General features: G+C 57.0%; 45 protein-coding genes and 1 riboswitch (2 of these 46 cut by a window edge). Of the genes, 20 read left to right on the top strand and 25 right to left on the bottom strand.

Going from position 1 to position 57,671, the window contains the following annotated elements; genetic code table 11:
* From cra to ilvI, 3 genes are all read right to left on the bottom strand, one after another.
* Positions 1 to 927, bottom strand: the 5' portion of a protein-coding gene (gene cra, locus SB719_RS11495) for a catabolite repressor/activator (RefSeq protein ID WP_065650144.1). The gene continues 84 nt to the left of window position 1, outside the view; 927 of the gene's 1,011 nt are visible here — the first part of the coding sequence; the start codon lies at positions 925 to 927; its stop codon lies off the left edge, out of view.
* Between the two features lie 197 nt (positions 928 to 1,124).
* On the bottom strand, positions 1,125 to 1,616 hold the full coding sequence (gene ilvN, locus SB719_RS11500; RefSeq protein ID WP_065650145.1) for an acetolactate synthase small subunit: 492 nt from the start codon (positions 1,614 to 1,616) through the stop codon (positions 1,125 to 1,127).
* Positions 1,617 to 1,618: 2 nt separating this feature from the next.
* The gene (ilvI, locus tag SB719_RS11505; protein WP_065650146.1) at positions 1,619 to 3,343 is read right to left on the bottom strand and encodes an acetolactate synthase 3 large subunit; all 1,725 of its coding nucleotides are present in this window, start codon (positions 3,341 to 3,343) and stop codon (positions 1,619 to 1,621) included.
* Between the two features lie 732 nt (positions 3,344 to 4,075).
* On the opposite strand from ilvI, the gene leuL reads away from it, so the two are divergent.
* The 5 genes from leuL to leuD all read left to right on the top strand — a co-directional run bounded on the left by leuL (position 4,076) and on the right by leuD (position 8,926).
* Entirely contained in the window at positions 4,076 to 4,159 is an 84-nt protein-coding gene (gene leuL, locus SB719_RS11510; protein WP_108569992.1) for a leu operon leader peptide, read from the top strand.
* 92 nt (positions 4,160 to 4,251) lie between these two features.
* On the top strand, positions 4,252 to 5,814 hold the full coding sequence (leuA, locus tag SB719_RS11515; RefSeq protein WP_065650147.1) for a 2-isopropylmalate synthase: 1,563 nt from the start codon (positions 4,252 to 4,254) through the stop codon (positions 5,812 to 5,814).
* 2 nt (positions 5,815 to 5,816) lie between these two features.
* Positions 5,817 to 6,908, top strand: a complete 1,092-nt coding sequence (gene leuB / locus SB719_RS11520; protein WP_065650148.1) for a 3-isopropylmalate dehydrogenase — start codon at positions 5,817 to 5,819, stop codon at positions 6,906 to 6,908.
* A gap of 2 nt (positions 6,909 to 6,910) precedes the next feature.
* On the top strand, positions 6,911 to 8,317 hold the full coding sequence (leuC, locus tag SB719_RS11525) for a 3-isopropylmalate dehydratase large subunit (RefSeq protein WP_065650149.1): 1,407 nt from the start codon (positions 6,911 to 6,913) through the stop codon (positions 8,315 to 8,317).
* Between the two features lie 3 nt (positions 8,318 to 8,320).
* Positions 8,321 to 8,926 (top strand): 3-isopropylmalate dehydratase small subunit, encoded by a 606-nt coding sequence (gene leuD, locus SB719_RS11530; protein ID WP_065650150.1) that lies wholly within the window; start codon positions 8,321 to 8,323, stop codon positions 8,924 to 8,926.
* A 39-nt stretch (positions 8,927 to 8,965) separates the two neighbouring features.
* On the opposite strand, the gene SB719_RS11535 is transcribed toward leuD, so the two are convergent.
* Positions 8,966 to 10,168, bottom strand: coding sequence for an MFS transporter (locus SB719_RS11535; RefSeq protein ID WP_304233476.1), 1,203 nt, complete (start codon positions 10,166 to 10,168; stop codon positions 8,966 to 8,968).
* A 254-nt stretch (positions 10,169 to 10,422) separates the two neighbouring features.
* Here SB719_RS11535 and sgrR point away from each other — a divergent pair, with 254 nt between their 5' ends.
* The 4 genes from sgrR (at position 10,423) to thiQ (ending at position 15,519) form a co-directional block, all read left to right on the top strand.
* Positions 10,423 to 12,084 (top strand): HTH-type transcriptional regulator SgrR, encoded by a 1,662-nt coding sequence (gene sgrR / locus SB719_RS11540; RefSeq protein WP_065650152.1) that lies wholly within the window; start codon positions 10,423 to 10,425, stop codon positions 12,082 to 12,084.
* A 35-nt stretch (positions 12,085 to 12,119) separates the two neighbouring features.
* Positions 12,120 to 12,215, top strand: a riboswitch (TPP riboswitch).
* Between the two features lie 46 nt (positions 12,216 to 12,261).
* Positions 12,262 to 13,248, top strand: coding sequence for a thiamine ABC transporter substrate binding subunit (thiB, locus tag SB719_RS11545; protein ID WP_304233472.1), 987 nt, complete (start codon positions 12,262 to 12,264; stop codon positions 13,246 to 13,248).
* Positions 13,224 to 14,834: a thiamine/thiamine pyrophosphate ABC transporter permease ThiP gene (thiP, locus tag SB719_RS11550; protein ID WP_304233493.1), complete on the top strand. Its 1,611-nt coding sequence runs from the start codon at positions 13,224 to 13,226 to the stop codon at positions 14,832 to 14,834. Before thiB ends, thiP begins: the two co-directional genes overlap by 25 nt.
* Positions 14,818 to 15,519 carry a thiamine ABC transporter ATP-binding protein ThiQ gene (gene thiQ, locus SB719_RS11555; protein ID WP_065650154.1) on the top strand — a complete coding sequence of 234 codons (702 nt, stop codon included), beginning with the start codon at positions 14,818 to 14,820 and terminating at the stop codon, positions 15,517 to 15,519. Before thiP ends, thiQ begins: the two co-directional genes overlap by 17 nt.
* Here thiQ and SB719_RS11560 read toward each other — a convergent pair.
* A complete protein-coding gene (locus SB719_RS11560; protein WP_412159246.1) occupies positions 15,516 to 16,277 on the bottom strand; it encodes a DedA family protein in 762 nt (253 codons plus the stop codon). The two genes, thiQ and SB719_RS11560, sit on opposite strands and share 4 nt — an antisense overlap.
* A 143-nt stretch (positions 16,278 to 16,420) precedes the next feature.
* Between SB719_RS11560 and polB the strand changes: the two genes are divergently transcribed.
* The 3 genes from polB to rluA all read left to right on the top strand — a co-directional run bounded on the left by polB (position 16,421) and on the right by rluA (position 22,512).
* Entirely contained in the window at positions 16,421 to 18,781 is a 2,361-nt protein-coding gene (gene polB, locus SB719_RS11565; protein ID WP_412159247.1) for a DNA polymerase II, read from the top strand.
* Between the two features lie 149 nt (positions 18,782 to 18,930).
* Positions 18,931 to 21,837, top strand: coding sequence for an RNA polymerase-associated protein RapA (rapA, locus tag SB719_RS11570; protein ID WP_292975441.1), 2,907 nt, complete (start codon positions 18,931 to 18,933; stop codon positions 21,835 to 21,837).
* Between the two features lie 15 nt (positions 21,838 to 21,852).
* Positions 21,853 to 22,512, top strand: coding sequence for a bifunctional tRNA pseudouridine(32) synthase/23S rRNA pseudouridine(746) synthase RluA (rluA, locus tag SB719_RS11575; protein ID WP_065650158.1), 660 nt, complete (start codon positions 21,853 to 21,855; stop codon positions 22,510 to 22,512).
* Positions 22,513 to 22,560: 48 nt separating this feature from the next.
* On the opposite strand, the gene djlA is transcribed toward rluA, so the two are convergent.
* Positions 22,561 to 23,370, bottom strand: a complete 810-nt coding sequence (djlA, locus tag SB719_RS11580) for a co-chaperone DjlA (protein ID WP_065650159.1) — start codon at positions 23,368 to 23,370, stop codon at positions 22,561 to 22,563.
* Positions 23,371 to 23,552: 182 nt separating this feature from the next.
* Between djlA and lptD the strand changes: the two genes are divergently transcribed.
* The 6 genes from lptD to apaH are packed head-to-tail and all read left to right on the top strand — an operon-like array spanning position 23,553 to position 30,383.
* Positions 23,553 to 25,937: an LPS assembly protein LptD gene (gene lptD / locus SB719_RS11585; protein WP_412159248.1), complete on the top strand. Its 2,385-nt coding sequence runs from the start codon at positions 23,553 to 23,555 to the stop codon at positions 25,935 to 25,937.
* Between the two features lie 54 nt (positions 25,938 to 25,991).
* Positions 25,992 to 27,281, top strand: coding sequence for a peptidylprolyl isomerase SurA (gene surA, locus SB719_RS11590; RefSeq protein ID WP_292975433.1), 1,290 nt, complete (start codon positions 25,992 to 25,994; stop codon positions 27,279 to 27,281).
* The gene (gene pdxA, locus SB719_RS11595) at positions 27,271 to 28,266 is read left to right on the top strand and encodes a 4-hydroxythreonine-4-phosphate dehydrogenase PdxA (RefSeq protein ID WP_304233457.1); all 996 of its coding nucleotides are present in this window, start codon (positions 27,271 to 27,273) and stop codon (positions 28,264 to 28,266) included. The genes surA and pdxA overlap by 11 nt, the downstream gene beginning before the upstream one ends.
* Positions 28,259 to 29,083 carry a 16S rRNA (adenine(1518)-N(6)/adenine(1519)-N(6))-dimethyltransferase RsmA gene (rsmA, locus tag SB719_RS11600; RefSeq protein WP_039382519.1) on the top strand — a complete coding sequence of 275 codons (825 nt, stop codon included), beginning with the start codon at positions 28,259 to 28,261 and terminating at the stop codon, positions 29,081 to 29,083. The genes pdxA and rsmA overlap by 8 nt, the downstream gene beginning before the upstream one ends.
* A 4-nt stretch (positions 29,084 to 29,087) precedes the next feature.
* A complete protein-coding gene (gene apaG / locus SB719_RS11605; RefSeq protein ID WP_065650162.1) occupies positions 29,088 to 29,465 on the top strand; it encodes a Co2+/Mg2+ efflux protein ApaG in 378 nt (125 codons plus the stop codon).
* Between the two features lie 48 nt (positions 29,466 to 29,513).
* The gene (gene apaH / locus SB719_RS11610; protein ID WP_065650163.1) at positions 29,514 to 30,383 is read left to right on the top strand and encodes a bis(5'-nucleosyl)-tetraphosphatase (symmetrical) ApaH; all 870 of its coding nucleotides are present in this window, start codon (positions 29,514 to 29,516) and stop codon (positions 30,381 to 30,383) included.
* A gap of 89 nt (positions 30,384 to 30,472) precedes the next feature.
* On the opposite strand, the gene folA is transcribed toward apaH, so the two are convergent.
* The 10 genes from folA to ribF form a co-directional block, all read right to left on the bottom strand.
* Positions 30,473 to 30,955, bottom strand: coding sequence for a type 3 dihydrofolate reductase (gene folA / locus SB719_RS11615; protein WP_065650164.1), 483 nt, complete (start codon positions 30,953 to 30,955; stop codon positions 30,473 to 30,475).
* A gap of 269 nt (positions 30,956 to 31,224) precedes the next feature.
* Positions 31,225 to 32,367 (bottom strand): porin, encoded by a 1,143-nt coding sequence (locus SB719_RS11620; protein ID WP_412159249.1) that lies wholly within the window; start codon positions 32,365 to 32,367, stop codon positions 31,225 to 31,227.
* A 226-nt stretch (positions 32,368 to 32,593) separates the two neighbouring features.
* Positions 32,594 to 35,821: a carbamoyl-phosphate synthase large subunit gene (gene carB / locus SB719_RS11625; protein WP_065650166.1), complete on the bottom strand. Its 3,228-nt coding sequence runs from the start codon at positions 35,819 to 35,821 to the stop codon at positions 32,594 to 32,596.
* A 13-nt stretch (positions 35,822 to 35,834) separates the two neighbouring features.
* Positions 35,835 to 36,983, bottom strand: coding sequence for a glutamine-hydrolyzing carbamoyl-phosphate synthase small subunit (gene carA, locus SB719_RS11630; RefSeq protein ID WP_292975418.1), 1,149 nt, complete (start codon positions 36,981 to 36,983; stop codon positions 35,835 to 35,837).
* Between the two features lie 473 nt (positions 36,984 to 37,456).
* A complete protein-coding gene (dapB, locus tag SB719_RS11635; RefSeq protein ID WP_412159250.1) occupies positions 37,457 to 38,266 on the bottom strand; it encodes a 4-hydroxy-tetrahydrodipicolinate reductase in 810 nt (269 codons plus the stop codon).
* Between the two features lie 222 nt (positions 38,267 to 38,488).
* Entirely contained in the window at positions 38,489 to 39,442 is a 954-nt protein-coding gene (gene ispH, locus SB719_RS11640) for a 4-hydroxy-3-methylbut-2-enyl diphosphate reductase (RefSeq protein ID WP_292975415.1), read from the bottom strand.
* The gene (gene fkpB / locus SB719_RS11645; RefSeq protein WP_065650170.1) at positions 39,423 to 39,893 is read right to left on the bottom strand and encodes an FKBP-type peptidyl-prolyl cis-trans isomerase; all 471 of its coding nucleotides are present in this window, start codon (positions 39,891 to 39,893) and stop codon (positions 39,423 to 39,425) included. The genes ispH and fkpB overlap by 20 nt, the downstream gene beginning before the upstream one ends.
* A gap of 69 nt (positions 39,894 to 39,962) precedes the next feature.
* Positions 39,963 to 40,460 carry a signal peptidase II gene (lspA, locus tag SB719_RS11650; protein ID WP_065650171.1) on the bottom strand — a complete coding sequence of 166 codons (498 nt, stop codon included), beginning with the start codon at positions 40,458 to 40,460 and terminating at the stop codon, positions 39,963 to 39,965.
* Complete coding sequence (gene ileS / locus SB719_RS11655; protein WP_065650172.1) at positions 40,460 to 43,279, bottom strand: isoleucine--tRNA ligase; 2,820 nt, start codon at positions 43,277 to 43,279, stop codon at positions 40,460 to 40,462. Before ileS ends, lspA begins: the two co-directional genes overlap by 1 nt.
* A 27-nt stretch (positions 43,280 to 43,306) precedes the next feature.
* Complete coding sequence (gene ribF / locus SB719_RS11660; protein ID WP_292975407.1) at positions 43,307 to 44,245, bottom strand: bifunctional riboflavin kinase/FAD synthetase; 939 nt, start codon at positions 44,243 to 44,245, stop codon at positions 43,307 to 43,309.
* Positions 44,246 to 44,565: 320 nt separating this feature from the next.
* Here ribF and rpsT point away from each other — a divergent pair, with 320 nt between their 5' ends.
* Positions 44,566 to 44,829: a 30S ribosomal protein S20 gene (gene rpsT, locus SB719_RS11665; protein WP_039382484.1), complete on the top strand. Its 264-nt coding sequence runs from the start codon at positions 44,566 to 44,568 to the stop codon at positions 44,827 to 44,829.
* A 106-nt stretch (positions 44,830 to 44,935) separates the two neighbouring features.
* On the opposite strand, the gene nhaA is transcribed toward rpsT, so the two are convergent.
* The 6 genes from nhaA to tal all read right to left on the bottom strand — a co-directional run bounded on the left by nhaA (position 44,936) and on the right by tal (position 52,744).
* On the bottom strand, positions 44,936 to 46,114 hold the full coding sequence (gene nhaA / locus SB719_RS11670; RefSeq protein WP_412159251.1) for a Na+/H+ antiporter NhaA: 1,179 nt from the start codon (positions 46,112 to 46,114) through the stop codon (positions 44,936 to 44,938).
* Positions 46,115 to 46,264: 150 nt separating this feature from the next.
* Positions 46,265 to 47,407, bottom strand: coding sequence for a molecular chaperone DnaJ (dnaJ, locus tag SB719_RS11675; protein ID WP_065650175.1), 1,143 nt, complete (start codon positions 47,405 to 47,407; stop codon positions 46,265 to 46,267).
* A 102-nt stretch (positions 47,408 to 47,509) separates the two neighbouring features.
* Complete coding sequence (gene dnaK / locus SB719_RS11680) at positions 47,510 to 49,420, bottom strand: molecular chaperone DnaK (RefSeq protein WP_065650176.1); 1,911 nt, start codon at positions 49,418 to 49,420, stop codon at positions 47,510 to 47,512.
* Between the two features lie 252 nt (positions 49,421 to 49,672).
* On the bottom strand, positions 49,673 to 50,974 hold the full coding sequence (locus tag SB719_RS11685; protein WP_412159252.1) for an MFS transporter: 1,302 nt from the start codon (positions 50,972 to 50,974) through the stop codon (positions 49,673 to 49,675).
* A 105-nt stretch (positions 50,975 to 51,079) separates the two neighbouring features.
* A complete protein-coding gene (mog, locus tag SB719_RS11690) occupies positions 51,080 to 51,667 on the bottom strand; it encodes a molybdopterin adenylyltransferase (protein ID WP_065650178.1) in 588 nt (195 codons plus the stop codon).
* 123 nt (positions 51,668 to 51,790) lie between these two features.
* Entirely contained in the window at positions 51,791 to 52,744 is a 954-nt protein-coding gene (gene tal, locus SB719_RS11695; protein WP_065650179.1) for a transaldolase, read from the bottom strand.
* 214 nt (positions 52,745 to 52,958) lie between these two features.
* Here tal and yaaA point away from each other — a divergent pair, with 214 nt between their 5' ends.
* Positions 52,959 to 53,735, top strand: coding sequence for a peroxide stress protein YaaA (yaaA, locus tag SB719_RS11700; RefSeq protein ID WP_313066671.1), 777 nt, complete (start codon positions 52,959 to 52,961; stop codon positions 53,733 to 53,735).
* 293 nt (positions 53,736 to 54,028) lie between these two features.
* On the opposite strand, the gene thrC is transcribed toward yaaA, so the two are convergent.
* The 3 genes in view from thrC to thrA are tightly spaced (at most 3 nt apart) and all read right to left on the bottom strand, a layout consistent with a single transcriptional unit that may run on beyond the window.
* Positions 54,029 to 55,312: a threonine synthase gene (thrC, locus tag SB719_RS11705; RefSeq protein WP_065650182.1), complete on the bottom strand. Its 1,284-nt coding sequence runs from the start codon at positions 55,310 to 55,312 to the stop codon at positions 54,029 to 54,031.
* A gap of 3 nt (positions 55,313 to 55,315) precedes the next feature.
* Positions 55,316 to 56,245 (bottom strand): homoserine kinase, encoded by a 930-nt coding sequence (gene thrB, locus SB719_RS11710; RefSeq protein ID WP_065650183.1) that lies wholly within the window; start codon positions 56,243 to 56,245, stop codon positions 55,316 to 55,318.
* A gap of 2 nt (positions 56,246 to 56,247) precedes the next feature.
* On the bottom strand, positions 56,248 to 57,671 hold the 3' portion of the coding sequence (thrA, locus tag SB719_RS11715) for a bifunctional aspartate kinase/homoserine dehydrogenase I (protein ID WP_314687156.1). It continues 1,039 nt past the right edge of the window; 1,424 of the gene's 2,463 nt are visible here — the last part of the coding sequence; its start codon lies off the right edge, out of view — the gene reads right to left on this strand; it ends in the stop codon at positions 56,248 to 56,250.

The raw sequence follows: 57,671 nt of genomic DNA on the forward strand, positions 1-57,671 counted from the left end.
ATCAAGTGAAGCCAGCACCAGCTCCAGAACCCGCTCTGCCACATCGCGATGCCGCTGTCCCACCGCCAGTACCGGACAATCAAGAAAATCGAGTAATTCATGATCGCCAAACGTGGCGATCGCCAGATCTTTCGGCAGTCGCCCTTCTCGTTTCAGCGTGACATCCATTACGCCCTGCAGCAGACCAAACGAGGTGGTAAACAGCGCATCGGGCATCGGATTTTCATCCAGATAGTGTTCAAACAGTGCGGCAGCCGCCGCGCGATCAAAACTGTTGCAATAGAGATAACTGACTGAACGCTCATCATCCTGCCAGGCTTCGCGAAAGCCCATTTCGCGCAGAAAACTCACGGAAAGCTCCGGCAGCGCGCCCATAAACAGTACGTTTTTCACCGGAAGCTGACGCAATTCAGCAGCCAGCGCGCGTGCATCATCCTGATCGGCCCCCACAACGCTGGTAAAGTGTTCACGATCCAGCGCCCGGTCCAGCGCCACAATCGGCAGCGGGTCGTTTATCCAGCGCTGGTAAAACGGATGCTCCGGCGGCAGCGAGGTAGAAACGATGATTGCATCGACCTGACGCTGCAGCAGATGCTCGATACAGCGCATTTCGTTATCAGGCTGATCTTCTGAACAGGCGATAAGCAGCTGATAGCCGCGCTGGCGTGCCTGACGCTCCAGATAGTTGGCAATACGCGTGTAGCTGGTATTTTCGAGATCGGGGATCACCAGTCCGATAGAGCGCGTGCGCCCTGCGCGCAGGCCTGCGGCGACCGCATTGGGGTGATAGTTATACTCACGCACCACCGCCATTACTTTCTCAACCGTTTTGTCGCTGACACGATACTGCCGCGCTTTGCCATTGATCACATAGCTGGCAGTAGTACGCGAGACGCCGGCCAGACGCGCAATTTCATCCAGTTTCACGATAACACCTTCATGTCGATAAGCCAGAGCTGGCGGAGATATCCGCAACGTAGCTGTGGATAAAATCTTTGTTACATCTAACCGCAGAAAACCGGCCTGAGCAACCGCTTTTCATCAGCAAACGAAGCCGGCGCATAAAATAAAAAAACCCGGCATTACGCCGGGTTAGAGTAAACTACGGTGATAACGGAGCGGGATTAACGCATGATGCGCTCGCCGCGTGACACGCCAACGATCCCCGAACGCGCCACCTCAACAATCTCTGCCACTTCCCGCACGCTGCTGAGAAACGCATCAAGCTTATCGCTGGTGCCTGCCAGCTGAACCGTGTAAAGCGTTGGTGTGACATCAACAATTTGTCCGCGAAAAATCTCTGCGCTGCGTTTCACTTCTTCACGGCCATATCCGCTGGCCTGAATTTTTACCAGCATGATCTCACGCTCAACGTAAGCGCCCTGCCCCAGTTCAGTGACGCGCAGCACATCCACCAGCTTATGCAGCTGCTTCTCAATCTGCTCAATCACTTTTTCATCGCCTACGGTCTGAATAGTCATGCGCGACAGAGTCGGATCGTCGGTAGGCGCAACGGTCAGGCTCTCAATGTTATAACCGCGCTGGGAGAAGAGTCCGACCACGCGGGATAAGGCGCCCGATTCATTCTCCAGCAGCACCGATAGAATACGACGCATAATTAAGTCCTCTCCGTCTTGCTCAACCACATTTCATCCATTGAGCCGCCCCGAATCTGCATCGGATAGACATGCTCGCTGCCATCAACCGTGACATCCACAAATACCAGCCGCCCTTTTGCCAGCGTATCCAGCGCCAGCTGCAGCTTCTCTTCCAGCTCGGCAGGATGCTGAATGGCAATACCGACGTGACCATACGCCTCAGCCAGACGGACAAAATCAGGCAGCGACTCCATATAGGATTGAGAATGGCGGCCGGAATAGATCATATCCTGCCACTGTTTCACCATACCGAGGACACGGTTATTCAGGTTAAGTACCAGCACGGGCAGATCGTATTGCAGCGCGGTCGACAGCTCCTGGATGTTCATCTGGATACTGCCATCCCCGGTAACACAAATCACCGTCTCTTCCGGCAGTGCCATCTTCACGCCCAGCGCAGCCGGCAGTCCAAAGCCCATGGTGCCAAGGCCACCGGAGTTGATCCAGCGACGCGGTTTGTCAAACGGGTAATAGAGGGCAGCAAACATCTGATGCTGTCCGACATCAGAAGTCACATAAGCCTCGCCGCCTGTCAGGCGGGCAACCGTCTCTATTACCGCCTGCGGTTTGATCTTATCGCTGCTGCGATCGAATTCCAGACACTTGCGGCTGCGCCAGGTTTCAATGTTCTGCCACCAGTCGCGCAGACTGTCGTGCTGCTGCTGTGTTTCACTCTGCGCCAGCAGCTCCAGCATCTGTACCAGCGTCTGTTTCGCATCGCCAACGATCGGGATATCTGCGCTGACCGTTTTGGAGATCGACGTCGGATCCACATCAATGTGCATGATGGTCGCATTCGGGCAATACTTTGCCAGATTGTTGGTGGTGCGATCGTCAAAGCGGACGCCGATGCCAAAGATCAAATCGGCGTTGTGCATGGTCATGTTGGCTTCATACGTGCCGTGCATGCCAAGCATGCCGACACACTGACGGTGCGTGCCGGGAAACGCGCCCAGTCCCATCAGTGAAGTGGTTACCGGAATATTAAGCTGCTCAGCCAGCTGGCGCAGTTCCGCTTCGCATCCCGACGTAATAGCACCGCCGCCGGCATAAATGACCGGCTTATGCGCACCCAAGAGCGTCTGCAGTGCGCGCTTGATCTGACCTTTATGGCCCTGCAGCGTCGGATTATACGAGCGCATGCTGACGCTTTCCGGCCAGGCATACGGCAGTTTATTCGCCGGATTCAGGATATCTTTAGGCAGATCGATGACTACCGGGCCGGGACGCCCGCTGGCCGCCAGCCAGAAGGCCTTCTTAAGCACCGTAGGGATCTCTTCTGTGCTTTTTACCAGGAAGCTGTGTTTGACCACCGGCCGGGAGATACCGACCATATCGCACTCCTGAAACGCATCATAGCCAATCAGCGATGAGGGCACCTGACCTGACAGGATCACCAGTGGAATCGAATCCATATAGGCGGTCGCGATACCGGTGATGGCGTTCGTCGCCCCCGGGCCAGACGTGACCAGCACGACGCCAACTTCGCCGGTTGCCCGTGCCAGACCATCTGCCATGTGCACTGCGCCCTGTTCGTGACGCACCAGTACATGGTCAATTCCACCGACCGTCTGCAGCGCATCATAGATATCAAGCACTGCTCCGCCCGGATAACCGAATACCTGCTTTACGCCCTGATCGATCAACGAACGGACGACCATTTCGGCTCCTGACAACATCTCCATTTTCTGCCTCCAGGCGTCAGAAACAGCCGCGACGGGCAGCGCTGTCCAGCGCACGGTGTCGCATCTGTTCCCTTATCGCCAATTAAGATCAAAATCTTATGTTTATGCTCAGAAGAAGGAATTCATTTCCGCCTTCCAGATATCGGGAATCTACCTGAATGAATTCTTTTAAGAGTAGGACGATTACCATAACCGCAGAGCCTGCGGGCTGCAAACCGCCAGGCCCTGCGACGCGCGTTCCCGGACAAGTAAGCCTCTGATGTGCCGGGTCAGGGTACGATGAATAAACTGATCGGCAGGCATAAATTCAGAGGAATATGCTGGTCTGAAGATTATTTTCAGCGAGTTGTAAGAAATATATTTTTGTTATCGTCCGCTGCGTCAGCCCACAATGTTTTTAACACGGATCTTTCCCGCGTGATTAACGTTAAAAATCACTGCCAGCATTATATTATTCTGCCTTGCAGGCTAAGGCTTATATTTTTAACTATAGATGAAATTAAAATAAAATAGCAAAATCAGGTAGTTAATCGAGATGAGCGCTTTATGATAGCGCGCATTATGTAGCGCTATAAGATGCAAGACGATATTTCTTCGCGATCCTCCATCCATGCCAATATTTACAGCAGATCGCGCTTTTAGCGTAAGTAAAATAGCCCCTGATGCAGGGTTGACATCACATCGCTAATCCAGTACCAATATGTACAGCACACATTTTATGGGGTCTGATTCATGTTTCGTTCTTTCCGCCTACTCGGTCTACTACTAAACGCATCCAGTTTGCGCGGTAGACTCGTGGGCGAAATCAACAACTGATTCCAACCCGCTGAAAGTTAAAAACCCGCGCCACTGCGCGGGTTTTTTTATGCTCGTTGCTCCGGCGAAGTTAATGCAAAAGGAAGATAACCATGAGCCAGCAAGTTATTATTTTCGATACCACTCTGCGCGACGGTGAGCAGGCATTACAGGCCAGCCTGAGTGTTAAAGAAAAATTGCAGATCGCCCTGGCGCTGGAAAGAATGGGCGTGGACGTAATGGAAGTGGGTTTCCCGGTCTCTTCTCCCGGTGATTTTGAATCGGTACAGACTATTGCGCGTACGATCAAAAACAGCCGCGTCTGCGGGCTGGCGCGCTGTGTCGAAAAAGATATCGATGCCGCTTACGAATCACTGCGCGTTGCCGACGCGTTCCGTATTCATACTTTTATTGCCACCTCACCGATGCATATCGCGACCAAGCTGCGCAGTACTCTGCCGGAAGTGATTGAGCGTGCGGTGCACATGGTAAAACGCGCACGCAATTATACCGATGACGTGGAGTTCTCCTGTGAAGATGGCGGGCGCACGCCGATTGACGATCTCTGCCGCATGGTTGAAGCCGCCATCAGCGCCGGTGCTACCACCATCAATATTCCCGATACCGTTGGCTATACCCTGCCCGGTGAGTACGCCAATATTATCGGACAGCTGGTTAACCGCGTGCCTAACATCGACAAAGCGATTCTGTCGGTGCACACCCATGATGATTTAGGCATGGCCACCGGCAACGCTATTGCTGCGGTACTGGCGGGCGCGCGTCAGGTTGAGGGTACGCTGAATGGTCTGGGCGAGCGCGCCGGTAACTGTGCGCTGGAAGAGGTGATCATGGCGATCAAAACCCGCCAGCAGATCATGAATGTTCACACCGCTATCAACCATCAGGAAATTTACCGCACCAGCCAGATTGTCAGCCAGATCTGCAACATGCCGATTCCGGCGAATAAAGCGGTGGTCGGCTCAAATGCGTTCGCGCACTCTTCCGGCATTCATCAGGATGGCGTGCTGAAAAACCGTGAAAACTACGAGATTCTGACGCCTGAATCGATCGGTCTGCACAAAATTCAGCTGAACCTTACCTCCCGTTCCGGACGCGCGGCGGTAAAACATCGTATGGAAGAGATGGGCTACAAAGAAGCGGACTACAACCTCGACGCGCTGTATGACGCCTTCCTGAAGCTGGCCGACAAGAAAGGTCAGGTATTTGATTACGATCTGGAAGCGCTGGCCTTTATCAATAAACAGCATGAAGAACCGGAGTTTTTCCAGCTCAACGAATTCAACGTCCAGACCGGCTCCAGTGTCACGGCCACCGCTTCAGTCCAGCTCGGCTGCGGTGAGGAGACCAAAGCGGATGCGGCCACCGGTAACGGCCCGGTTGACGCAGTCTATCAGGCAATCAACCGCATTACTGGCTTTGACGCTGAGCTGGTCAACTACAAGCTGACGGCGAAAGGTCACGGTGAAAATGCCCTGGGCCAGGTGGATATCGTGGTGAATTACAACGGACGCAAGTTCCACGGCGTAGGCCTGGCAACCGATATTGTTGAATCCTCTGCCAAAGCGATGATTAACGCACTCAACAATATCTGGCGGGCAAAACAGGTCGAAAAAGAACTGCAGCGTAAATTTAAAGAACAGAAGGAAACGGTGTAACTATGACTCATTCATATCATATTGCGGTCATGCCAGGCGACGGAATCGGCCCGGAAGTGATGGCGCAGGCGATGAAAGTGCTCGACGCGGTGCGTACCCGCTTCGGCATGCGTATCACCACCAGCGAATATGATGTTGGCGGTATCGCCATCGATCGTCACGGTGAACCTCTGCCGCCCGCGACCGTAGCCGGAGCTGAGCAGGCAGACGCCATTCTGTTTGGCTCTGTTGGCGGCCCGAAGTGGGAGCATCTGCCGCCGGCTGGCCAGCCTGAACGTGGCGCGCTGTTGCCGCTGCGCAAGCATTTCAGACTGTTCAGCAATCTGCGCCCGGCCGCGCTCTACAAAGGTCTTGAAGCATTCTGCCCGCTGCGCAGTGATATCGCGGCGCGCGGGTTTGATATTCTCTGCGTACGTGAGCTCACCGGCGGCATCTATTTTGGCCAGCCAAAAGGACGCGAAGGCAGTGGCGCGCACGAGCGGGCGTTTGATACCGAGGTTTACCATCGCTTTGAGATTGAGCGCATTGCACGTAATGCGTTTGAAGCCGCGCGTAAGCGTCGTTGTCATGTCACCTCAATCGACAAAGCTAACGTGCTGCAAAGTTCAGTGATGTGGCGTGAGATCGTGAATGAAGTGGCAAAAGCGTACCCTGACGTACAGCTGGCGCATATGTATATCGATAACGCCACCATGCAGCTGATCAAAGATCCGTCGCAGTTTGATGTCCTGCTCTGCTCAAACCTGTTTGGCGACATTCTTTCTGATGAGTGCGCCATGATTACCGGATCAATGGGCATGCTGCCGTCAGCCAGCCTGAACGAAGAAGGTTTTGGTCTGTTTGAACCTGCTGGCGGCTCTGCGCCGGATATCGCCGGACAAAATATCGCTAACCCGATTGCCCAAATCCTGTCGCTGTCGATGCTGCTGCGCTTTAGCCTGAACGCCGCCGACGCCGCTGATGCTGTTGAACAGGCGGTAAGCCAGGCGCTGGAGGCGGGCCACCGCACCCGCGATCTGGCGGGCGACGGTCCTGCAGTCAGTACGGATGAAATGGGTAGCCTCATCGCGGGCTTTATTGCCGGAGAAAAATAAAAATGAAAAGCTTATACCAGAAGTTATTTGACGCACATGTCGTTCACGAAGCACCCGATGAAACGCCACTGCTCTATATCGACCGTCACCTGATCCACGAAGTGACTTCACCGCAGGCGTTCGATGGCCTGCGCGCGCACGGACGTAAAGTGCGTCAGCCGGAAAAAACGTTTGCCACGATGGATCACAACGTTTCAACCCAGACCAAAGATATCAACGCATCGGGTGAAATGGCGCGTATTCAGATGCAGGAGCTGATGAAGAACTGCGACGAGTTCGGCATCCAGCTCTACGATCTGAACCATCCCTTCCAGGGCATTGTGCACGTCATCGGGCCGGAACAGGGCATGACCCTGCCGGGCATGACCATTGTCTGCGGTGATTCACATACTGCCACGCATGGCGCCTTTGGTTCACTGGCGTTTGGTATTGGCACCTCTGAAGTCGAGCATGTGTTTGCCACCCAGACGCTGAAGCAGGGTCGTGCCAAAACCATGAAAATCAATGTGTCGGGCGCCGCTGCGCCGGGCATTACCGCGAAAGATATCGTGCTGGCGATCATCGGTAAAACCGGCAGCGCCGGCGGCACCGGCTACGTGGTGGAGTTCTGCGGCCCGGCGATTGAAGCGCTGAGCATGGAAGGTCGTATGACGCTGTGCAACATGGCGATTGAGATGGGCGCAAAAGCGGGCCTGGTGGCACCGGATGACACCACGTTTGCCTACCTGAAAGATAAGCAGTTTGCGCCAAAAGGCAACGACTGGGAGCAGGCGGTAGCCTACTGGCGCACGCTGAAGTCCGATCCGGACGCCGTATTCGACAGCGTGGTGACGCTGAACGCTGCCGACATTGCTCCGCAGGTGACCTGGGGCACCAACCCGGGTCAGGTGATGGCGGTGGATCAGGCGATACCCGATCCGGCCTCGTTTGCCGATCCGGTTGAGCGCGCCTCTGCTGAAAAAGCGCTGGCTTACATGAACCTGCAGCCGGGCGTGAAGCTGACCGATGTGGCTATCGATAAAGTCTTTATCGGCTCCTGCACTAACTCACGCATTGAAGATCTGCGCGCCGCCGCGGCGATTGCTAAAGGGCGCAAAGTGGCACCCGGCGTGGTCGCGATGGTGGTGCCAGGTTCCGGCCCGGTTAAAGCGCAGGCGGAAGCGGAAGGTCTGGATAAAATCTTTCTTGAGGCGGGTTTTGAGTGGCGTCTGCCGGGCTGCTCTATGTGTCTCGCCATGAACAACGATCGCCTGAATCCGGGTGAGCGTTGCGCCTCGACCAGCAACCGCAACTTTGAAGGGCGTCAGGGGCGCGGCGGTCGTACGCACCTGGTCAGCCCGGCGATGGCTGCCGCCGCGGCGGTCTCCGGCCGTTTTGCCGATATTCGTGAACTGACTCAGGGAGCTTAAGCGATGGCGACTAAATTTACGCAGCACACCGGTATTGTCGCACCACTGGATGCGGCCAACGTGGATACCGATGCCATTATCCCGAAGCAGTTTCTGCAGAAGGTCACCCGCACCGGTTTTGGTGCCCACCTGTTTCACGACTGGCGTTTTGACGATGACGCCGGCACGCAGCCTACCGCCAGCTTTGTGCTTAACAAGCCTGAGTTTGCCGGTGCCAGCATTCTGCTGGCGCGCGAGAACTTTGGCTGCGGCTCCTCCCGTGAGCACGCCCCCTGGGCACTGACCGACTTCGGTTTCCATGTCGTGATTGCGCCGAGCTTTGCCGATATCTTTTATGGCAACAGCTTTAACAATCAGCTGCTGCCGGTACGGCTGAGCGAAGAGGAAGTGGAGGCGCTGTTCCAGCTGGTTAACGCCAGTCCGGGCATGCGCTTCACGGTGGATCTGGAAGCGCAGACGGTCACCGCGGGCGACAAAGTCTATACGTTTGAGATCGACAGCTTCCGCCGCCACTGCATGATTAACGGCCTGGACAGCATCGGCCTGACGCTGCAGCATGAAGAATCGATAGCGCGCTACGAGCAGCAGCAGCCCGCCTTCCTGCGTTAGTTATTCAACGCCGCAACCAACGTCAGGTTGCGGCACGCTTTACGCGCCGGCCTCCGTCGCCGGCTTCACATCGCGCACCCGCGCAACCAGCAGCAGCGCCAGCACGGACATACCCAGCGCCACCTGATAAACCGATTCATGCCCGAAACGCTCGCTCAGGATCCCCTGCAGCAGCCCGGCCACGATCAGTCCGGTGGAGATGGAGGTGGTGAACAGCGTCGTTGCCGCGCCCGCCCGCCCGGGCATCAGATCCTGAAACCAGAGCATGCCAATGCCGGCGATAATACCGATAAACGCGGCATTGAAGAGCTGCAGCAGCATCAGCGCGGCTTTTGACGTAAACAGCACCAGCCCAAGATAAAAGATAACCGCTGCCACACCCGCCAGCAGCATCAGCGCGCGCTTGCCGACGCGCTTCGCGTAAAAGCCTGCCAGCAGCATAATCGGGATCTCCAGCCCGGCGGCTGTTCCCATCAGCAGGCCCGCCAGCTTTTCCGGCAGCCCCAGCGTATTACTCATATAGAGCGGCATATCGATAAAGTACATGGTGTTGCACGCCCACATGATTACTGAGGCGATAAACAGCAGCATCACCTGCGCATCTTTCCACGGGCTGACCTGCAGCAGCAGCTGCTCCGGCGTCGCCACCACGCGCGGCACCGACGGCAGGCCGCGCCAGATCAGCAGCATACTCAGTAAAAACATTCCTGCCACTACGGCGAACAGCGTCACAAAGCCGAAATTAAGCGCCAGCGCAAAAGAGAGCGGCGGACCAATGACCCACGCCAGCGACAGCTGTGCCCGCATCACCGAACTGAACATCACCACTTCGCGCGCGGATGCGTCCGCGTACTCCCGCGCCAGTGCAAATATCTGCGGCATCGCGACGCTGGCCAGCGCAGAGAGCAGCACGCCCAGGCTTATCAGCGTGGCGTAGTGGCGGTTAAACGCAAACAGCAGCGCATTCAGAATGGCCATCAGGCAGCAAAAGAGGATCAGATGCCGCCGGTCGCCGCGCGTGTCAGAGCGCTTTGCTACCAGCATACTGATCACAATGCCGCCCAGCGCATTAATGGTGAAAAAGAGCCCGACCCAGAAGGGCCGCACCTGCACCTCGCGGGTCAGAAACAGGCTGAGGGTTGGTGCCTGCAGCGCACCCGCTACGCCTGCCATAAAGGTGACAGCCATAAAAGCGAGATAGACCGGATCGGGGCGGCGCTGCCGCGTTAACAGCGACTTCATGCAGTAATCCCTTTGAAAAAACAGAAAAGAGTAGCGAAAGAGCGTAGACGATTTCATACCCCCATGAAAAAAGCCAGCAGAGAAAATCTGCTGGCGGTGTAATTGCACCCTACTCAGAAAAACGTGCCGCACAGGCGACACCGCTGGTTGAGCGCCACCCGGACCGGGCGCCTCCCGCTCTTCCATTGGCTGTCAGTATGCCCCTATTATAGAGAAACAAACACTGAGCGAAATCGCCATGGAGTTCCCCTTTTATGTCCTCAGCTCGTCTGCAGCAGCACTTTATTCGGCTCTGGCAGCAGTGTGAAGGTCAGGATCAGGCGACGACGCTTGACGCCCTGGCCAGCAGCCTGCACTGCTCACGGCGCCATATGCGCAATTTGCTTCAGGCGATGCAGCATGAGGGCTGGCTGACCTGGCAGGCTGAGGCGGGACGCGGAAAGCGCTCGCAGCTGCGCTTCTGCTGTACCGGGCTGGCGCTGCAGCAGCAGCGGGCTGAGGCGCTGCTGGATCAGGACAGTATTGACCAGCTGGTTCAGCTGGTGGGTGACAAAGCGCAGGTGCGGCAGATGATTGCTGCCCACCTTGGGCGCAGCGTGCGTCAGGGCAAACATATCCTGCGCGTGCTCTACTACCGTCCGCTGCAAAACCTGCTGCCCGCCTCACCGCTGCGCCGCTCGGAAACGCACCTGGCCCGGCAGATCTTCAGCGGCCTGACGCGCATAAATGAGGAAAACGGGGAAATTGAACCGGATATTGCTCACCACTGGCAGCAGCTTTCCGCACGGCAGTGGCGCTTTTATCTGCGCCCGGCCATCCGCTTTCATCACGGGCGCGAGCTGGAGATGGCGGATATCCTTGATTCGCTGCAGCGCAGCGCTGCCCTGCCGCTGTTTGCACATATTGCGCAGCTGCACTCCCCGGCACCCTGGACGCTGGATATCTCTCTGACCCAGCCTGACAGCTGGCTGCCATGGCTGCTGGGCAGCGTCAGCGCCATGATCCTGCCGCGCGAATGGCCGGCAATGCCCGACTTTGCCCGTCAGCCTGCCGGCTGCGGCCCTTACAGCGTGCTGCGCAATCAGCAGACGCAGCTGAAAATTGCCGCATTTGATGACTACTTTGGTTACCGGGCGCTGATTGATGAGGTCTCAATCTGGGTACTGCCGGAAGTCAGTGACGAGCTGGTCTACGCTGGCGTAAAGCTGCAGGGCAGCGAGGCGGATGAGATCGCGGAGGAGAGCCGTCTGGAGGAGGGCTGCTACTTTCTGCTGTTTGACCAGCGATCCGCCTGGGGACGCCATGCGCCGTTCCGCCGCTGGGTCAGCGATCTGCTTAATCCCGTTACCCTGCTGCATCATGCCGATCCCGGCTATCAGCGCTACTGGTTTCCCGCCTGGGGTCTGCTGCCGCGCTGGCACCATCGCCGCGATCGGCGGGCAGCGGATAAACCGGACGGTCTGACCCGGCTGACATTAAGCTGGTACAGCGACCACGTTGAGCATGAAGGCATCGCCAGCGCGTTGCGTCCTCTGCTCGCGCAGCAGGGGGTGGAGCTGGTCACCCGGGTGGTGAGCTATGAAGCGTGGTTTGCCGGTGCCGGTGAAAGCGATATCTGGCTCGGCAGCGTTAACTTTACTCTGCCGCTGGAGTATGCGCTGTTTGCGCAGCTCTATGAGCTGCCGCTGATGCAGCACTGTATTCCGCTGGCGTGGCATGAGGATGCAGCGCGCTGGCGTGAGAAACGTCTGCCGCTGGCTGAATGGGCGCGCCAGCTGGTGGATCAGGACTGGCTGCATCCGCTGTTTCACCACTGGCTGCTGCTGGAAGGTCAGCGCAGCATGCGCGGCGTACGGCTGAACACGCTGGGCTGGTTCGATTTCAAATCTGCCTGGTTTGCGCCGCCGGCATTATGACGCTTTCACGCCGCCGCGGAAATGTCTACACTAAGCCGTTCTCAACGGGGTGCCTGCGTCGTCAGGCTGAGAGAAACCCGTCGAACCTGATCCGGTTAATACCGGCGTAGGGATTTGAGATGTGCCAGCCTCAGATCCTTTGCGACTCACCCCTATCCTCTCCTCAAGGAGCGCAAAGTGTTAAAGAACGTTCTGCTTGTCCTGCTACTGCTGTCTGCGCCGGTATTTGCTGCCAGACCCCTGCTCACTGTCTATACCTATGATTCATTCGCTGCTGAATGGGGGCCAGGCCCGGCGGTAAAAAAAGCGTTTGAAGCGGAGTGCGGCTGCGAGCTGCGCTACGTGGCGCTTGAGGATGGCGTCTCGCTGCTCAACCGTCTGCGCATGGAAGGAAAAAACAGCAAAGCCGACGTTGTGCTGGGACTCGATAACAATCTGCTGCAGGCGGCGGAAGAAACCGGCCTGTTTGCCAAAAGTCAGGTCGATACCGCGGCGCTGCAGCTGCCTGAGCGCTGGCAGAACGACACCTTTATCCCCTTCGATTACGGCTACTTCGCCTTCGTGTATGACAAAAACCGCCTGAAGAATCCGCCCGCGAGTCTGCAGGAGCTGGTTGAAAGCCCGCAGAAGTGGCGGGTTATTTATGAGGATCCCCGCACCAGCACGCCGGGCCTGGGTCTGCTGCTCTGGATGCAAAAAGTGTTTGGCGATCGCAGCGACGCGGCGTGGCAGAAACTGGCGGCCAAAACCGTTACCGTCACCAAAGGATGGAGCGAAGCGTACGGCCTGTTTCTCAAGGGCGAAGGCGATCTGGTACTGAGCTATACCACTTCACCCGCCTACCACATTATTGAAGAGAAGAAAGAGAATTACGCCGCTGCCACCTTCAGCGAGGGGCATTATCTGCAGGTGGAAGTCGCTGCGCAGCTGGCGGGCAGCAAACAGCCGGCGCTGGCGCAGCGTTTCATGCAGTTTATCGTCAGCCCCGCGTTCCAGCAGACGATCCCCACCGGCAACTGGATGTACCCGGTGATCAAAAGCGATTTACCGGCGGGCTATCAGGCGCTGAAGGTGCCACAAAAAGCGCTGCAGTTTTCACCGGCAGAAGTGGCTGACCAGCGCGCCGCGTGGATCAGCGCCTGGCAGCGGGCTGTCAGCCGCTAATGCCAGGCTGGCTGATCCCCGGCGCGCTGAGCGCGCTGCTGCTGTGTGCCGTGGCGCTGCTTGCCCTGGGGGCGCTGCTGACGGCGGCCCCGCTGCCGGATATGCGCGCTCTGCTCAGCGACAGCTATCTGCACCACGTGCTGGCGTTCTCTTTTGAGCAGGCGCTGCTCTCGGCACTCTGCTCGGTGCTGCCGGCTGTGCTGCTGGCGCGCGCGCTCTACCGCCGCCGCTTCCCGGGCCGTACGCTGCTGCTGCGGTTATGCGCGATGACGCTGGTGCTGCCGGTGCTGGTGGCGGTATTTGGCCTGCTGAGCGTCTACGGGCGTACCGGCTGGCTGGCGCAGCTCTGCATGCTGCTGGGCGTTCCCTATCACTTCTCTCCCTATGGCCTGCAGGGTATCCTGCTGGCGCACGTCTTTTTTAACCTGCCGCTGGCGACGCGCATGCTGCTGCAGGCGCTGGAGAGCATTCCGGCGGAACAGCGTCAGCTGGCGGCGCAGCTTGGGCTGCGCGGCTGGAACCTGTTCCGGCTGCTGGAGTGGCCCTGGCTGCGCCGGCAGATCCTGCCGACGGCGGCGCTGATCTTTATGCTCTGCTTTGCCAGCTTCGCCACGGTGCTGGCGCTGGGCGGCGGGCCGCAGGCGACCACGCTGGAGCTGGCGATCTACCAGGCGCTGAGTTTTGATTACGATCCCGGCCGCGCCGCGCTGCTGGCGCTGCTGCAGCTTAGCTGCTGTCTGCTGCTGGTGCTGCTCAGTCAGCGCTTCAGTAAAGCGATCCCGGCCGGCAGCCAGAAGCTGCAGGGCTGGCGCGATCCGCAGGATAGCTGGCGCGCGCGTATCAGCGACACGCTGCTGATTACGCTTGCGCTGCTGCTGCTGCTGCCCCCGCTGGCGGCGGTGGTCGCTGATGGCGTGCGCGGCGGTGTAGCCGGTGCGCTGCAGCAGCCGGCGCTCTGGCAGGCCACCCTGACCTCGCTGCGTATCGCGCTGGGCGCGGGCGCACTCTGTGTGATCCTGACGATGATGCTGCTGTGGAGCAGCCGCGAGCTGCGCCAGCGCCAGCATCGGGTGAGCGCACAGGCGCTGGAGCTGAGCGGCATGCTGATCCTGGCGATGCCGGGCATCGTGCTGGCCAGCGGCTTCTTCCTGCTGTTTACCGCCACCTCCGGACTGCCGGCGCGGGCCGACGGGCTGGTGATCTTTACCAATGCGCTGATCGCCATTCCCTACGCCATGAAAGTGCTGGAAAACCCGATGCGCGATATCGCCGCACGCTACGCGCCGCTCTGCGCCTCGCTCGGTCTCTCCGGCCTCAATCGCCTGAAGCTGATTGAGCTGCGGCTGCTGAAGCGTCCGCTGGCGCAGGCGCTCGCCTTTGCCTGTGTGCTCTCGATTGGCGACTTTGGCGTAGTGGCGCTGTTTGGCAACGCCGATTTCCGCACCCTGCCCTGGTATCTTTATCAGCAGATCGGCGCCTATCGCGGTGCCGACGGTGCGGCGACCGCCCTGCTGCTGCTGCTGCTCTGCCTGTTACTTTTTACTCTGATGGAAAAACTGCCGGGACGCCATGCTGACACTCACTGATCTTACTTACCTTTATCAGCATCTGCCGATGCGTTTCAGCTTCAGCGCCCGGGCGGGTGAACGGCTGGCGATACTTGGCCCGAGCGGCGCCGGTAAAAGCACGCTGCTGAGCCTGATCGGCGGCTTTCTGCCGGTCAGCCACGGCACGCTGCTGATCAACGGCTGCGATCACACCCGCAGCGTACCGGCGTCGCGTCCGGTATCGATGCTGTTTCAGGAGAACAACCTGTTTCCGCACCTATCGGTGCAGCAGAATATGGCTCTGGGGCTGCATCCGGGCCTGAAGCTGACGCGTGACCAGCAGCAGCAGTTACAGGAGATTGCCCATCAGACCGGACTGCACGATTTGCTGTCGCGTCTGCCTGGCGAGCTTTCCGGCGGCCAGCGGCAGCGGGTAGCGCTGGCTCGCTGCCTGCTGCGCAACCAGCCGGTACTGCTGCTGGATGAGCCTTTTTCCGCGCTCGACCCGGCGCTGCGCCGCGAAATGCTGCAGCTGGTGCGCACGGTGTGTGACGCACGCAATATCACGCTGCTGATGGTGTCGCACAGTCTGGAGGATGCGCAGCAGATTGCCGCACGCAGTCTGGTGATTGTGGATGGCCGGATCGAGTGGGATGGTGAGACGGCAGCGCTGCTTCGGGGTGAGAGCAGCGCCGCCGCGCGCCTGGGCATTACGCCAGCTTAAGCGAAGAAGACTTTCCAGAGCAGCTGCAGGAAAACAGGCATCATCGGATGAAACAGCAGCGCGATAAACGCGGCGCTGCCCGCTACGGCCATCAGCGGCGCCAGCCAGCGCAGGCGCGCTTTCGGCAGGTAACGTGTGGCCCAGTCGCGCGTTTTATCGCTGCGCCACCAGCGCCAGAGCAGCCAGCCGCCCAGCCAGAGCAGAATGGTGACCAGCAGCAGCAGCCATTTAAAGCTGTCACCCTGCGACTGCGGCACATCAATCGCCACACCGGCCAGGATCCCCGGCAGCAGATAGGCGGGCGGCCATAAAATACAGCCAATGATATTGGGCGGCAGAAACTTCCGCACCGGCAGCTCAAGCATCCCTGCCGCCAGCGGGATCAGCGGGCGTGTCGGACCGACAAAACGGCCCACCAGCACGGTAAACATGCTGTGCTGATGCAGCGCATGCTCGGTCTTATCCAGCAGGTTTTGATACTTTTTCAGATACTTCCAGCGGTGCAGCGGCCCCTGAAACTTCCAGCCAATGCCGTAGGAGATCCAGTCGCCCAGCAGGCAGCCAACCAGCCCCGCTGCCCACGCCGGATAGAGGCCAATCTGACCGCTGCCCACCAGCGCCCCCAGGCTGGCCATCAGCACCGTACCTGGCAGCAGCAGACCTACAAACGCCAGTGATTCAAGGAAGGTCACCAGAGCGACGGCGAACAGCGCGTACTCCAGCGATTGCGTAAACAGATGTTGAATCCAGGCTTCCATAGCTATCCTCTGCGGAATATGAAGGCTGGATTGTCCTGAGCCCGGGTCAGGGCGTCAAGCTTTTCCCGCTGCGCTGCAGAGAGTTGCCGACACTGTATAAACATCCATGATATACTGCACATAATTTCTTCTCCGGAGTCACCGTGACAGAACCGCGCGCAGGCTATCTGCTGACCCGCCACTGGCGGGATACCCCTTCAGGCAGCGAGATCACGCTGTGGCTGGCAACCGATGCCGGGCCGCAGCGGCTGGTGCTGCCCGCGCAGGAGTCAGTGGCGTTTATTCCCGAAGCGTTTCGTCGTCAGACCGAAGCGCTGATCCGCGATGAAACTTATGCCCGTCTGCAGTCGCTGACGCTGAAAGATTTTCAGCGCCGTCCGGTGTTTGGCCTCTATTGCCGCAGCCATCGTCAGCTGCAGCAGCTGGAGAAACGCCTGCGGGAGAACGGCATCAGCGTTTATGAAGCCGATATCCGGCCGCCCGAGCGCTATCTGATGGAGCGCTTTATTACCGCTCCGGTCTGGTTCAGCGGCGAGCCGCGCGGTGATACCCTGATCAACGCCCGCCTGAAGCCGCATCCTGACTACCGTCCGCCCCTCCGCTGGGTGTCGCTGGATATTGAAACCACCGAACGTGGCGAGCTTTACTGTATCGGGCTGGAGGGATGCGGTCAGCGTCAGGTGTATATGCTGGGTCCGCCCAACGGCGACGCCAGCGCGCTCAGCTTTGAACTGATCTACGTTGAGAGCCGCCAGCAGCTGCTGGAGCAGCTTAACGCCTGGTTCGTGCGGCACGACCCCGATGTGGTTATTGGCTGGAACGTGGTGCAGTTCGACCTGCGCGTGCTGCAAAAGCATGCCGATCGCTACGGCATTCCGCTGCGTCTCGGCCGTCAGCAGCAGCCGCTGGAGTGGCGTGAGCACGGCTTTAAACCTGGCATATTTACCGCCCAGCTCGCCGGTCGCGTCGTGATCGACGGCATTGAAGCGCTGAAATCTGCCTACTGGGATTTTCCCTCTTTCAGCCTGGAATCTGTTGCGCGTGAACTGCTGGGGGAAGGTAAAGCGATCAATAATCCCTGGCAGCGCATGGAGGAGATCAACTGGCGCTTTGCTCATGATAAACCCGCGCTCGCCACCTATAACCTGAAAGATTGCGAGCTGGTTACGCGTATTTTTCACCATACCGCCATCATGCCCTTTTTACTGGAGCGTGCCAGCGTTAACGGTCTGGCACTGGATCGCCACGGCGGTTCGGTTGCGGCGTTCAGTCATCTCTATATTCCGCGCATGCATCGCGCGGGATACGTGGCACCCAACCAGGGCGACGTGGCACCAGAAGCGAGTCCGGGCGGCTACGTAATGGACTCCCGCCCCGGCCTCTACGACTCGGTGCTGGTACTGGATTACAAGAGTCTCTATCCGTCGATCATCCGGACTTTCCTGATCGACCCCGTCGGGCTGGTTGAGGGCCTGGCGCACCCGTCTGACGCTGATTCTGTTCCCGGCTTTCGCGAAGCACGTTTCTCGCGTCATATCCACTGTCTGCCTGAGATTGTGGCGCAGATCTGGCAGGGGCGTGAAGCTGCAAAGCGAGACGGCAATGCGCCGCTCTCACAGGCGCTGAAAATCATCATGAACGCCTTTTATGGCGTACTGGGCACCAGCGCCTGTCGCTTTTTTGATTCACGCCTCGCCTCCTCAATCACGCTGCGCGGTCACGCCATCATGCAGCAGACGCGGGCGCTGATTGAGGCCGAAGGGTTTACGGTGATTTACGGTGACACCGACTCCACGTTTGTCTGGCTGCAGGGCAAATATAGCGAGGAGCAGGCGGCGGCCACCGGCGAGCGGCTGGTCACGCTGATCAACCGCTGGTGGCAGCAGCATCTGCAGCAGACGCTCGGCCTGAAGAGCGCGCTGGAACTGGAATATGAGACGCACTTCAGCCGTTTTCTGATGCCCACCATTCGCAACGCCGAACAGGGCAGTAAAAAGCGCTATGCCGGGCTGACCGGCAGCGGCGCGCAGCAGCGTCTGGTGTTTAAAGGGCTGGAGTCCGTGCGTACTGACTGGACGCCGCTGGCGCAGCAGTTTCAGCAGCAGCTCTATGGCCGCATTTTCCGCGGGGAGCCCTGGCAGGCCTATATCCGTGAAACGGTCGCACAGCTGATGGCCGGCCAGCTTGACGATCTGCTGGTCTACAAAAAACGCCTGCGGCGGCCGCTGCATGAGTATGAGCGCAATGTGCCGCCGCACGTGCGCGCGGCGCGTCTCGCAGATGAATATAACCGCAGACTGCAGCGTCCGCTGCAGTACCAGAAAGGCGGTTCCATTCGCTATGTGATGGCGACCGCCGGGCCGGAGCCGCTGGAGGTGCGTACCACGCCACTCGACTACGATCACTACGTCAGCAAACAGCTGCAGCCGATAGCGGATGGCATTCTGCCCTTCGTCGGCGACGACTTTGCTACACTGATCACCGGGCAGCTGGGGCTTTTTTGACAGGTGACGAATGCCCTGCCATCCAGTACCATAGCGCCCTTCCTGTATTTCAGTATGAACAATCTGACCAGACATCTGTCTGGCGCTTTGTTATTGCCTGAGAGCGGGCGAACGTCTTCAAGTCATTCAGAGAATCGAGCAAAAAATATATGGTATTTACACTGGGTCAACGCTGGATAAGTGATACGGAAAGTGAACTGGGACTGGGCACGGTCGTGGCGCTGGATACGCGCATGGTCACGCTGATGTTTCCCGCAACCGGCGAAAACCGCCTCTATGCCCGTCATGATTCTCCGGTCACCCGCGTGATTTTCAATCCGGGTGATACCGTCACCAGCCATGAAGGCTGGCAGATGCTGGTTGATGAAGTGCGGCACGAAAATGAGCTGGTGACGTATATCGGTACGCGCTCTGACACCGAAGAGAGCAATGTGGTGCTGCGTGAAGTGATGCTGGACAGCAAGCTGGTCTTCAGCAAGCCGCAGGATCGCCTGTTTGCCGGTCAGCTCGATCGCATGGATCGCTTTGCCCTGCGCTTCCGCGCGCGCAAATATCAGAGCGAGCAGTATCGTCTTGCCGTCAGTGGCCTGCGCGGCATGCGCACCAACCTTATTCCGCACCAGCTGCATATCGCGCACGACGTGGGTCGCCGTCACGCGCCGCGCGTGCTGCTGGCAGACGAAGTCGGCCTGGGTAAAACCATTGAAGCGGGCATGATCATCCAGCAGCAGCTGCTGGCAGGGCGCGCCGATCGCGTGCTGATCGTGGTGCCGGAAACGCTGCAGCATCAGTGGCTGGTGGAGATGCTGCGTCGCTTTAACCTGCGCTTTGCGCTGTTTGATGACGATCGTTATACCGAAGCGCAGCACGACAGCGACAATCCGTTTGAAACGGAACAGCTGATTATCTGCTCGCTCGACTTTGTGCGCCGCAATAAACAGCGTCTGGCACTGCTGGCAGAGGCGGAGTGGGATCTGCTGGTCGTGGATGAAGCGCACCACCTGGCGTGGAGTGAAGCGGCCCCGAGCCGCGAGTATCAGGTGATTGAACAGCTGGCGGAAAACACGCCGGGCGTACTGCTGCTTACCGCCACGCCGGAACAGCTGGGGCTGGAGAGTCACTTTGCCCGTCTGCGCCTGCTCGATCCTGACCGCTTTCATGATTTCAGCCAGTTTGTCGCCGAACAGCAGCACTATCGCCCGGTGGCCGACGCCGTCAGCTCCCTGCTGGCCGATCAGCCGATCAGCAAAGAAGAGATGAACCTGATCAATGAGCTGATTGGCGAACAGGATATTGAACCGCTGCTGCAGGTTGCTAACAGCGATCGCGATGGCAAAGAGGATGCGCGTAAAGAGCTGGTGTCGATGCTGATGGATCGCCACGGCACCAGCCGCGTCCTGTTCCGTAACACCCGTAACGGCGTGAAGGGCTTTCCCAAGCGCGAGCTGCAGCAGATCCGGCTGCCGCTGCCGGCACAGTATCAGACAGCAATCAAAGTCTCCGGCATTATGGCGGCCCGCAAGTCGCCGGAAGAGCGCGCCCGGGACATGCTTTACCCGGAGCAGATCTATCAGGAATTTGAAGGCGACAGCGGCACGTGGTGGAACTTTGATCCACGCGTTGAGTGGCTGATGGGCTATCTCACCAGCAACCGCAAAGAGAAAGTGCTGGTGATTTGTGCCAAAGCGGCCACTGCGCTGCAGCTGGAACAGGTGCTGCGCGAGCGTGAAGGTATTCGCGCGGCGGTATTCCATGAGGGGCTCTCGATTATCGAACGCGATCGCGCGGCCGCGTTCTTCGCCTCACAGGAAGAGGGAGCGCAGGTCCTGATCTGTTCGGAAATCGGATCTGAAGGCCGTAACTTCCAGTTTGCCAGCCGGCTGGTGATGTTCGATCTGCCGTTCAATCCCGATCTGCTGGAGCAGCGTATCGGGCGTCTCGATCGAATTGGTCAGCTGCACGATATCCAGATCATGGTGCCGTGGCTGGAGAAAACTGCACAGGCGGTTCTGCTGCGCTGGTATCACGAAGGACTGGATGCCTTTGAGCACACCTGCCCTACCGGACGCGCTATTTATGACGCTGAATATAACCCGCTGATTGAGTTCCTGGCGGCACCGGAAAACCCGCAGGGTCTGGATGAGTTCATCCTGAAAAGCCGTAAGCAGCACGACACCCTGAAAGCGCAGCTGGAGCAGGGCCGCGACCGTCTGCTGGAGCTGAACTCCAACGGCGGCGAAGCGGCGCTGGCGCTGGCGGATACCATTGCCGCTCAGGATAATGATACTGAGCTGGTAAACTTTGCGCTCAACCTGTTTGATATCGTCGGTATCAACCAGGAAGATCGCAGCGACAACCTGATCGTTCTGACCCCTTCCGATCACATGCTGGTACCTGATTTTCCTGGCCTGCCGGAAGATGGCTGTACGATTACGTTTAACCGTAATCAGGCCCTGTCACGCGAAGATACGCAGTTCATTACCTGGGAACATCCGCTGATCCGCAACGGACTGGATCTGATCCTCTCCGGCGATACCGGCAGCTGCGCCCTGTCGCTGCTGAAAAACAAGGCGCTTCCGGTCGGAACGCTGCTGGTTGAGATGATCTATGTGGTCGAGGCGCAGGCACCAAAACAGCTGCAGCTTACCCGCTTTCTGCCGCCGACGCCGGTGCGCATGCTGATGGACCGCGCGGGTAATAATCTGGCAGGTAAAGTGGAGTTTGAAAGCTTCAACCGCCAGCTTAACGCCGTTAATCGCCACACCGGCAGTAAACTGGTCAACGCCGTCCAGCAGGATGTGCACGCCATTCTGACGCAGGCAGAGCAGGCTGTGGTGCCGGAAGCGCAGGCGCTGATTGCCGCGGCGAAAGCGGAAGCGGATGAAAAGCTGAGCGCTGAGCTGTCGCGTCTTGAAGCACTGCGCGCCGTCAATCCCAACATCCGTGACGATGAGGTTGAGGCGCTGGAGAGCAATCGTGCGCAGGTGCTGGCAAGCCTGAGCGATGCGGGCTGGCGACTGGATGCGCTGCGTCTGATCGTTGTAACGCACCAGTAAGCGGGCGAGGCTGACATGCTGATGGAACCCTACAATCCGCCGCTCGAACCCTGGCTGCATATTCTGTATCAGGACGCGCACATTATGGTGGTCAACAAACCGAGCGGATTGCTGTCGGTGCCGGGCCGGCTGGAGGAGCACAAGGATAGCGTGATGACGCGCATCCAGCGTGATTATCCTGCCGCGGAGTCAGTCCATCGTCTTGATATGGCGACCAGCGGCGTGATTGTGGTGGCGCTGAACAAGGCAGCTGAGCGCGAGCTGAAACGCCAGTTTCGCGAGCGCGAGCCGTCAAAGCACTATGTGGCACGCGTCTGGGGACACCCGGCAGCGGAAAAGGGCCTGATCGATCTGCCGCTGATTTGCGACTGGCCCAACCGGCCAAAGCAGATGGTGAGTCATGAGCTGGGGAAACCAGCCCAGACGGAGTATGAGGTGCTGGAATATGCAGCCGATAACAGTGCTCGCGTGCTGCTGAGGCCCATTACCGGACGCTCACACCAGCTGCGCGTGCATCTGCTGGCACTGGGACATCCAATCCTTGGCGATCGTTTCTATGCGCATGAAGCGGCGCTGGCGATGGCTGCCCGTCTGCAGCTGCATGCGGAGTCGCTGACCATTACCCATCCGGCATTTGGCAACAGCATGACATTTCGTCAGCCGGCAGAGTTCTGACTCGCGTCATCCCGCCCTTTTTCAGGTAATAAGGGCGGGATGGCCGGGCTATTTAAATCCTTTCTCTTTGCGGATCAGGTCATATGCGGCCTGAATCTCCTGCGCTTTCTGTTTCGCCATCTCCATCATTTCCGGCGGCAGGCCTTTTGCCACCAGCTTATCGGGATGATGTTCACTCATCAGCTTGCGATAGGCGCGTTTAATTGTGGCGTTATCATCACTGCTTTTCACGCCCAGTACGCTGCAGGCGTCTTCCAGCGTGGGTCCCCGCTGCGCCTGCTGCCAGCCGCCGCCTGAGGTGCCCGCGCCGCCAAACTGCTGCCCGCCTTCCATCATGCGCAGGAACTGATCGAACTGCTGGCGTGAGATCCCCAGCTCTTCGGCGATCACATACAGAACCTGCCGCTCGTTCGGATGCAGCGAACCATCCGCAAACGCCGCCTGAATCTGAATTTCCAGAAACATCCGAATCAGATCAAAGCGGCCAAAACAGGCGCTGCGCAGTTCACGCAGCTTGTTGCGCAGCGGATAGTCGCTCTGCTTGCCCTCGCGAAACGCGCGCTGAGCGGCGGTGCGGGCATCTCCGTGCAGCTGCATGCGATCCATAAACAGTGACGCAATCTGAATATCCGCTTCTGTGACGCGCCCTTTTGATTTGGTCAGATGACCCATGACCTGAAACGTCGTGCTGAAAAACAGCGTCTGCCGCGACTGATTATTGGCAAAGTAACCCTGCCCTCTTACGCTGCGCACTTTATCAATCAGATGACCAATGATCAGACCCAGGACAATGCCCCAGAACCCCGCGCCCGACATCACGCCAAGCGCAAGACCAATAACTTTTCCCCAGTAGCGCATAAACTCCTCAATTCGCCATGCTTGCGGCTGAAAATTGCATTATCATACCTGTCATTTATCTCCGCGCCTAACGGCAACGCAGACAGAAAAGGATTAACGCTGGCACTACGCCGGGCGGTAAGTTAGTCTCTGTCCGGATTGTCGGCATGATGCCAGTGTCCATGGAATTATCGAAACCGCGTATGAAAAAACGTATACCTACCCTGCTGGCGACCATGATTGGTGCCGCACTTTATAGTCAGCACGCGCTGGCCGACGATTTGATGTCGCAGTGTATGCTGGGCGTGCCAAGCTACAACCGCCCGGTTATCAATGGTGACGCTAACTCCCTGCCGGTAACCATTAATTCCGACTCGGCAAAAGGCAATTATCCGGACGATGCGGTGTTTACCGGCAATGTCGATGTGCAGCAGGGTAACAGCCGTCTGCGCGCTGACGAAATGCAGCTGCATCAGCGTCAGCAGGAAGGCCAGACCGCGCCGGTACGTACCGTGGATGCGCTGGGTAATGTGCACTATGACGATAACCAGGTCATCCTGAAAGGTCCGAAAGCCTGGTCCAATCTGAATACCAAAGACACTAATGTCTGGAACGGTAACTATCAGATGGTGGGTCGCCAGGGACGCGGCGATGCCGATCAGATGAAGCTGCGTGGCAATAACCGGTATACCATTCTCGAAAATGGCACCTTCACTTCCTGTCTGCCAGGCTCTAACAGCTGGAGCGTGGCGGGTTCAGAAGTGATTCAGGATCGTCAGGAAGAAGTGGCAGAGATCTGGAATGCGCGCTTTAAACTCGGCAATGTGCCGGTGTTTTACAGCCCTTATCTGCAGCTGCCGATTGGCGATCGTCGTCGCTCCGGTTTCCTGATCCCCAATGCGAAATATGGCAGTAGTAACGGCTTCGAGTTTATGCTGCCGTACTACTGGAATATTGCACCGCAGGCGGATGCCACACTGACGCCGCACTATATGAGCAAGCGCGGTACGCAGCTGCAAACGGAGTTCCGCTACCTCACGGTATTCGGTGCCGGTCTGATGGAGCTGGATTACCTGCCGTCCGATAAGCAGTATGAGAAAGATCGCGCGGCGCGCTCTTCTATTGAAGACGATCAGGACTCTAAGCGCTGGCTCTTCTTCTGGCGCCACTCAGGCGTTTACGATCAGCACTGGCGCTTTGCGGCGGACTATACCAAGGTCAGCGATCCCTACTATTTCAACGATATCGACTCGAAATATTACAGCTCGACCAATAACTATGCGACGCAGAAATTCAGCATCGGCTACGCGGATACCAACTGGGATGCGACGCTGTCGACCAAAGATTTCCAGGTCTTCGGCAACACCAGTTCTGCCAACGTCTACCGGGCGGCACCGCAGCTTGACGTTAACGCTTACCAGAATGATATCGGTCCGTTCGATGGCCGCGTCTATGCACAGGCGGTGAAGTTCACCAACGTCAGCAACCGGATGCCGGAAGCGACGCGTCTGCATATTGAGCCTACGCTGAATCTGCCGCTTTCCAACGGCTGGGCCAGCCTTGATACCGAAGCAAAACTGCTGGCAACGCACTATCAGCAGGACAATATCGAAAGCTATAACACGCGCTTCAATCCCGATGCCACCAACAATAACAGTGGCCGGCTGAAAGATTCCGTTAACCGCACGCTGCCGCAATTTAAAGTGGATGGCCGTCTGGTATTTGACCGGGATATGGACTGGTCGCAGGGCTATACCCAGACGCTGGAGCCGCGCGTTCAGTATCTCTATATTCCGTATCGCGATCAGAGCAACATCTATCCTTACGACTCTACGCTGCTGCAGACCGACTATACCGGCCTGTTCCGCGATCGCACCTATAGCGGTCTCGATCGCATCGCCTCCTCGAACGAAGTGGCAAGCGGCGTAACAACACGCATTTATGACAACGATCTGGTTGAACGTTTTAACGTTTCTGTAGGTCAAATCTACTCGTTTACTCCGTCGCGTACCGGCGTAAACCAGACGAGTAAAGAAGATGATACCGGCAGCCTGGTATGGGCTGGCGACACATACTGGAAAATCAGCGATCGCTGGAACGTGCGTGGCGGACTGCAGTATGACACCCGTCTCGATAACGTTTCGCAGGGTAACACGGTCCTGGAGTATCGCCGTGACGCCGACCGCATGCTGCAGCTGAGCTACCGTTACAGCAGCCCGGAATATGTCGCGCAGGCGCGTAACAACGCCAGCCTGATTAACAATCCGATTTATAAAAATGGCATTTCGCAGGTCGGTGCAACCGGCAGCGTACCGATTGCCGATGCCTGGTCGCTGGTGGGGGGATACTACTATGATACCCGCAACAGTCGCCCGGCAGAGCAGCTGGTAGGCGTGCAGTACAGCTCCTGCTGCTACGCTATTCGTCTGGGTTACGAGCGCAAGATTAACGGCTGGGAAAACAACGACAGTAAATATGACAACCAAATCTCATTCAACATTGAGCTGCGTGGCCTGAGTTCCAACTACGGCTTAGGCACTAATGAAATGCTGCGTCAGGGTATTATTCCCTATCAGCGCGCATTCTGATGTTGTGATGTTTGACAGGCGATCCCGCAGTGCGGAAACAATAATGGATAAAGTATGAAGAACTGGAGAATGCTGATTCTGGGTGCGGCGATGTCGGCCGGCACCGCTTTCGCAGCCCCACAGGTAGTCGATAAAGTCGCCGCCGTCGTGAACAACGGCGTGGTGCTGGAAAGTGACGTCGATAATATGATGCGCACGGTAAAATCCCAGGCGCAGCAGGCGGGTCAGCAGTTGCCTGAGGACCGTACGTTGCGTCATCAGATCCTTGAGCGTCAGGTCATGGATAACATTATCCTGCAGATGGGTGAAAAAGCGGGCCTGCAGATCAGCGATCAGCAGCTGGATCAGGCGATCCAGAACATCGCTGCGCAGAACCGTATGAGCGTCGATCAGCTGCGCAGTCGCCTCGCCTACGATGGCATGAACTACAGCGACTACCGTGCGCAGATCCGTAAAGAGATGCTGATCTCTGAAGTGCGCAACAATGAAGTGCGCCGTCGCGTCACCATTCTGCCGCAGGAAGTCGATACGCTGGCAACGCAGATGGGTTCACAGAACTCACAGGGCACCGAGCTGAACATCAGTCAGATCCTGCTGCCGCTGCCGGAAAACCCTACGCAGCAGCAGGTTGACGATCAGGAAGCGCTGGCACGTCAGCTGGTGGGAGAAATCAAAGGCGGTACCGATTTCGGTAAGCTGGCGGTGACCTACTCAGCCGATCCGCAGGCGCTGAAAGGCGGCAACATGGGCTGGGGTAAAATCGAAGAGCTGCCTACGCTGTTCTCGCAGGCGCTGAGCAGCGCGAAAAAAGGCGATGTGGTCGGTCCGATTCGTTCAGGTGTGGGTTTCCATATCCTTAAAGTTAACGATCTGCGCGGCGAGAGCAAAAATATCTCGGTCACTGAGGTACATGCCCGTCATATTCTGCTGAAGCCTTCGCCCATCCTGAGCGACGATCAGGCGCGTGAAAAAATTACGCAGCTTGCCGCTGACATTAAAAGCGGAAAAACCACCTTTGCCGCTGCCGCTAAACAGTTCTCTGACGATCCGGGCTCGGCTAACCAGGGCGGCGATCTTGGCTGGGCTTCCCCCGACATTTACGATCCCGCTTTCCGCGACGCACTGCTGAAGCTGCAGAAAGGTCAGGTCAGCGCGCCGGTTCACTCTTCATTCGGCTGGCATCTGATCCAGCTGCTGGATACGCGCCAGGTGGATAAAACCGATGCGGCGCAGAAAGAGCGCGCCTATCGTCTGCTGTTCAACCGCAAATTTGCGGAAGAAGCGCAGACCTGGATGCAGGAGCAGCGCGCCAGCGCCTACGTGAAGATCCTTGATGGCAACTGATAGCTATCGCGTTGCGATCACGCCCGGCGAACCCGCCGGGATTGGTCCCGATCTCACGGTGCTGCTGGCGCAGCGTAACTGGCCGGTCGAACTGGTCGTCTGTGCTGACGGCGAGGTGCTGCGGCAGCGCGCTGCGCAGCTCGGTCTGCCGCTTACCCTGCTGCCGTGGCACCCTGACCGCGCCCCGCAGCCGCAGCAGGCAGGAACCCTGACGCTGCTGCAGATCGACACCGCACAGCCTGTGGTGCCGGGCCAGCTCTGCGTGGCTAATGGTGCCTACGTCCTTGAGACGCTGGCACGCGCCTGTGAAGGTGCGCTGCAGGGCGAGTTTGCAGCGCTGATCACCGGCCCCGTACATAAGGGCGTGATCAACGATGCCGGCATTCCGTTTACTGGCCATACCGAATTTTTTGCCGATCGTGCCGGTGGCGACCGCGTGGTTATGATGCTGGCAACCGAGTCGCTGCGGGTGGCGCTGGCAACCACCCACCTGCCGCTGAAAGATGTCTCTGCCGCCATCACGCGTGAGAGCCTGCATGAAGTCATCACCATTCTGCATCAGGATTTACAGCAGAAATTTGGCCTGCAGCAGCCTCATATTTTTGTCTGCGGACTCAATCCGCACGCTGGCGAAAGCGGACATATGGGGCGTGAAGAGATTGACACTATTACGCCAGCGCTGGACTCGCTGCGCCAGCAGGGCATCCGTCTGACGGGGCCCCTGCCGGCCGATACGCTGTTTCAGCCTAAATATCTGCAACATGCCGATGCGGTACTGGCGATGTATCATGACCAGGGACTGCCGGTCCTCAAATATCAGGGCTTTGGCCGCGCGGTGAATATCACCCTGGGCCTGCCTTTTATCCGAACCTCTGTCGATCACGGCACCGCGCTGGAACTGGCCGGGCTTGGGCAGGCAGAGCCGGGCAGCTTTATCACGGCGCTTAATCTCGCCATCACTATGATCAAGAGCAGTAATGAATAATCGCGTCCATCAGGGGCATTACGCCCGTAAACGTTTCGGGCAGAACTTCCTGAACGATCAGTACATTATCGATAGCATCGTCTCTGCTATTCATCCGCAAAAGCAGGAGGCGCTGGTCGAGATCGGTCCCGGTCTCGGTGCCCTGACCGAGCCGGTAGGCGAACGCCTGGACGCGCTGACCGTGGTTGAGCTGGATCGCGATCTGGCGGCACGTCTGCAGACCCATCCGTTCCTCGGTCCCAAGCTGACCATTTATCAGCAGGATGCGATGACCTTTGATTTTGCTGCGCTGGCGCAGGAAAAGGGGCAGCCGCTGCGCGTGTTTGGCAACCTGCCCTACAACATCTCCACGCCGCTGATGTTTCATCTTTTCAGCTATACTGGTTCGATCAAAGATATGCACTTCATGCTGCAGAAAGAGGTGGTTAACCGTCTGGTTGCCGGCCCGGGCAGTAAAGCATATGGTCGTCTCAGCGTGATGGCGCAGTACTACTGTCAGGTGATCCCGGTTCTTGAAGTGCCGCCGCAGTCGTTTACGCCGCCACCTAAAGTAGACTCTGCCGTGGTACGGCTGGTGCCTTATGCACAGCCGCCTTACCCGGTCAGCGATGTAAAGATCCTGAGCCGCATCACCACTGAGGCTTTTGGTCAGCGTCGCAAAACGTTGCGTAACAGCCTGGGTCATCTGGTTGCTGCAGGTGCGCTGGAAGAGTTAAATATTGATACCTCGCTGCGTGCAGAAAACGTCAGCGTTGCGCAGTATTGTCAGCTGGCAAACTGGCTGGGCAACCATCAGGCAAAAACAGCGGAGAACTAAGTGCATGAGTGATATGGCGCGCGTCTGTGTTCAGGTACTGAGTCAGTATGTGGAGTCGCAATCCTCACCGGAAGAGGATCGCTACGTGTTTGCCTATACCATCACTATTCGCAATCCCGGGCGCACGCGCGTTCAGCTGCGCAGCCGCTACTGGCTGATCACCAACGGCAACGGCCGTGAAACGGAAGTTCAGGGCGACGGTGTGGTAGGTGAGCAGCCTTTTATCGAGCCGGGTGGCGAATACCAGTATACCAGCGGCGCGATTCTGGAAACGCCGATGGGCACCATGCAGGGTCACTATGTCATGATCGATGAAGAGGGCACCGCCTTTAATGTCGATATTCCGGTGTTTCGCCTCGCCGTACAAACCCACATTCACTGATCCCCCCGCCCGGCTCGTCCGGGCGGCGTGTTTTACCGGACTGATATCATGAGTACATATCTGATTGGCGATATCCACGGCTGTTATGATGAGCTGCGCGCGCTGCTGACGCAGGTAAACTTTGATCCACAGCAGGATGAACTCTGGCTGACCGGCGATCTCGTGGCGCGCGGCCCCGGTTCACTGGAGGTGCTGCGCTACGTAAAATCACTGGGTGACAGCGTACGCATAGTGCTGGGCAATCATGACCTGCACCTGCTGGCGGTTTTTGCCGGCATCAGCCGTAATAAACCGAAAGACCGCCTGACGCCGCTGCTGGAGGCGGACGATGCTGATGCGCTGATCAACTGGCTGCGGCGCCAGCCGCTGCTCCAGGTTGATGAAGAGAAAAAGCTCGTCATGGCGCATGCCGGCATCACCCCGCAGTGGGATCTTGAGACGGCAAAAGCGTGCGCGCGCGAAGTAGAAGCGGTGCTCTCCAGCGACAGCTATCCGCTGTTTCTGGATGCGATGTATGGCGATATGCCCAACAACTGGACACCGGAACTGAGCGGCCTGGCGCGTCTGCGATTCAGTACGAATGCACTGACGCGCATGCGTTTCTGCTTTCCTAATGGCCAGCTGGATATGATCTGCAAAGAGGCCCCCGACTCCGCTCCACCGCCGCTGCGGCCCTGGTTCAACGTGGCGGGTAAAATGGGCAGCGACTACACGCAGATTTTCGGCCACTGGGCCTCGCTTGAGGGCAAAGGCACACCTGAACACGTTATTGGGCTGGATACCGGCTGCTGCTGGGGAGGCACGCTGACGCTGCTGCACTGGGAAACACAGCAATACTATGTGCAGCGCTCCCGGCGTGAAGCCGCACTGGCCGCTGAAGGCGCCGCCGCGACTCCTCCGCTGAGCAACACGCCATAAAAAAAGCCCCGCGATGTCAGCGGGGCTTTTTCTGATCTTCATAAAGGATAAATCAGGGCGGGTGCGCATTGATGCGCACCTGGCAACGATCAGCGGCGGCGGTCCAGAATCTCAAAGCAGTAACTGTGCGAATTCTGCGCATCTGCATCATGAAACTCGCTGAAAGCCGACTGCCACTCATCCGGCTCATAATCAGGGAACTGTGTATCCCCTTCCACTTCGGCATCAATATGCGTCAGATAAAGACGATCGGCGCGGGGCAGCATCTGCTCATAAATACGGCCGCCGCCAATCACCATGATCTCTTCTGCGTCACCGGCAGCCTGAATCGCCGCTTCCGGTGAAGTCACCCAGGTCACGCCTTCGTGGGTACCGGGCTTGCTGCTGACCACAATATTGAGCCGGCCCGGCAGCGGACGGCCAATCGACTCAAAGGTCAGACGCCCCATAATCACGGGTTTGTTCAGCGTGTTGCGTTTGAACCAGGCGAGATCGGCGGGTAAATGCCACGGCATGGCGTTTTCCATACCAATAATGCGATCCGCAGCCAGTGCTGCGATCAGACTAATCATGATTAAAAACCTGCTGGAAAAAATTGGCGCAATGATACGTAAAGGCGAAAGTTTCGTCGATAGGCCAGCCGTGCTATTTGCGTAAAGCTCTTTTGCCGCCAGATTCAGGCTGTCAGGCAGAGCTTTACACCGACTTTACTGCGATTAACGGAGAGAGCCGCCACGATCGCCTGCGCCACTGGCACAACTCAGGGGTGTTACCGGCAGGTTTTCAGAGAGAGTGTAAAGAAAAACGCACTGAGCGGCTCCGCAGGGAGCCGCTGCAGTCATCAGAAGTCGTAACGCAGACGTACCAGGTTCACGTTGCCCAGCGACTTGCTGGTATCGGAGGTAATGACATACTCATAATCAACGCGGAAGCCGTAGTCGAGCTGCGCACTGACGCCCACGCCATTATCGATACGCTTATAGTGACGTCCGTTGGCGAACTCCAGACGATCGCCCATCACATAAGGCTGAAGGGTTTTCACCGCATACTCACCTACAGCAAATTTATAACCGGCAAAATACTCGATGCCCCAGGCGTCATCCGCAAAGTAGCGTGTTGCGCTTTTCAGGCGGGTTGGTGCAAAGTTCTGATACCAGCCGGCGCCTGCCGCCAGCGTCCAGCTGTCTGGCGTCCAGCTGACCGAGGTGCCCCAGATATGCTGATCGTAGCGCTCGCTGTCGCCGGTGCCCGGATTACGCACGGTGGCACGGGTATAATTCCACGCTGTGCCCCACGCCAGCTCATCGCTGATGTGATAGTTCACGCCCAGCGACCCACCGCCGTTGCGCTTGTAGCGCAGGCCGTTGCCCGGCAGATATTCGGTATCCTCAAACAGATAAGAGGCGTACAGATCGGCGGCGCCGGCACGGGTTTTGTACTTCAGCATTTTGCGTGAGCGATAGCTGCCGTCGTAATCGCCGTTGATACCGACGCCGGAGCCCTGGGCCAGCATATCGTAATCCCAGATATCGGTTTTTGCGCCAACCACATCGTAATAGACGCTGTTCTGCTGACCAAAATAGAGTTCGCCGAGGCTGGCACTTTTAAAACCGGTATAGAGCTGACGGCGTGAGGTATCGCGTGCGCCGCTGGCATAGTGGTGATCCCAGCCCCACCAGGCCGGGAAATTAACGCCCAGCTCATAGTAGCCTACCCAGCTCAGATCCTCTGCGATCGCGTAGTCTGCGCCAAAGCGAAAACGCGAGCCGCCGTCGTAGCCGTTACGCTTGTAGGATGTGTCATTTACGCCATTCTGATGCATAAACTGCGGGCGAATGCTGCCGCCCACTTTAAAGCCAAGGCGCCCGAGTGCGCTGTCTGCCTGAGGATCCTGCTTCAGCAGAGTAATTTCTGCCTGGCTGGCGAGAGGCGCAGCCATCAGCAACGCAGCCACTGCGCTAAGAGTTAAAGCACGCATTTTCATTTTATATTTTCCGGTGAAGGTAAAGGCTCTATGGTTGAGCGCGCCAGATAGTACGGTGCCCTTACCGGATGGCGGGTTATAAATTTGTGCGAAAAATCTTAAAAAGGCAGTCAGCAGCACCAATAGCTAAAAGTTAAGCCAAATCAGCAGGTTTGCTACGACCGCTCTGTTTCAGGCAAAAAAAAACGGCCCCGTCCGGGGCCGCTGTTTTTTACGGGTGCTGCGCTTATTTGCCCTTCAGCTGCGCATGCATCTCCTGCACTGAAATGACTTTCTCTGTGGGATCGGCATTCAGAGCCATCGCGGTCGCAAAGCCACCGTTCAGTGTGGTGTCATAGTGCACTTTATACTGCAGCGCGCTGCGGCGAATCAGCTTGGAGTCCTCAATCGCCTGACGCCCCGCCGTGGTGTTAACGATGTAGGTGTATTCGCCGTTCTTCAGGCGATCCTGAATGTGCGGGCGTCCCTCATGCACTTTGTTGACCAGGCGCGGATTAATACCCGCCTCGCCCAGCACCACTGCCGTACCGTGGGTTGCGTCCAGCTCAAAGCCAAACTTCTGCAGCTTAGCCGCCAGATCGACGATGCGCTTTTTATCACCTTCACGTACCGAGAGCAGCGCGCGGCCGCTTTTCTTCATGTTGCTCTGCGCGCCCAGCATCGCTTTACCGAAGGCCTCAGCAAAGGTGCGGCCGACGCCCATCACCTCACCGGTAGAGCGCATTTCCGGCCCCAGAATCGGATCGACGCCCGGGAACTTGTTGAACGGCAGCACCACTTCTTTCACCGAGTAGTAAGGCGGAATGACCTCTTCCGTCACGCCCTGCTCCAGCAGCGTTTTGCCCGCCATGACGCGTGCAGCCACTTTGGCCAGCGGTACGCCGGTAGCCTTGGAGACAAAAGGAACGGTACGTGCCGCACGCGGGTTAACCTCAATCAGGTAAACCTCATTATCTTTGACCGCAAACTGCACGTTCATCAGGCCGCGTACGTTGAGCTCAAACGCCAGCTTCTCAACCTGCTGACGCATCACGTTCTGGATTTCACTGCTCAGCGTATAGGCGGGCAGAGAACAGGCAGAGTCACCGGAGTGCACGCCCGCCTGCTCAATATGTTCCATGATGCCGCCAATCAGTACCCGCTCGCCGTCGCAGATAGCATCCACATCCACTTCCACCGCATCATCCAGGAAGCGATCCAGCAGCACCGGCGCATCGTTAGAGACGGAGACTGCAGTCTGGAAATAGCGCTTAAGATCCACTTCGTCATAGACAATTTCCATTGCGCGGCCGCCCAGTACATAGGAAGGACGCACCACCAGCGGATAACCGATACCGGCAGCTTTCTCTACCGCCTGCTCCAGCGTGGCAACCGTGGCGTTAGCCGGCTGTTTCAGTTTCAGACGATCGACCGCCTGCTGGAAACGTTCACGGTCTTCAGCACGGTCAATGGCGTCCGGGCTGGTACCAATAACCGGTACCCCTGCCGCTTCCAGCGCACGAGCCAGTTTCAGTGGCGTCTGGCCACCGTACTGCACGATAACGCCTTTTGGCTGCTCGATACGTACAATCTCCAGCACATCTTCCAGCGTGACCGGCTCAAAGTAGAGTCGGTCGGAAGTGTCATAATCGGTTGAGACCGTTTCCGGGTTGCAGTTAACCATGATGGTTTCATAACCATCTTCACGCAGCGCCAGCGACGCATGGACGCAGCAGTAGTCAAACTCAATACCCTGACCAATACGGTTTGGCCCGCCGCCCAGCACCATGATTTTGTCACGATCCTGATTCGGGTTCGCTTCACACTCCTCCTCATAGGTGGAGTACATGTAGGCGGTATCGGTCGAGAACTCAGCGGCACAGGTATCTACGCGCTTATAAACCGGGTGCAGATTGTACTGCTGACGCAGCTTGCGGATTTCGCTTTCCGCCACGCCTGCCAGCGCTGCCAGGCGCGCATCAGCAAAGCCTTTACGCTTCAGAGCACGCAGGAAACCGGCATCGAGTGCGTTAACCCCTTCACGTGCAACCTGCTCTTCCAGCCGCACCAGCTCTTCAATCTGCACCAGGAACCAGCGATCGATATTGGTAAGATTAAAGACGCCATCCACCGACATACCGGCACGAAACGCGTCAGCGACATACCAGATGCGATCTGAGCCGGCATCTTTCAGCTCGCGGCGGATCCGGGTCAGCGCGTCGGCGTCATCCAGATCCACTTTCGGATCGAAGCCGTTAGCACCAACTTCAAGGCCGCGCAGCGCTTTCTGCATCGACTCCTGGAAAGTGCGGCCAATCGCCATCACTTCACCCACTGATTTCATCTGCGTGGTAAGGCGATCGTTAGCGCCGGCAAACTTCTCAAAGTTAAAGCGCGGGATCTTGGTCACGACATAGTCGATAGAGGGTTCAAACGACGCCGGCGTGCGACCGCCGGTGATGTCGTTCATCAGCTCATCAAGCGTAAAGCCAACCGCCAGCTTAGCCGCGACTTTAGCAATCGGGAAGCCGGTGGCTTTGGACGCCAGCGCGGAGGAGCGCGATACGCGCGGGTTCATTTCGATAACGATCAGGCGGCCATCTTTCGGGTTCACCGAGAACTGTACGTTAGATCCCCCGGTTTCAACGCCAATCTCACGCAGTACCGCCAGCGAGGCGTTACGCATGATTTGGTACTCTTTGTCCGTCAGCGTCTGCGCCGGCGCCACGGTGATAGAGTCGCCGGTGTGAATGCCCATGGCATCGAAGTTTTCAATTGAGCAGACGATGATGCAGTTATCGTTTTTATCGCGCACCACCTCCATCTCATACTCTTTCCAGCCAATCAGCGATTCATCAATCAGCAGCTCGTTGGTCGGAGAGAGGTCGAGGCCGCGCTCACAGATCTCTTCAAACTCTTCGCGATTGTAAGCAATACCGCCGCCGGTGCCGCCCATGGTAAAGGAGGGACGAATAATGCACGGAAAGCCAACCTCTTCCGCAACCTTCAGCGCCTCTTCCATGGTGTGAGCAATACCCGAACGGGCGGTATCAAGACCGATGCTTTTCATTGCCACATCAAAGCGACGGCGATCTTCTGCTTTATCGATAGCGTCAGCCGTGGCACCGATCATGGTCACGCCAAACTCTTCCAGCACGCCCTGGCGCTCCAGCTCCAGCGCACAGTTCAGTGCGGTCTGCCCGCCCATGGTTGGCAGTACTGCATCCGGACGCTCTTTTTCAATGATTTTGCGCACCACTTCCCAGTGGATTGGCTCAATATAGGTCGCGTCGGCCATTTCCGGATCGGTCATGATGGTCGCCGGATTGGAGTTAACCAGAATGACGCGATAACCCTCTTCACGCAGTGCTTTACACGCCTGCGCGCCCGAGTAGTCAAATTCACACGCCTGACCGATAACGATCGGGCCAGCGCCAAGGATCAGGATAGATTTTATGTCAGTACGTTTTGGCATCGGAGGCTCCTGATTACTTCGCGTTTGAACGGTAGGCTTCAATCAGTTCGATAAAGTGATCGAACAGCGGCGCCGCATCGTGCGGGCCAGGACTCGCTTCCGGATGTCCCTGGAAGCTGAAAGCGGGTTTATCGGTACGATGGATCCCCTGCACGGTCTGGTCAAACAGCGACACATGCGTCACGCGCAGATTTGCCGGTATCTGGCTCTCATCGACGGCAAAGCCGTGGTTCTGCGCGGTAATCATCACGGTATTGTTATCGAGATCTTTCACCGGATGGTTGCCGCCGTGATGGCCCAGCTTCATTTTGACGGTTTTTGCGCCGCTGGCCAGTGCCAGCAGCTGGTGACCCAGGCAGATACCAAATACCGGGATCTCTGTCTCCAGAAATGCCTGAATCGCGCGGATAGCGTAGTCACACGGCTCCGGATCGCCCGGGCCATTGGAGAGGAAGATGCCGTCCGGATTGAGTGCCAGCACCTCTTCTGCTGGCGTCTGCGCCGGTACCACCGTCAGGCGGCAGCCGCGATCTACCAGCATGCGCAGGATATTGCGCTTGGCGCCGTAGTCATAGGCGACCACGTGATATGGCAGTGCGTCAGCGGACTGCTGCTCAGGCAGGCCGTCCTTCAGCGTCCAGCTCCCCTGCTGCCAGGTGTATGTTTCAGTGGTGGCCACTTCTTTCGCCAGATCCATGCCCTTCAGCCCCGGGAACGCCTGCGCTTTTTGCAGCGCCAGCGCTGCATCCGGCGCGTCACCCGCAATGATGCAGCCGTTCAGCGCACCTTTTTCACGCAGCAGACGCGTCAGCTTGCGCGTATCGATATCGGCAATGCCGACAATGTTATTGCGCTGCAGCCAGGCAGAGAGGCTCTCTTCACTGCGGAAGTTGCTGGTAATCAGTGGCAGGTCGCGAATGACCAGGCCCTGAGCATGGATCTGATTCGATTCATCATCTGCGATATTGACGCCAACGTTGCCGATATGGGGATAAGTAAGAGTAACAATCTGGCGGGAATAGGAGGGATCAGTAAGGATTTCTTGATAACCGGTCATTGACGTGTTGAAAACGACCTCACCCACTGCCGAACCCGTAGCCCCGATGGCCCGACCGTGGAATTGGGTTCCGTCTTCCAGAACCAAGAGCGCTGACTTAATCAAAACATCCTCCAGGGAATAAACAGTCATAATATATGCATATTAATTCATAATACTGGCCTGAATCAATGTAAAAACCGCCTGACTGCTCGATTTTTGGCAAATTGCGCGCATTCTAATGATCCCCCCTGCTGATGTCTACCCGGAAAGGCGGTTTTTTTATGCTTTTCGGAGGCTATAACAGAAACAAAGCGCAAAGAGGGTAAAAACAGCACCTTAACAGGCTGATTAATCGGTTGCCTGACATAAATAAAAGCCAGCCGGCCTGATGCACATAATATTTTTGACCAAATGGTCAAATTTAACTTTAGCAGCGCAGAAAAACCCCGGATAACATCTAAAAAAAGAAGCATTGCAGAAAAAAAACCAATGAAGACCTGTTTTTTACATAAAATAAAGGGCAATAATTATATTGCCCTGTCAATCAATGCACTAGCGACTGAAAAACCACATCACGATGGCTCACAACACTTAACTCACACTAAATTCAGCACGTCACGCATGTCATAAAGCCCATTTTTACCGTTTCTGACCCATAAAGCAGCTTTTATCGCGCCTTTTGCAAAGGTCATCCGGCTGGATGCTTTATGGCTAATCTCTATGCGTTCGCCAGCATCAGCAAACAGAGCAGTATGCTCACCTATGATGTCGCCGGCGCGCACCGTGGCAAAGCCAATAGTCTGCGCTTTACGTTCGCCGGTGTGACCCTCACGCGCGTAGACCGCATGCTCCGCCAGCGTCCAGTCCATCGCGTCCGCAATGGCTTCCCCCATTGCCAGTGCCGTTCCTGAAGGCGCATCAACCTTGTGGCGGTGATGGGCTTCAACGATTTCAATATCCGCATATTCCCCCATCACTCTGGCCGCCTGCTGCAGCAGATTGAGCATCAGGTTGACGCCAACGCTGAAGTTTGCAGCGAACACAATACCGATCTCCTCTGCCGCTGCACGGATTGCGGCTTTTCCGGCATCGTCGAAACCGGTTGTGCCAATCACCATCGCTTTATGATGCTCGCGGCAAAAGGCCAGATACTCCAGCGTGCCTTCCGGACGGGTAAAGTCGATCAGCACATCGAACTCGTTTACCACGCTCAGTAAATCATCGGTAATGATGACGCCGGTTTTACCTATGCCTGCCAGTTCACCCGCATCTGTACCCAGCAGTGAAGAGCCGCTGCGCGCCAGCGCAGCGCCCACCGCCACGCCTTCCGCCTGATGCGCGGCCTGAATCAGATTTCGTCCCATGCGGCCCGGCGCACCAACAATAGCTAAGCGGATATCACTCATATTTATTCATTCCTGATACAAAACTATGCATGCAAAGCGTAAACAGGTTAACCATCAGCTAACCGTCACGCCACAATAAAAAAGGGATATAAGAATTTCAGGACAGCCCTGAGACATTATCAGTAAAAACAATCCCGGCGGCTGGTTGTGACGAGGCATGCCGCCGTACATAAAGAAAAGGCCGAACAATGTCGGCCTGAGACGGTATAAAATGCGAAGCGCTTATTGCACGTTACGCACGTCAACGCGCAGCTCTTTCGGCACTTCGAATACGATATTTTCTTCGCGGCCGATCAGCTCAATGGCTGCTTCACCACCGAGTTCGCGCAGGCGCTGGATCACCTGCTGTACCAGAATATCGGGCGCAGAAGCACCTGCCGTGACGCCAATACACTCTACGCCGGTTACCCACTCCTCCTGAATATCGTCCGCTGAGTCGATAAGCTTTGCCAGCTTACCCGCACGCTGTGCCAGTTCAGCCAGCCGGTTAGAGTTAGAGGAGTTTTTTGAACCGACCACCAGCACCACTTCAGCGTCCTGTGCCAGCACGCGTACCGCTTCCTGCCGGTTGGTGGTGGCATAGCAGATGTCATCTTTACGCGGTCCGATAATGGCCGGGAAGCGCTGACGTAAGGCGTCAATGACATCTGACGTGTCATCAACTGACAGCGTCGTCTGCGTCATGAAGCAGAGGTTGCTCTCATCTTTGACGGTCAGCTTAAACACATCTTCCGGAGACTCCACCAGATACATGCCGCCATTGGGATTGCTGTATTGCCCCATGGTGCCTTCGACTTCCGGATGACCGGCGTGACCGATCAGGATCGCTTCAACCCCTTTGCGGCTGGCACGCGCCACTTCCATATGGACTTTCGTCACCAGCGGACAGGTGGCATCAAACAGCATCGTCAGATCGCGCGCTTTTGCTTCGGCGCGCACCGCCTGCGAAACCCCGTGTGCTGAGAAGATCAGAATGGCACCATCCGGCACTTCACCGATCTCTTCGATAAAGATCGCGCCACGCTCGCGCAGGCTGCTCACCACATACCGGTTATGCACAACTTCGTGACGCACATAGATTGGCGCGCCATACATCTCCAGCGCCCGCTCAACGATGCTGATAGCGCGATCCACACCGGCGCAGAAGCCGCGCGGGTTAGCTAACAGGATTTGCATTGTTATCCTCCAGCGCCGGGTCGATCTCAAGGACTTCAATATCAAACCGGACAGGCTGCCCCGCCAGCGGATGATTGAAATCTACGGTAATTGAGTCACCGGAAATTTCGCGGATCACGCCAGGCATCTCGCTGCCGCCCATGCCGCTGAACAGCATGATTGCGCCGATTTCCGGCTCGCCCGCGTCGATAAAATCGCGGCGCGAAAAATACTGGATCAGATCCGGGCTGCTGGCGCCAAACGCATCTTCCGGTGCCAGCGTGAAGGCGAGCTGATCGCCCGCTTTGCACCCCAGCAGCTCGCGCTCCAGCGCCGCCGACAGGCTGCCGTCACCCAGACGGAACAGCGCAGGCTTGCCGTTAGCACGGGTGGATTCGGCGGTGGAGCCATCCTCCAGCTTTAGCGTGAAATGCACCAGCAGCGCGCTATCGGGCTGAACTGTCTCTGTCATCGGTTACCCTTACTCTCTCTTTCATCATGCCCGCGCCTGCACCCGTTACCGGCGTGCAGGCAGCAGACGTCAGGATGTTGCTTTTTTGCCATTGGGGCTGAAAAACCCTTCCAGCACGACCAGCGCCGCGCCGATGCAGATGCCGCAGTCAGCGATATTGAAGGTGGCGAAGTGCCAGTTACCGACATAAAAGTCGATAAAGTCGACGACAAAACCGTGCCAGGCGCGATCGAACAGATTACCGAGCGCACCGCCAACAATCAGCGCATACGCGATATTGCTGAGCCTGTTGCTGGCGCGGTTGCGGTACATCATCACCAGCAGCGCCACAACAATCGCCACGGCAATACCGGCAAAGAACCAGCGCTGCCAGCCACCTTTATCCGCCAGGAAGCTGAACGCGGCGCCATAGTTATGCGCGTAGAACAGATTCAGAAACGGCATCAGCGGCTGCGTTTCATGCAGCATCATATTGTTCATGACCCACAGCTTGCTGGCCATATCGATGCCGATCACCACCAGCACCAGCCAGATCCAGCGCAGTCCGGTTGAACTGAGTTTAGTCATCAGGCAAATTTCCGTACTTCACCGTCGCCGGCTACGTTGGAATAACAGCGGCCGCACACGTCGGCGTGCTCCGGATTCTGGCCTATGTCGGTAGTATAGTGCCAGCAGCGCGGGCACTTCTCGCCTGCTGCTTTATGCAGGGCAATTTTCAGCCCTTTCAGCAGATCGCTCTGCTGCGCGTCGTCACTCGCCGCTGCATAGCCAGCTACGGTGGCACCCGACGTCAGCAGCACAAAACGCAGCTCGTCGCCCAGAGCCTGCAGCTTCGCACCCAGCTCAGGTTCCGCATAGAGCGTGACCGTCGCCTCCAGCGCACCACCGATGCGCTTGTCGCTGCGCGCCTGCTCAATCGCTTTATTGACTTCACCACGTACTTTCAGCAGATCGGCCCAGAATGCATCGTTCATCGGCTCATCTGCCGCAAGGCCGAACAGATTGTCATACCACTCTTCGGTGAAGACATACTGCGCGCGTTCGCCCGGCAGGTGACCCCAAATCTCATCGGCGGTGAAGGACATGACAGGCGCCATCCAGCGCACCAGCGCTTCCACGATGTGCCACAGCGCGGTCTGACAGCTGCGACGCGCCAGGCTGTCGCCTTTCGCCGTGTACTGACGATCTTTAATCACATCAAGATAGAACGAACCCATCTCAATAGAGCAGAAGTGCATCAGGCGCTGCACCACTTCATGAAAATCGTAGTTCTCATAGGAAGCAACGATATCCTGCTGCGCCGCCAGCGCGCGTCCTACCGCCCAGCGATCGACCACGACCATCTCTTCCGGCGTGACGCAATCAGTGGCCGGATTGAAGCCTGCCAGATTGGCCAGCAGGAAGCGTGCGGTGTTGCGGATACGGCGATAGCTGTCGGCCGCACGTTTCAGAATCTCATCCGATACCGCCATTTCGCCGGAGTAGTCGGTAGAGGCGACCCACAGACGCAGAATGTCTGCGCCGAGCTTATCCATTACGTCCTGCGGCGCCACGGTGTTGCCGATCGATTTTGACATCTTGCGGCCCTGACCATCCACGGTAAAACCGTGAGTCAGCACCTGGCGATAAGGCGCTTTGCCTTTCATCGCTGTGGAGATCATCAGGGAGGACATAAACCAGCCGCGATGCTGATCGGAGCCTTCCAGATACATATCCGGCGCGTGTCCCTCAAACTCCGGGCGTGCATCGACCACTGAGAAGCTGGTTGATCCGGAGTCAAACCACACATCCAGCGTATCCGGCACTTTCACGTAAAGATCGGCGTCATCGCCCATCAGCTCGCGCGGATCGAGATCCCACCACGCCTGAATGCCATCCTGCTCCACGCGCTGTGCCACTTTTTCCATCAGCTCCAGCGTGTCCGGGTGCAGCTGCTCGCTCTCTTTGTGCACGAACAGCGCCATAGGAACGCCCCAGGTGCGCTGGCGCGAGATGCACCAGTCAGGACGGTTAGCGACCATGGCTTCGATACGCGCCTGGCCCCAGTCCGGGATCCACTGCACGCCTTTGATCTCTTTCAGCGACTGCGCGCGCAGCCCCTGCTGATCCATGCTGATAAACCACTGCGGTGTTGCCCGGAAGATAATCGGCGTTTTGTGGCGCCAGCAGTGCGGATAGCTGTGCAGCAGTTTCTCCACGTGCAGCAGCGCACCCTTCTCTTTCAGCAGTTCAACGATCATGTCGTTAGCTTTAAAGACATTGACGCCATCCAGCGACGGGTATGTGCCCGGCAGATAGGTGCCATCGGGTGCTACCGGGTTAGCGGTCTCAATACCATATTTCTGACCAATGACGTAGTCGTCCGGACCGTGTCCTGGCGCGGTATGCACCGCACCGGTACCCGCTTCCAGCGTAACGTGCTCGCCCAGTACCACTTTTGACTGAACCTGGGTCAGGAACGGATGCTGAAACAGCTGCAGCTCCAGCGCTGCGCCCTGGCATTCGCCCAGCACCTGCCACTCGCTGATGCCGGCGCGCTTCATCACGCTCTCCACCAGGTCTTTAGCGAGGATCAGGCTGCGACCGTCAATCTGCACCAGCTGGTATTCAAATTCCGGGTGCAGTGAAATTGCGCGGTTAGCAGGCATGGTCCACGGCGTGGTGGTCCAGATCACCAGTGAAACCGGCCCCTCAGAGGTGCTAACGCCAAAGGCGGATCGCACCGCATCGGCATCCAGCGCGTTAAACATCACATCGATAGAGGGAGAGGTTTTGTCGTAATACTCAACTTCCGCCTCCGCCAGCGCTGAACGGCAATCCATGCACCAGTGCACCGGCTTCGCGCCTTTATGCAGATGGCCGTTACCGATGATTTTACCCAGCGCACGAATGATATTGGCTTCGGTCTGGAAGTTCATGGTCAGATAGGGACGATCCCAGTCACCCAGCACGCCAAGGCGAATAAAATCTTTTTTCTGCCCTTCTACCTGCTCGGCAGCATAGCTGCGGCAGGCGGCCCGAAACTCTGCCGCGCTGACTTTCTCGCCCGGCTTGCCAATCATCTGCTCAACTTTATGCTCAATGGGTAAGCCGTGGCAGTCCCAGCCCGGGACATAGGGCGAATCGTATCCCGCCATGCCTTTCGACTTAACAATAATGTCTTTCAGAATCTTGTTAACAGAGTGACCAATATGAATATTGCCGTTTGCATACGGAGGGCCATCATGCAGGATAAAGGTTTTTTTCCCTTTTTTGGCGGCGCGGATGATGCCGTAGAGATTGTCATCATACCAGCGCTGCAGCATGCCCGGTTCGCGTTTGGCCAGATCGCCACGCATCGGGAACCCCGTTTCCGGCAAATTCAGGGTAGATTTATAGTCACTCATCAGATTCTCGATTCCGTCTGTCGGTCATTAAACCGGTGTTTGTAGCCCAAAGAATTGGCGGGCTGTCACCACATCTTTTGCAATTTGTTCTTTCAGCGCATCCAGCGAGGCAAAGCGCTGTTCGTCGCGGATCTTCTGTTTCAGCACCACCTCAATATGGCGGCCATAGAGATCCATATGTGTGTCAAGCAGATGAACTTCAAGCTGCTGACGTAAACCTTTTACCGTCGGGCGAGTACCGATGTTGGCGACGCCCGGCACCGGCTGTGCGCCCAGCCCCAGCACTTCCACGGCAAACACGCCCTTAACCGGCGTCACCGCGCGGCGCAACGGCAAATTAGCGGTCGGGAAACCTATGGTACGGCCCAGTGCATCACCGTGCACCACGCGACCTGAAATGCTGAAGGGATGGCCAAGCAGCTGCTGCGCCTGCGCAAAGTCATCCTGCGCCAGCGCCTGACGGACAGCGGTACTGCTGATGCGCTTGCCGCTGTCGCAGAAGGTCTGAGTGCTGATGACCTCAAAGCCATACTCCGCACCCGCTTTCTGTAATAACAGGAAATCCCCTTCGCGACCAGCGCCGAAGCGGAAATCATCGCCCACCGCCAGAAAACGCACGTCGAGTTTTTCCACCAGCAGCTCGCTGATAAAGCGCTGGGCCGGATAGGCTGCAAACTGACGATCAAACCGGATACAGAGCACGGCATCAACGCCGGCCTGCTGCAGCCAGCTCAGTTTTTCACGCAGCCGCGTCAGACGAGCAGGGGCTTTTTCGCCGGCAAACAGCTCCAGCGGCTGCGGTTCAAACAGCATCACTACCACCGGCAGATTGCGCTTACGTCCTTCGGCAATCAGCTGCGCCATCAGTGCCTGATGACCGCGATGCACGCCATCGAAATTACCAATGGTCAGAACGCAGCCGCGATGCTGCTGTTTCAGATTATAAATACCGCGGATTAACTTCATGGCTGACTCAAACCGGTGGAAATCGGCGGATTATACCCTTGAATAGCGCTAAGGTTAACCCGTATACACGCCTTTCCTGCGCTGAAGCGCCCTCTGGCCCGCTGTTTAGCGACAAATCACCGCACGTACTGAAGAAATTTGTTGCGAAATACTGTATTCAGCGCGGGGTTGCTGGTAGAATCTTGCGCCATCAATTACGTAAGCGGGTGTCGTGGTTAAAACGACGCTTATTTGCACAAATCCATTGACAAAAGAAGGCGCAAAAGGCATAGTCCTCGGCCTTTGATTTGTCCATATAGAACACATTTGGGAGTTGGACCTTGGCTAATATCAAATCAGCTAAGAAACGCGCCGTAACATCTGAGAAACGTCGCAAGCATAACGCGAGCAACCGTTCTATGATGCGTACTTTCATCAAGAAAGTATACGCGGCTATCGCAACCGGCGACAAAGCTGCTGCGCAGAACGCATTCAACGAAATGCAACCAATCGTGGACCGTCAGGCTGCTAAAGGTCTGATCCACAAAAACAAAGCTGCACGCCATAAAGCAAACCTGGTGGCTCAGATCAACAAACTGGCTTAATCGCCTGTCTGTTTATCGCTTTGTAGAAAGAACCGGCTTATAGCCGGTTTTTTTATGCCTGTCGTTTGCCGGCAGCGTAAAAAGGAGGCTGACGCCTCCTCTCCGGTTAACGCAGCTTAACGCGCAATAGCGTATAGCCAATCACCGCTGACAGCAGCGAGCCGCTGAGAATACCCAGTTTCGAGAAGGTCACCAGCTCTTCATGCGCGGCGTCAAAGGCCAGCGAACTGATAAAGATAGACATGGTAAAGCCGATACCGCACAGCACGCCTATGGCCATGATATCGCGTATCGTTGTCCCGCCCGGCAGCGCCGCCAGACGCAGTTTTACGGCCAGCCAGCAGAACAGCGTAATACCCAGCGGTTTACCAATCAGCAACCCGAGAATAATCCCCAGCGGCTCTGGTGAGAACACATCACCAAAGGTGATACCACTCAGTGAAATCCCGGCGTTAGCAAACGCGAACAGCGGCAGAATCAGCCAGTTCACCCACGGCATCAAACCGTGCGCCAGATGCTCTGCCGGTGAATGCCCCTCTTTCTCTTCCAGCGGTACAAAGAAGCCGACTACCACGCCTGCCAGCGTGGCGTGCACGCCTGATTTCAGTACAGCCGTCCACAGCACCATCCCGACCAGCATATAGACGGCGATATTCCGCACGCCACAGCGATTAAGTATGGCCAGCACCACAATCGCCGCTGCCGCCACGCTCAGTGACAGCACAGAGAGATCGCTGGTGTAGAAGAGTGCGATAATCACAATCGCGCCGAGATCGTCGATGATGGCCAGCGCCATCAGGAACACCTTCAGCGCCAGAGGAACACGACTGCCAAGCAGTGCCAGCACGCCCAGAGCAAATGCGATATCGGTCGCGGTCGGGATCGCCCAGCCGTTGCGCGCAATCTCATTGTCATGATTGAAAAACAGGAAAATCAGCGCCGGAGCAACCATACCGCCAAGGGCAGCAATGACCGGAAAAATCGCGCGATCGCGACTGGCCAGCTCGCCGCTGATTAATTCGCGTTTCACTTCCAGACCGATCAGCAGAAAGAACAGCGCCATCAGCGCATCGTTGATCCACAGCAGCAGGTTCTTGCTGATATCGAGTGCGCCAAAGCGGATCTGCACCGGCTCAGCGAGAAAGTTCTGATAGCCAGCGGCTGTCTCTGCGTTATTCGCCAGAATCATGGCCGCGACCGCAGCGAGGATTAATATCATGCCGTTGCTGGCATCACTTTCTATAAAGCTTTTCAGCAACGTTTTAATCGAACGGGGCTTATTCACAACTCCTCCTGAGCAAAAACAATTTGTTAAGGAGTGTAACCGCGTTAACCCTGTGATAAAAGCCGCTTGCCGCGTCTTTACGCCAGTTTAAAATCAATAAAAAAGCGGAGAGTCACCTCTCCGCTTTTCGTCTGCAACCCTGGCGCTGAATCAACGCGTCAGGTCATCAAAGAACTTCTTCACGCCGTCAAAGAAGCTTTTTGAACGCGGGCTGTTCTTTTCACCGCTCGGGCCACCAAAGCTCTCTTCCAGCTCGCGCAGCAGCGCTTTCTGTTTATCATTCAGGCTGACCGGCGTTTCCACCACCACCCGGCACAGCAGGTCACCAACGGCGCCGCCGCGCACTGATTTTACGCCTTTGCCGCGCATGCGGAACAGCTTGCCGGTCTGGGTCTCAGCAGGCACCTTCAGCTTCACACGGCCATCCAGCGTGGGCACTTCAATCTCCCCGCCCAGTGCCGCCATCGCGAAGTTGATCGGCACTTCGCAATAGAGGTTATTCTCTTCACGCTCAAAGATAGGGTGCTTCTTCACCGAGACCTGAACGTAGAGATCGCCCGCTGGTGCGCCATGCTCGCCCGCTTCCCCTTCGCCACTCAGACGAATGCGGTCGCCGGTGTCCACGCCCGCCGGAATTTTCACCGACAGCGTTTTCTGACGCTCAACGCGTCCATGACCATGACAGGCGTTGCACGGATCTTTGATGACCGAGCCGCGGCCGTGACAGGTCGGACACGCCTGCTGCACAGTAAAGAAGCCCTGACGCATCTGCACCTGACCCGCGCCGTGGCAGGTCGGACAGGTTTGCGGCTGCGTGCCTGCTTTGGCACCGCTGCCATGACAGACATCGCACTCTTCCAGTACCGGGATGCGGATCTCTTTGGTCACGCCGCGTACCGCTTCTTCCAGCGTCAGCTCCATGTTGTAGCGTAAATCGGCACCGCGTGATGCACGCTGACGGCGACCGCCGCCAAAGATATCGCCAAATACGTCGCCAAAGATATCGCTGAAGTCTGCGCCACCGCCGCCGAAGCCACCACCACCAAAGCCGCCGCCACCGCCGCCCTGTTCAAAGGCTGCGTGACCATACTGGTCATAGGCCGCACGCTTCTGTGCATCCGTCAGAATTTCGTACGCTTCCTTCACTTCTTTAAATTTTGCTTCGGCTTCTTTGTCGCCCGGATTGCGGTCCGGGTGATATTTCATCGCCAGGCGCTTATAAGCCTTTTTGATTTCACGCTCATCAGCCGATTTTGAGACGCCTAAGATCTCGTAAAAATCACTCTTAGCCATTTTGTTCTGCCCTTAACATAGTTGCACGGGCGTGGAGAAACTCCTACGCCCGTGCTGGTTTCAACGGCTGTCAGGCCAGCCGTCGCGCCCGGTCAGGGGCAATTATTTTTTATCTTTAACTTCTTCGAACTCAGCGTCAACCACGTCATCTTGTTTCTGTGCTGACGCGTCACCAGCGTCCGCTGCGTCTGCCTGGCCCTGCTGCTGTGCCATCTCCATCAGCTTGCCGGAGACTTCCATCAGCGCCTGCATTTTCGCTTCAATAGCCGCTTTGTCTTCGCCTTTAAGCGCGGTATTCAGCTCAGTCAGTGCAGCTTCAATAGGTGCTTTGTCTTCTGCAGAGAGTTTGTCGCCTGCTTCATCCAGCTGCTTACGGGTGCTGTGCGCAATCTGGTCGCCCTGGTTGCGCGTCTGTACCAGCTCTTCAAACTTGCGGTCAGATTCAGCGTTCGCTTCCGCGTCACGCACCATTTTTTCGATTTCGTCTTCGTTCAGACCAGAAGAGGCTTTAATGGTGATCTTCTGCTCTTTACCGCTGTTTTTATCTTTCGCTGACACATGCAGAATACCGTCGGCATCGATGTCAAAGGTAACTTCGATCTGCGGCATACCGCGTGGTGCAGGCTGGATCCCGTCGAGATTAAACTGACCCAGCGATTTGTTATCACCGGAACGTTTACGCTCACCCTGCAGCACGTGAATGGTCACGGCAGACTGGTTGTCTTCAGCAGTAGAGAACACCTGGCTGTGCTTGGTCGGAATAGTGGTGTTCTTGCTGATCAGCGCGGTCATGACGCCGCCCATGGTTTCAATACCCAGCGACAGCGGCGTTACGTCCAGCAGCAGAACGTCTTTTACATCACCTGCCAGTACGCCACCCTGCACGGCAGCACCGACCGCTACGGCTTCATCCGGGTTCACGTCTTTACGTGGCTCTTTGCCGAAGAACTCGGTTACTTTCGCCTGCACCATTGGCATACGCGTCTGACCACCCACCAGGATGACATCGTTGATGTCAGAAACTGACAGGCCAGCATCCTGCAGTGCCACTTTCAGCGGCTCAATGGAGCGGGTGACCAGGTCTTCTACCAGAGATTCCAGTTTCGCACGCGTCACTTTGATGTTCAGGTGCTTAGGACCGGTTGCATCTGCCGTGATGTATGGCAGGTTAACATCGGTCTGCTGCGCAGAAGAGAGCTCGATTTTTGCTTTCTCAGCCGCTTCTTTCAGACGCTGCATAGCCAGCGGATCGTTGTGCAGATCGATACCCTGGTCTTTTTTGAATTCGGCTACCAGATAGTTAATCAGGCGGCTGTCGAAGTCTTCACCACCCAGGTGGGTATCACCGTTGGTTGCCAGAACTTCAAAGGTTTTTTCGCCATCAACGTCGTCGATCTCGATGATAGAGATATCGAAAGTACCGCCGCCCAGGTCATAAACCGCGATAGTGCGGTTGCCCTGGCCTTTGTCCAGACCGTACGCCAGCGCTGCTGCGGTTGGTTCGTTGATGATGCGCTTAACATCCAGGCCTGCAATACGGCCTGCATCTTTGGTCGCCTGACGCTGTGCATCGTTGAAGTAAGCCGGTACGGTAATGACCGCTTCAGTCACCGCTTCACCGAGGAAATCTTCCGCGGTTTTCTTCATTTTTTTCAGCACTTCAGCAGAGATCTGCGGCGGTGCCATTTTCTGGCCTTTCACGTCCAGCCAGGCATCACCGTTGTCAGAACCTGTGATCTTGTACGGCATGATTTTGATATCACGCTGTACTTCTTCGTCCTGGAAGCGGCGGCCAATTAAGCGCTTAATAGCAAACAGGGTATTCTGCGGGTTGGTCACTGCCTGACGTTTAGCCGGCTGACCTACCAGCGTTTCGCCATCTGCGGTATACGCAATAATTGACGGCGTGGTGCGATCGCCTTCAGCGTTTTCCAGGACGCGTGCTTTGCCGCCGTCCATGATCGCCACACAAGAGTTGGTTGTACCCAGGTCAATACCAATAATCTTACCCATCTAAACGTCTCCCACGTAAATTCTTTGTCAAATTGGGTTGTGATGCAGAGATGTGGTCGTTACCGCCACTTTCAACTGCGTCTGCAGGCTTTTTGCTGCTTCACAACGCCCGATGACAAGTAAATGGGGCCGCTTCGATGCGCATCAAGGGTTAAAAGCAAAAAATATTTCGATTCTTTTACCCCAACGGGGCAAATGGCGGGAAAATGTACAACACCAGCGGCGGAGCAGCACTGCCCCGCCGTGGCACGATCAGGATAATGAGCGGGAGGAGTGCACCGTGGTCTGACGCGCATCACGCCAGAGCCAGCAGCCAACGCCTGTACCGATAGCGGCCAGCGCCAGCACGTACCAGGCCGGTGCCATGGGGGTCAGCTGCATCATCAGCGTCACGCTGATGGGCGTCAGGCCGCCAAAAATCGCGTAAGCAACGTTGTATGAGAACGAGATCCCGGTAAAACGCACCGCTGCCGGGAAAGCCCGCACCATCACAAACGGCACCACGCCTACTACGCCGACGCTCAGCCCCGCTACGCCATACCAGAAGAACAGCATCTGCGGCGCGCTGCCGGTGTTTTGGAAAAAGTGCCAGCTGCAGAAAGCCAGCAGCAGCGATCCCGCTATCAGTGTACGCGCCGCACCCGCGCGATCCACGATCCAGCCTGCCAGCACGCACCCGATCAGCAGCATCACCGTGGCGAGGCTGTTAGCCTGCAGGCTCAGCGCAGCCGGTACGCCCTGCTTCTGCATCAGTGCAGGCGCCATTAAAATCACTACAACAATGCAGGCGGAGAGCAGCCAGGTCAGCAACATTGAGATCGCGATACTGCGCTTGTGGTGCAGCAAAATAGCCTGCAGCGGCAGCCGTTCAGACAAGGTTTTACGCTGCTGCATCTGCTGAAACACCGGCGTTTCATGCAGCCAGCGACGCAGGTACATCGCCAGCAGGCCAAACATACCGCCGAGAAAGAACGGCAGTCGCCAGCCATAATCACGCATTTCCGCCGGAGAAAAGGCCGTGTTAAGCAGCGTTGCCACCAGCGAACCCAGCAGAATACCGGCGGTGAGCCCTGCGGTCAGCGTGCCGCAGGCAAAGCCGGTACGCTTTTCCGGCACGTGCTCGGCAACAAATACCCAGGCGCCCGGGACTTCACCGCCGATAGCCGCGCCCTGCAGCATCCGCAATAGCAGCATCAGCAGCGGCGCAGCAATACTGATGCTCGCATAGGTGGGCAGTGCGCCCATCGCCAGCGTCGGCAGCGCCATCAGCAGAATGCTCAGGCTGAACATCTTTTTCCGGCCAACTTTGTCACCAAAGTGCGCCATGACAATGCCGCCCAAAGGGCGCGCCAGATAGCCGGCAGCAAAAATGCCGAACGTCTGCACCTGACGCAGCCAGTCAGGCATATCCGGCGGAAAAAAAAGTTCGCCAATAACGGCAGCAAAGAAGATAAAAATAATGAAGTCGTAGAATTCCAGCGCCCCGCCAAGGGCAGCCAGCGACAGGGTTTTATAATCCTGCCGGTTAAGTCGATGCGAGGTGAGCGAGTCCATAACGGTGCGGTATCCAGAGCCGGAAAAGGTAGGGCAGACGTTACTATACCGGCAAACCCGCACCACGCCAGCAAGGCTGAATTTTATGCCTGAAAAGCCTTATTTTCAGAGGTTTGTCTCACGCCGTGCGCTTTTCGGGCGAAATGCTGCTACCACTGCCGCATGCGTCTCGATATACGGTCCTTCCAGCAGCTGTAAGCAGTAAGGCACTGCAGCAAAAATTCCGGGCACCCTGACGCTGCCATCCTCCGCTTTTACCCCTTCCAGCGTCTCTTTGATCGATTTCGGCTGACCGGGCAGATTCAGGATCAGCGACTGTTTGCGGATCACCCCCACCTGCCGTGACAAAATGGCGGTGGGAACAAACTGCAGGCTGATTTGACGCATCTGCTCACCAAAGCCGGGCATTTCGCGATCCGCTACCGCCAGCGTCGCATCCGGCGTTACGTCACGTCGTGCCGGCCCGGTACCGCCGGTGGTCAGCACCAGATGGCAGAAGCGTTCATCCACCAGCTCGCAGATCGCCTGCTCAATCATCGGTTGTTCATCCGGTACCAGACGTGTCTCCAGCTCGAAGGGCGTTGCCAGTGCACCGCTGAGCCAGCTCTCCAGGGCCGGAATGCCCTGATCCTGATAAATGCCGTTTGCTGCGCGATCGGAAACGGAAATTAATCCAATGCGTAAAGTGTCCATAAGAGTATCGCTGTGGTTAGCCGCGTGGCGGCAAAAAAAGAGAGATGCAGAAAGGATAATACAAAGCGCAGAGCAGAGAAATGCGTAATACCGTGGCGGCAAGGTACCGCCACGGCGTCAGGCTTACAGCAGTTCAGTAAGCATCTTTTCAAGTTTGCCCTGATCAACGGCAAAGTTGCGGATACCTTCCGCCAGCTTAGTGACCGCCATAGGATCCTGATTATGCTGCCACAGGAACTCCGCTTCGGTCATTTTCGCCGGACGTTCGCTGATCTCACCGCTGTAGCTCAGCTTGCGCTCAACGCTGCCTTCGCTCTCAGCCAGCTCTTTCAGCAGGCCCGGAGAGATAGTCAGACGGTCGCAGCCCGCCAGTTCGATGATTTCGCCCACGTTACGGAAGCTGGCTCCCATCACCACGGTTTCATAGCCATGCTGTTTGTAATAGCTGTAGATTTCAGACACGGAGACCACGCCTGGATCTTCATGCGGCGCATACTCTTTTTTATCGGTGTTCTGCTTGTACCAGTCGAGAATACGGCCCACGAAAGGAGAGATCAGGAAGACGCCTGCTTCCGCACAGGCGCGTGCCTGCGCGAAGGAGAACAGCAGCGTAAGGTTACAGTTGATCCCTTCTTTTTCCAGCTGCTCCGCCGCGCGGATGCCCTGCCAGGTTGAAGCGAGCTTGATCAGAATGCGATCGTTGCTGATGCCCGCGTCGTTGTAGAGTTTAATCAGGCTGCGCGCCTTCGCGATGCTCGCTTCTGTATCGTAGGAGAGACGTGCATCCACTTCTGTTGAAATACGGCCCGGGATCAGTTTGAGTATCTCCAGCCCGATATTGACAGCCAGTTTGTCAGAGACCAGCGCCAGCTGCTCTTCCTTGTTGCTGCTCTGCTCACGCGCCCAGCCGATCGCTTCATCAATCAGCTTGCGGTATTCAGGGATCTGGGCAGCGTTGAGGATCAGGGAAGGGTTCGTGGTGGCATCCTGCGGCTGATAGAGCTTCATCGCTGCAATATCACCGGTGTCGGCGACCACGGTAGTCAGCTGACGCAGGGAAGTAAGTTTATCCGTCATGGTTCTCTTTTCTCTTTAGTTGACTGTCAGGGTATAAAAGGCTGAATCGATAATATCACGCGCAATCAGCGGCGCAACATCGTGGCGTGCCCTTTACGATAGCGCTAACAAATAGGAGCGATTTGCCGATTGATGCCGCTTTTTTGATACACTCCGCGCAATAAATTTTCCGTTAATGTCCTGATATTTAAGCAGGCGCACAAGGAGACCCGGTATGCTGATGGTGATTTCACCCGCGAAAACGCTGGATTATGAGAGCCCGCTTGCCACCCCCCGCTTTACCCGGCCTGAGCTGCTGGAAAAATCGCAGCAGCTGATTGACGTTGCGCGCGCCCTCTCTCCGGCTGATATCGCTTCGCTGATGCGTATCAGCGACAAGCTGGCGCACCTGAACGCCGATCGCTTTAACCAGTGGCAGCCGCACTTTACGCCGGAAAATGCGCGTCCGGCTATTCTGGCATTTAAAGGTGACGTGTATACCGGCCTGCAGGCGGAACGTTTTAGTGAAGCGGATTTTGATTTTGCCCAGCAGCATCTGCGTATGCTCTCCGGCCTGTATGGCCTGCTGCGGCCGCTGGATCTGATGCAACCCTACCGGCTGGAGATGGGTACCCGCCTGGCCAATCCGGCTGGCCGCGATCTCTACAGCTTCTGGGGCGATACGCTTACGGAAACGCTGAATCGTGCGCTACAGGCGCAGGGCGATCGGGTGTTGATCAATCTTGCTTCAGACGAATATTTCCGGGCAGTAAAGCCGGCGAAACTTGATGCCGATGTGGTGAAGCCGGTGTTTCTGGATGAAAAAGATGGACACTATAAAGTCATCAGTTTTTACGCCAAAAAAGCGCGCGGGCTGATGAGCCGTTTTGTGATTGAGCATCGTCTGACAGAGGCAGAACAGCTGAAGCAGTTTGACGTGGAGGGATACCGTTTTGATGCGGCAGCCAGCCAGGGGAATGAGCTGGTGTTCAAGCGCCAGCAGCAGGCATAAATCGTTTTATGCCGGGACGTCATCACGTTTCGTGTGCACATCAGTTCGGGCGTCATGAATGGCGTCATCACGTTTCGTACGCGCATCAATCCGGGCGTCATTAATGACGTCATCACGTTTCGCACGCGCATCAACCCGGGCGTCATGAATGGCGTCATCACGTTTTATACGCGTATCAACCCGGGCGCCATGAATGGCGCCCCTACAGGGGGATGGGATATCCGTAGGGGGCGCATTTATGCGCCCCTGGCGTGTTTATGCGCCACTGGCTGCCATGAATATGCTCCGCTCTGTTACCGCAGCAGAAATTTGCGCAGTGCGGCAAACTCTGCCGGCATCTGGTGAGACAGCAGCGGCAAATCGGCACGATCGGCCAGCGCCTGCGGCAGCGTAAGCGTCTGTCCCAGAATCTCCTCTACGCTCTCGCGGAATTTCGCCGGATGCGCCGTGCCGAGGAACAATCCATACTCGCCCTCCTGCAGCTGATCGCGCAGCAGACGATAAGCGATGGCCGCGTGCGGTTCGGAGAGATAACCCAGATCGGCCAGCTCGCGCATCGTGGCCTGCGTCGTCTCATCAGAAACCGCACCGTAAGCGAGATCGGTCAGACGCCAGGTTTTACGGCGGAACAGCTCTTCCACGCGCGGCCAGTTATTGGGCTGGCTGACATCCATGGCGTTTGACAGGGTAGCCACGGTGGCATTCGGCTGCCAGGCCCCGTTGCCGAGAAAGCGCGGTACGGTGTCATTGGCGTTGGTTGCGGCGATAAACCGTTTGATTGGCAGACCGAGCGATTTTGCCAGCAGGCCGGCGGTAAGATCGCCAAAGTTACCGCTGGGTACCGAGACCACCAGCTGATTGCGCTGCTCCTGCGGCAGCTGTGCGACCGCCTCAAAGTAGTAGCAGATCTGCGCCAGCAGACGACTGATGTTGATGGAGTTAGCGGAGTTAAGGCCAATCGCTTTTTTCAGCTCTTCGTCATCAAACGCCTGCTTAACCAGCGACTGACAGGTATCGAAATCGCCATCAATCGCGATAGTTTCAATATTGCCACCCAGCGTGCAGAACAGTTTTTCCTGCAGGGCGCTGATTTTGCCCTGCGGATAGAGGATCACCACGCGCACGTTTTCCATACCGTAAAAGGCGTGTGCCACGGCGGCCCCGGTATCACCCGAGGTGGCGGTCAGGATAGTGATCTGCTCATCTGCGCCAGAAACGTAGGAGAGCATCTGCGCCATAAAGCGGCCGCCGAAATCTTTAAACGCCAGCGTCGGGCCGTGGAACAGCTCCAGACAGGCGATATCTTCGCTGACCTTCGCCACCGGAGCCGGAAACGTAAAGGCCGTTTTGACCCGCTCAGCCAGCTGATGCGGGGTGACTTCATCTCCGATATAAGCAGACAGGATTTTGCTGCTGCGGCTGACAAAGTCCATCTCCAGCATCGCATCGATGTCAGTCAGTTCAAATTCCGGCAGCTCCAGTGGAAAGAACAGCCCCTGCTGCGAGCCCAGCCCCTGTTTCACTGCCTGTGAGAAGCTGACCTGCTCGTTGTGATCCTTAAGATTATAGAGTTTCATACGTTATCCCAGTTTACGTGCGCCAGCCGTATCAAGACGGCAGATATGGACGAAGCCTTCTTCATTCTGCAGATAGTGCTGGCTCAGCCAGTCTGCCATCCGCTGCGCCGTTGCCCTCTCATTGCAAACAGCGAAAAGCGTCGGGCCAGAGCCCGAGATACCGCAGGCCAGCGCGCCGATGTCGGCTGCCGCCTGCCGTGCTGCGGCGAACCCTGGCAGCAGTTTAGTGCGGTACGGTTCAGCCACCACATCCTGCATCAGCTTAGCCGCCAGCTGCGGCTGCCGGGTATGACAGGCATGGATAAAGCCCGCCAGCAGGCGGCCATGCTTAATCACATCCTGCTTACGATATTGCGCCGGCAGAATCGCCCGCGCTTCCGCGGTCGAAACCTTGATGCCGGGATACGCCATAACCCACAGCCACTCATCAAAACAGGGCACCTGCTGGCTGATAATCCCCTGCTCTTCAATCATCAATTGTACGCCGCCCAGGAAGCAGGGAGCCACATTGTCATAGTGAACGCTGCCGGAAATACGCCCTTCCAGCTCGCCCATCAGCGCCAGCAGCGCGGTATCGCTGAGCGGCTTGCCGCAGAATTCGTTCATCGCCATTAAACCCGCTACCACCGAGCAGGCGCTGGAGCCGAGACCGGAGCCGATCGGCATATTTTTTTCCAGCGTCATCGCCACCGGCACTTCTTTGCCGATTGCCTGACAGAAACGCTCCCAGCACTGATAAACAATATTTTCTTTAGGATCGTCAGGCAGTTTGCTGACAAAGCGACCACGATTCACAAGGCTGAAACGATCGGCCGCTTCGACGGCCACACAATCGCCCAGCAGCGATCCATCCACCGGCGACACCGCAGCCCCCAGCACGTCAAAGCCAACGCTGACGTTGCCAATGGAGGCCGGTGCATAAATTTTTACCATTATTAAACTCCTAACTTCCACGACAGCGTACGCAGCAGATCGGCAAATACGCCCGCTGCGGTAACATCATTCCCTGCACCATACCCGCGCAGCACCAGCGGAATTGGCTGATAGTAGCGGCTATAGAACGCCAGCGCATTTTCACCGTTTTTCACTTTGCACAGCGGATCGTTACCGTCTACCGCCTCAATCTTAACGCTGCAGCGTCCATCTTCTGCAATCGCTCCGACAAAACGCAGCACTTTGCCTTCGTCGCGCGCCTGAGCGACGCGTGCTGCAAAGGCGTTATCCAGCTCCGGCAGACGTGCCATAAACTGATCCGCATCCGCCAGTTCAGTCAGGCTCGCAGGCAGAAGCGGTTCGATATTGATATCGCTCAGCTCCAGCTGATGGCCCGCCTCACGCGCCAGGATCAGCAGCTTGCGCGCCACATCCATTCCCGACAGATCGTCACGCGGATCGGGTTCGGTGAAGCCCATCTCGCACGCCAGCGTAGTCGCCTGCGACAGCGACATTCCCTCATCCAGCTTGCCGAAGATAAAAGAGAGCGAGCCGGAGAGAATGCCGGAAAATTTAATCAGCTCATCACCCGCGTTCAGCAGGTTCTGCAGGTTTTCAATCACCGGCAGACCGGCGCCGACGTTAGTGTCATAAAGAAACTTGCGGCGCGATTTGGCGGCGGCAGCCCGCATCTGCTGGTAGTAATTCCACGAGGAGGTGTTCGCCTTTTTGTTAGGCGTCACCACATGGAAACCTTCTGCAAGGAAGTCTGCATACTGGTCGGCCACCGCCTGGCTGGAGGTACAGTCGACGATCACCGGATTGAGCAGGTGATACTCTTTTACCAGCCGGATCAGACGTCCGAGGTTAAACGGCTCACGCGCTTCACTCAGCGCGCCTTTCCAGTCACTCAGATCGATACCGTGGACATTGGTCAGCAGCGCGCGTGAATTCGCGATCCCGCAGACACGCAGATCGATATGTTTGCCTTTCAGCCACGCCTGCTGGCGATGCAGCTGATCGAGCAGCGCACCGCCCACGCCGCCCACGCCGACCACAAACACTTCAATCACCTGATCGGTGGCAAACAGCATCTGATGCACAACGCGTACGCCGGTAGTCACATCGTCATTGCTTACCACAACAGAAATTGAGCGTTCGGAAGAGCCCTGGGCGATCGCCACGATATTGATATTGGCGCGCGCCAGCGCTGAAAAGAATTTGGCGGAAATGCCGCGCAGCGTACGCATGCCGTCGCCTACTACTGAAATCACCGCCAGCTGCTCCAGCACATCCAGCGGATCGAGCAGACCCTCTTTCAGCTCAAGATGGAATTCTTCTTCCAGTACGCGCCGTGCGCGCGCCTGTTCACTCTGCGGCACGCAGAAGCTGATGCTGTATTCAGAGGAGGATTGTGTGATCAGCA

It is taken from the genome of Pantoea sp. SIMBA_079 (genome assembly GCF_046940275.1).
Classification (GTDB): domain Bacteria; phylum Pseudomonadota; class Gammaproteobacteria; order Enterobacterales; family Enterobacteriaceae; genus Pantoea; species Pantoea borealis.

Bases quoted from the DNA above. Each gene is read 5' to 3' on its own strand.
- apaG (WP_065650162.1), top strand. From the start codon at position 29,088: ATGAGTGATATGGCGCGCGTCTGTGTTCAGGTACTGAGTCAGTATGTG.
- djlA (WP_065650159.1), bottom strand. From the start codon at position 23,370: ATGCGCTACTGGGGAAAAGTTATTGGTCTTGCGCTTGGCGTGATGTCG.
- fkpB (WP_065650170.1), bottom strand. From the start codon at position 39,893: ATGACAGAGACAGTTCAGCCCGATAGCGCGCTGCTGGTGCATTTCACG.
- sgrR (WP_065650152.1), top strand. From the start codon at position 10,423: ATGTCCTCAGCTCGTCTGCAGCAGCACTTTATTCGGCTCTGGCAGCAG.
- dnaK (WP_065650176.1), bottom strand. From the start codon at position 49,420: ATGGGTAAGATTATTGGTATTGACCTGGGTACAACCAACTCTTGTGTG.
- ribF (WP_292975407.1), bottom strand. From the start codon at position 44,245: ATGAAGTTAATCCGCGGTATTTATAATCTGAAACAGCAGCATCGCGGC.
- leuC (WP_065650149.1), top strand. From the start codon at position 6,911: ATGAAAAGCTTATACCAGAAGTTATTTGACGCACATGTCGTTCACGAA.
- carB (WP_065650166.1), bottom strand. From the start codon at position 35,821: ATGCCAAAACGTACTGACATAAAATCTATCCTGATCCTTGGCGCTGGC.
- SB719_RS11685 (WP_412159252.1), bottom strand. From the start codon at position 50,974: ATGGACTCGCTCACCTCGCATCGACTTAACCGGCAGGATTATAAAACC.
- thrB (WP_065650183.1), bottom strand. From the start codon at position 56,245: ATGGTAAAAATTTATGCACCGGCCTCCATTGGCAACGTCAGCGTTGGC.
- ilvI (WP_065650146.1), bottom strand. From the start codon at position 3,343: ATGGAGATGTTGTCAGGAGCCGAAATGGTCGTCCGTTCGTTGATCGAT.
- thrC (WP_065650182.1), bottom strand. From the start codon at position 55,312: ATGAAACTCTATAATCTTAAGGATCACAACGAGCAGGTCAGCTTCTCA.
- dapB (WP_412159250.1), bottom strand. From the start codon at position 38,266: ATGAGTGATATCCGCTTAGCTATTGTTGGTGCGCCGGGCCGCATGGGA.
- dnaJ (WP_065650175.1), bottom strand. From the start codon at position 47,407: ATGGCTAAGAGTGATTTTTACGAGATCTTAGGCGTCTCAAAATCGGCT.
- lspA (WP_065650171.1), bottom strand. From the start codon at position 40,460: ATGACTAAACTCAGTTCAACCGGACTGCGCTGGATCTGGCTGGTGCTG.
- SB719_RS11560 (WP_412159246.1), bottom strand. From the start codon at position 16,277: ATGGAAGCCTGGATTCAACATCTGTTTACGCAATCGCTGGAGTACGCG.
- apaH (WP_065650163.1), top strand. From the start codon at position 29,514: ATGAGTACATATCTGATTGGCGATATCCACGGCTGTTATGATGAGCTG.
- folA (WP_065650164.1), bottom strand. From the start codon at position 30,955: ATGATTAGTCTGATCGCAGCACTGGCTGCGGATCGCATTATTGGTATG.
- thiQ (WP_065650154.1), top strand. From the start codon at position 14,818: ATGCTGACACTCACTGATCTTACTTACCTTTATCAGCATCTGCCGATG.
- yaaA (WP_313066671.1), top strand. From the start codon at position 52,959: ATGCTGATGGTGATTTCACCCGCGAAAACGCTGGATTATGAGAGCCCG.
- leuB (WP_065650148.1), top strand. From the start codon at position 5,817: ATGACTCATTCATATCATATTGCGGTCATGCCAGGCGACGGAATCGGC.
- SB719_RS11535 (WP_304233476.1), bottom strand. From the start codon at position 10,168: ATGAAGTCGCTGTTAACGCGGCAGCGCCGCCCCGATCCGGTCTATCTC.
- ileS (WP_065650172.1), bottom strand. From the start codon at position 43,279: ATGAGTGACTATAAATCTACCCTGAATTTGCCGGAAACGGGGTTCCCG.
- rsmA (WP_039382519.1), top strand. From the start codon at position 28,259: ATGAATAATCGCGTCCATCAGGGGCATTACGCCCGTAAACGTTTCGGG.
- ispH (WP_292975415.1), bottom strand. From the start codon at position 39,442: ATGCAAATCCTGTTAGCTAACCCGCGCGGCTTCTGCGCCGGTGTGGAT.
- lptD (WP_412159248.1), top strand. From the start codon at position 23,553: ATGAAAAAACGTATACCTACCCTGCTGGCGACCATGATTGGTGCCGCA.
- surA (WP_292975433.1), top strand. From the start codon at position 25,992: ATGAAGAACTGGAGAATGCTGATTCTGGGTGCGGCGATGTCGGCCGGC.
- leuL (WP_108569992.1), top strand. From the start codon at position 4,076: ATGTTTCGTTCTTTCCGCCTACTCGGTCTACTACTAAACGCATCCAGT.
- leuA (WP_065650147.1), top strand. From the start codon at position 4,252: ATGAGCCAGCAAGTTATTATTTTCGATACCACTCTGCGCGACGGTGAG.
- leuD (WP_065650150.1), top strand. From the start codon at position 8,321: ATGGCGACTAAATTTACGCAGCACACCGGTATTGTCGCACCACTGGAT.
- SB719_RS11620 (WP_412159249.1), bottom strand. From the start codon at position 32,367: ATGAAAATGCGTGCTTTAACTCTTAGCGCAGTGGCTGCGTTGCTGATG.
- tal (WP_065650179.1), bottom strand. From the start codon at position 52,744: ATGACGGATAAACTTACTTCCCTGCGTCAGCTGACTACCGTGGTCGCC.
- mog (WP_065650178.1), bottom strand. From the start codon at position 51,667: ATGGACACTTTACGCATTGGATTAATTTCCGTTTCCGATCGCGCAGCA.
- ilvN (WP_065650145.1), bottom strand. From the start codon at position 1,616: ATGCGTCGTATTCTATCGGTGCTGCTGGAGAATGAATCGGGCGCCTTA.
- pdxA (WP_304233457.1), top strand. From the start codon at position 27,271: ATGGCAACTGATAGCTATCGCGTTGCGATCACGCCCGGCGAACCCGCC.
- rapA (WP_292975441.1), top strand. From the start codon at position 18,931: ATGGTATTTACACTGGGTCAACGCTGGATAAGTGATACGGAAAGTGAA.
- rluA (WP_065650158.1), top strand. From the start codon at position 21,853: ATGCTGATGGAACCCTACAATCCGCCGCTCGAACCCTGGCTGCATATT.